The organism is Salinivibrio sp. MA351 (genome assembly GCF_001996065.1).
GTDB lineage: Bacteria > Pseudomonadota > Gammaproteobacteria > Enterobacterales > Vibrionaceae > Salinivibrio > Salinivibrio costicola.
Genome location: NZ_MUFG01000005.1, coordinates 115343 through 173013, shown reverse-complemented (window position 1 = coordinate 173013; position 57671 = coordinate 115343). Strand labels below are relative to the sequence as shown.

Annotated in this window: 50 protein-coding genes and 4 tRNA genes (1 of these 54 cut by a window edge); 40 read left to right on the top strand and 14 right to left on the bottom strand. The window is 50.7% G+C overall.

Features of this window, described 5'->3' with window-relative positions; translation table 11 throughout:
- The first annotated feature begins 207 nt into the window (after positions 1 to 207).
- Positions 208 to 1185: an elongation factor P--(R)-beta-lysine ligase gene (gene epmA / locus BZG78_RS05105; protein WP_077660567.1), complete on the top strand. Its 978-nt coding sequence runs from the start codon at positions 208 to 210 to the stop codon at positions 1183 to 1185.
- Between the two features lie 56 nt (positions 1186 to 1241).
- Here epmA and BZG78_RS05100 read toward each other — a convergent pair whose 3' ends face one another.
- From BZG78_RS05100 to rsgA, 5 genes are all read right to left on the bottom strand, one after another.
- A complete protein-coding gene (locus BZG78_RS05100) occupies positions 1242 to 3119 on the bottom strand; it encodes a methyl-accepting chemotaxis protein (protein ID WP_077660563.1) in 1878 nt (625 codons plus the stop codon).
- Between the two features lie 202 nt (positions 3120 to 3321).
- Positions 3322 to 5208 (bottom strand): methyl-accepting chemotaxis protein, encoded by a 1887-nt coding sequence (locus tag BZG78_RS05095; protein WP_077660562.1) that lies wholly within the window; start codon positions 5206 to 5208, stop codon positions 3322 to 3324.
- A gap of 227 nt (positions 5209 to 5435) precedes the next feature.
- Entirely contained in the window at positions 5436 to 6842 is a 1407-nt protein-coding gene (locus BZG78_RS05090; RefSeq protein WP_077660561.1) for a DASS family sodium-coupled anion symporter, read from the bottom strand.
- Between the two features lie 182 nt (positions 6843 to 7024).
- Positions 7025 to 7888 (bottom strand): archaetidylserine decarboxylase, encoded by an 864-nt coding sequence (asd, locus tag BZG78_RS05085; protein ID WP_077660560.1) that lies wholly within the window; start codon positions 7886 to 7888, stop codon positions 7025 to 7027.
- A 97-nt stretch (positions 7889 to 7985) separates the two neighbouring features.
- Positions 7986 to 9038 (bottom strand): small ribosomal subunit biogenesis GTPase RsgA, encoded by a 1053-nt coding sequence (rsgA, locus tag BZG78_RS05080; RefSeq protein WP_021023472.1) that lies wholly within the window; start codon positions 9036 to 9038, stop codon positions 7986 to 7988.
- A 79-nt stretch (positions 9039 to 9117) separates the two neighbouring features.
- Here rsgA and orn point away from each other — a divergent pair, with 79 nt between their 5' ends.
- The 5 genes from orn to BZG78_RS05055 all read left to right on the top strand — a co-directional run bounded on the left by orn (position 9118) and on the right by BZG78_RS05055 (position 10185).
- The gene (gene orn / locus BZG78_RS05075) at positions 9118 to 9663 is read left to right on the top strand and encodes an oligoribonuclease (RefSeq protein ID WP_077660559.1); all 546 of its coding nucleotides are present in this window, start codon (positions 9118 to 9120) and stop codon (positions 9661 to 9663) included.
- 132 nt (positions 9664 to 9795) lie between these two features.
- Positions 9796 to 9871: transfer RNA gene (locus tag BZG78_RS05070), tRNA-Gly, on the top strand.
- Between the two features lie 38 nt (positions 9872 to 9909).
- A tRNA-Gly gene (locus BZG78_RS05065) sits at positions 9910 to 9985 on the top strand.
- 30 nt (positions 9986 to 10015) lie between these two features.
- A tRNA-Gly gene (locus BZG78_RS05060) sits at positions 10016 to 10091 on the top strand.
- 18 nt (positions 10092 to 10109) lie between these two features.
- Positions 10110 to 10185: transfer RNA gene (locus tag BZG78_RS05055), tRNA-Gly, on the top strand.
- 470 nt (positions 10186 to 10655) lie between these two features.
- On the opposite strand, the gene queG is transcribed toward BZG78_RS05055, so the two are convergent.
- The gene (gene queG, locus BZG78_RS05050; protein WP_158011783.1) at positions 10656 to 11783 is read right to left on the bottom strand and encodes a tRNA epoxyqueuosine(34) reductase QueG; all 1128 of its coding nucleotides are present in this window, start codon (positions 11781 to 11783) and stop codon (positions 10656 to 10658) included.
- Between the two features lie 80 nt (positions 11784 to 11863).
- Between queG and BZG78_RS05045 the strand changes: the two genes are divergently transcribed.
- From BZG78_RS05045 to rlmB, 14 genes are all read left to right on the top strand, one after another.
- On the top strand, positions 11864 to 13336 hold the full coding sequence (locus BZG78_RS05045; RefSeq protein WP_077660557.1) for a bifunctional ADP-dependent NAD(P)H-hydrate dehydratase/NAD(P)H-hydrate epimerase: 1473 nt from the start codon (positions 11864 to 11866) through the stop codon (positions 13334 to 13336).
- A gap of 68 nt (positions 13337 to 13404) precedes the next feature.
- Positions 13405 to 13875 (top strand): tRNA (adenosine(37)-N6)-threonylcarbamoyltransferase complex ATPase subunit type 1 TsaE, encoded by a 471-nt coding sequence (gene tsaE / locus BZG78_RS05040; protein WP_021023475.1) that lies wholly within the window; start codon positions 13405 to 13407, stop codon positions 13873 to 13875.
- A 1-nt stretch (position 13876) separates the two neighbouring features.
- On the top strand, positions 13877 to 15562 hold the full coding sequence (locus tag BZG78_RS05035) for an N-acetylmuramoyl-L-alanine amidase (RefSeq protein ID WP_077660556.1): 1686 nt from the start codon (positions 13877 to 13879) through the stop codon (positions 15560 to 15562).
- A gap of 1 nt (position 15563) precedes the next feature.
- Complete coding sequence (gene mutL / locus BZG78_RS05030; protein ID WP_077660555.1) at positions 15564 to 17495, top strand: DNA mismatch repair endonuclease MutL; 1932 nt, start codon at positions 15564 to 15566, stop codon at positions 17493 to 17495.
- Positions 17488 to 18429 carry a tRNA (adenosine(37)-N6)-dimethylallyltransferase MiaA gene (miaA, locus tag BZG78_RS05025; protein ID WP_077460016.1) on the top strand — a complete coding sequence of 314 codons (942 nt, stop codon included), beginning with the start codon at positions 17488 to 17490 and terminating at the stop codon, positions 18427 to 18429. Before mutL ends, miaA begins: the two co-directional genes overlap by 8 nt.
- A gap of 76 nt (positions 18430 to 18505) precedes the next feature.
- Positions 18506 to 18784: an RNA chaperone Hfq gene (hfq, locus tag BZG78_RS05020; RefSeq protein ID WP_021023479.1), complete on the top strand. Its 279-nt coding sequence runs from the start codon at positions 18506 to 18508 to the stop codon at positions 18782 to 18784.
- 27 nt (positions 18785 to 18811) lie between these two features.
- Positions 18812 to 20104 carry a ribosome rescue GTPase HflX gene (gene hflX / locus BZG78_RS05015; protein ID WP_077460015.1) on the top strand — a complete coding sequence of 431 codons (1293 nt, stop codon included), beginning with the start codon at positions 18812 to 18814 and terminating at the stop codon, positions 20102 to 20104.
- 49 nt (positions 20105 to 20153) lie between these two features.
- A complete protein-coding gene (gene hflK / locus BZG78_RS05010; protein WP_021023481.1) occupies positions 20154 to 21314 on the top strand; it encodes an FtsH protease activity modulator HflK in 1161 nt (386 codons plus the stop codon).
- A gap of 2 nt (positions 21315 to 21316) precedes the next feature.
- Positions 21317 to 22207, top strand: a complete 891-nt coding sequence (gene hflC, locus BZG78_RS05005) for a protease modulator HflC (RefSeq protein ID WP_021023482.1) — start codon at positions 21317 to 21319, stop codon at positions 22205 to 22207.
- Positions 22208 to 22303: 96 nt separating this feature from the next.
- Positions 22304 to 22492 (top strand): DUF2065 domain-containing protein, encoded by a 189-nt coding sequence (locus tag BZG78_RS05000; RefSeq protein ID WP_028569675.1) that lies wholly within the window; start codon positions 22304 to 22306, stop codon positions 22490 to 22492.
- Between the two features lie 125 nt (positions 22493 to 22617).
- Complete coding sequence (locus BZG78_RS04995; protein ID WP_025744518.1) at positions 22618 to 23916, top strand: adenylosuccinate synthase; 1299 nt, start codon at positions 22618 to 22620, stop codon at positions 23914 to 23916.
- A 203-nt stretch (positions 23917 to 24119) separates the two neighbouring features.
- The gene (locus tag BZG78_RS04990) at positions 24120 to 24755 is read left to right on the top strand and encodes a tetratricopeptide repeat protein (protein ID WP_021023486.1); all 636 of its coding nucleotides are present in this window, start codon (positions 24120 to 24122) and stop codon (positions 24753 to 24755) included.
- Positions 24756 to 24973: 218 nt separating this feature from the next.
- On the top strand, positions 24974 to 27469 hold the full coding sequence (gene rnr, locus BZG78_RS04985; RefSeq protein ID WP_077660554.1) for a ribonuclease R: 2496 nt from the start codon (positions 24974 to 24976) through the stop codon (positions 27467 to 27469).
- 3 nt (positions 27470 to 27472) lie between these two features.
- Complete coding sequence (gene rlmB / locus BZG78_RS04980) at positions 27473 to 28207, top strand: 23S rRNA (guanosine(2251)-2'-O)-methyltransferase RlmB (protein WP_077660553.1); 735 nt, start codon at positions 27473 to 27475, stop codon at positions 28205 to 28207.
- Between the two features lie 77 nt (positions 28208 to 28284).
- Here the strand turns inward: rlmB and BZG78_RS04975 are convergent, their stop codons facing one another.
- Genes BZG78_RS04975 through BZG78_RS04965 form a run of 3 tightly spaced genes read right to left on the bottom strand, consistent with a single transcriptional unit; the run spans position 28285 to position 34900 of the window.
- Positions 28285 to 30915, bottom strand: coding sequence for a glycosyl hydrolase family 18 protein (locus tag BZG78_RS04975; RefSeq protein WP_077660552.1), 2631 nt, complete (start codon positions 30913 to 30915; stop codon positions 28285 to 28287).
- A gap of 9 nt (positions 30916 to 30924) precedes the next feature.
- Positions 30925 to 32097 (bottom strand): lytic polysaccharide monooxygenase, encoded by a 1173-nt coding sequence (locus BZG78_RS04970; protein ID WP_077660551.1) that lies wholly within the window; start codon positions 32095 to 32097, stop codon positions 30925 to 30927.
- A gap of 52 nt (positions 32098 to 32149) precedes the next feature.
- Positions 32150 to 34900 carry a glycosyl hydrolase family 18 protein gene (locus BZG78_RS04965; RefSeq protein WP_077660550.1) on the bottom strand — a complete coding sequence of 917 codons (2751 nt, stop codon included), beginning with the start codon at positions 34898 to 34900 and terminating at the stop codon, positions 32150 to 32152.
- Between the two features lie 313 nt (positions 34901 to 35213).
- Between BZG78_RS04965 and BZG78_RS15385 the strand changes: the two genes are divergently transcribed.
- Genes BZG78_RS15385 through rplI form a run of 5 tightly spaced genes read left to right on the top strand, consistent with a single transcriptional unit; the run spans position 35214 to position 36838 of the window.
- Complete coding sequence (locus BZG78_RS15385) at positions 35214 to 35354, top strand: hypothetical protein (protein ID WP_158011513.1); 141 nt, start codon at positions 35214 to 35216, stop codon at positions 35352 to 35354.
- 18 nt (positions 35355 to 35372) lie between these two features.
- Positions 35373 to 35801, top strand: a complete 429-nt coding sequence (gene rpsF / locus BZG78_RS04960; RefSeq protein ID WP_077460007.1) for a 30S ribosomal protein S6 — start codon at positions 35373 to 35375, stop codon at positions 35799 to 35801.
- 8 nt (positions 35802 to 35809) lie between these two features.
- On the top strand, positions 35810 to 36112 hold the full coding sequence (gene priB, locus BZG78_RS04955; RefSeq protein WP_021023492.1) for a primosomal replication protein N: 303 nt from the start codon (positions 35810 to 35812) through the stop codon (positions 36110 to 36112).
- A 16-nt stretch (positions 36113 to 36128) separates the two neighbouring features.
- Complete coding sequence (gene rpsR, locus BZG78_RS04950) at positions 36129 to 36356, top strand: 30S ribosomal protein S18 (RefSeq protein WP_021023493.1); 228 nt, start codon at positions 36129 to 36131, stop codon at positions 36354 to 36356.
- 32 nt (positions 36357 to 36388) lie between these two features.
- Positions 36389 to 36838: a 50S ribosomal protein L9 gene (rplI, locus tag BZG78_RS04945; protein WP_021023494.1), complete on the top strand. Its 450-nt coding sequence runs from the start codon at positions 36389 to 36391 to the stop codon at positions 36836 to 36838.
- Positions 36839 to 36899: 61 nt separating this feature from the next.
- Here rplI and BZG78_RS04940 read toward each other — a convergent pair whose 3' ends face one another.
- Positions 36900 to 37670 carry a DUF481 domain-containing protein gene (locus tag BZG78_RS04940; RefSeq protein WP_077660549.1) on the bottom strand — a complete coding sequence of 257 codons (771 nt, stop codon included), beginning with the start codon at positions 37668 to 37670 and terminating at the stop codon, positions 36900 to 36902.
- A gap of 169 nt (positions 37671 to 37839) precedes the next feature.
- On the opposite strand from BZG78_RS04940, the gene BZG78_RS04935 reads away from it, so the two are divergent.
- Together BZG78_RS04935 and alr (BZG78_RS04930) are read left to right on the top strand one after the other, a co-directional pair.
- Positions 37840 to 39231 (top strand): replicative DNA helicase, encoded by a 1392-nt coding sequence (locus BZG78_RS04935; protein WP_021023496.1) that lies wholly within the window; start codon positions 37840 to 37842, stop codon positions 39229 to 39231.
- Complete coding sequence (gene alr / locus BZG78_RS04930) at positions 39203 to 40342, top strand: alanine racemase (protein ID WP_077660548.1); 1140 nt, start codon at positions 39203 to 39205, stop codon at positions 40340 to 40342. The genes BZG78_RS04935 and alr (BZG78_RS04930) overlap by 29 nt, the downstream gene beginning before the upstream one ends.
- A 51-nt stretch (positions 40343 to 40393) precedes the next feature.
- On the opposite strand, the gene BZG78_RS04925 is transcribed toward alr (BZG78_RS04930), so the two are convergent.
- Entirely contained in the window at positions 40394 to 40825 is a 432-nt protein-coding gene (locus tag BZG78_RS04925; RefSeq protein ID WP_077660547.1) for a secondary thiamine-phosphate synthase enzyme YjbQ, read from the bottom strand.
- A gap of 229 nt (positions 40826 to 41054) precedes the next feature.
- On the opposite strand from BZG78_RS04925, the gene pgi reads away from it, so the two are divergent.
- A complete protein-coding gene (pgi, locus tag BZG78_RS04920) occupies positions 41055 to 42710 on the top strand; it encodes a glucose-6-phosphate isomerase (protein WP_021023499.1) in 1656 nt (551 codons plus the stop codon).
- A 101-nt stretch (positions 42711 to 42811) separates the two neighbouring features.
- On the opposite strand, the gene BZG78_RS04915 is transcribed toward pgi, so the two are convergent.
- Together BZG78_RS04915 and zur are read right to left on the bottom strand one after the other, a co-directional pair.
- On the bottom strand, positions 42812 to 43276 hold the full coding sequence (locus BZG78_RS04915) for a chemotaxis protein CheX (protein WP_021023500.1): 465 nt from the start codon (positions 43274 to 43276) through the stop codon (positions 42812 to 42814).
- Positions 43277 to 43305: 29 nt separating this feature from the next.
- Entirely contained in the window at positions 43306 to 43749 is a 444-nt protein-coding gene (zur, locus tag BZG78_RS04910) for a zinc uptake transcriptional repressor Zur (RefSeq protein ID WP_021023501.1), read from the bottom strand.
- A gap of 282 nt (positions 43750 to 44031) precedes the next feature.
- On the opposite strand from zur, the gene azu reads away from it, so the two are divergent.
- The 10 genes from azu (at position 44032) to alr (BZG78_RS04860) (ending at position 54987) form a co-directional block, all read left to right on the top strand.
- Entirely contained in the window at positions 44032 to 44478 is a 447-nt protein-coding gene (azu, locus tag BZG78_RS04905) for an azurin (protein WP_021023502.1), read from the top strand.
- A 241-nt stretch (positions 44479 to 44719) separates the two neighbouring features.
- A complete protein-coding gene (dusA, locus tag BZG78_RS04900; RefSeq protein ID WP_077660546.1) occupies positions 44720 to 45748 on the top strand; it encodes a tRNA dihydrouridine(20/20a) synthase DusA in 1029 nt (342 codons plus the stop codon).
- Positions 45749 to 45906: 158 nt separating this feature from the next.
- Positions 45907 to 46170, top strand: coding sequence for an envelope stress response protein PspG (pspG, locus tag BZG78_RS04895; RefSeq protein WP_077645986.1), 264 nt, complete (start codon positions 45907 to 45909; stop codon positions 46168 to 46170).
- A 161-nt stretch (positions 46171 to 46331) separates the two neighbouring features.
- Positions 46332 to 46973, top strand: a complete 642-nt coding sequence (locus BZG78_RS04890; RefSeq protein ID WP_077660545.1) for a TIGR04219 family outer membrane beta-barrel protein — start codon at positions 46332 to 46334, stop codon at positions 46971 to 46973.
- Between the two features lie 213 nt (positions 46974 to 47186).
- A complete protein-coding gene (locus tag BZG78_RS04885) occupies positions 47187 to 48695 on the top strand; it encodes an aldehyde dehydrogenase family protein (RefSeq protein WP_077660544.1) in 1509 nt (502 codons plus the stop codon).
- A gap of 141 nt (positions 48696 to 48836) precedes the next feature.
- Positions 48837 to 49064 carry a hypothetical protein gene (locus tag BZG78_RS04880; protein ID WP_021023512.1) on the top strand — a complete coding sequence of 76 codons (228 nt, stop codon included), beginning with the start codon at positions 48837 to 48839 and terminating at the stop codon, positions 49062 to 49064.
- Positions 49065 to 49205: 141 nt separating this feature from the next.
- Positions 49206 to 51014, top strand: a complete 1809-nt coding sequence (locus tag BZG78_RS04875) for an assimilatory sulfite reductase (NADPH) flavoprotein subunit (protein WP_077660543.1) — start codon at positions 49206 to 49208, stop codon at positions 51012 to 51014.
- On the top strand, positions 51014 to 52729 hold the full coding sequence (cysI, locus tag BZG78_RS04870) for an assimilatory sulfite reductase (NADPH) hemoprotein subunit (RefSeq protein ID WP_077660542.1): 1716 nt from the start codon (positions 51014 to 51016) through the stop codon (positions 52727 to 52729). Before BZG78_RS04875 ends, cysI begins: the two co-directional genes overlap by 1 nt.
- On the top strand, positions 52722 to 53501 hold the full coding sequence (locus BZG78_RS04865; protein WP_077645990.1) for a phosphoadenylyl-sulfate reductase: 780 nt from the start codon (positions 52722 to 52724) through the stop codon (positions 53499 to 53501). Before cysI ends, BZG78_RS04865 begins: the two co-directional genes overlap by 8 nt.
- Positions 53502 to 53751: 250 nt before the next feature.
- On the top strand, positions 53752 to 54987 hold the full coding sequence (gene alr, locus BZG78_RS04860; RefSeq protein ID WP_077660541.1) for an alanine racemase: 1236 nt from the start codon (positions 53752 to 53754) through the stop codon (positions 54985 to 54987).
- A 63-nt stretch (positions 54988 to 55050) separates the two neighbouring features.
- On the opposite strand, the gene BZG78_RS04855 is transcribed toward alr (BZG78_RS04860), so the two are convergent.
- The gene (locus tag BZG78_RS04855; RefSeq protein WP_077660540.1) at positions 55051 to 55671 is read right to left on the bottom strand and encodes an FKBP-type peptidyl-prolyl cis-trans isomerase; all 621 of its coding nucleotides are present in this window, start codon (positions 55669 to 55671) and stop codon (positions 55051 to 55053) included.
- A 125-nt stretch (positions 55672 to 55796) separates the two neighbouring features.
- On the opposite strand from BZG78_RS04855, the gene BZG78_RS04850 reads away from it, so the two are divergent.
- Both BZG78_RS04850 and BZG78_RS04845 read left to right on the top strand, forming a co-directional pair.
- Positions 55797 to 56453 (top strand): LysM-like peptidoglycan-binding domain-containing protein, encoded by a 657-nt coding sequence (locus BZG78_RS04850; protein ID WP_199877163.1) that lies wholly within the window; start codon positions 55797 to 55799, stop codon positions 56451 to 56453.
- A gap of 406 nt (positions 56454 to 56859) precedes the next feature.
- A protein-coding gene (locus BZG78_RS04845) for a methyl-accepting chemotaxis protein (protein ID WP_077660538.1) crosses the window boundary here: on the top strand, positions 56860 to 57671 show its beginning. Its footprint extends 820 nt past the window's final position; only the first 812 of its 1632 coding nucleotides appear in the window; the start codon lies at positions 56860 to 56862; its stop codon lies off the right edge, out of view.

The window sequence follows — 57671 nt, the reverse complement described above, 5'->3', positions numbered from 1 at the left end:
CCGCGATTTTGCGGGCATGGGTGTTAAATTGCATAAAAGTGTGAGATGAATCGGTAAGTGTGCGATGGCGTTGAAAAAACGCGCAAGACTTGCAATAGAAATGCGCCATGTGACACGCCAATATTGCGTAACAAGCAAGCAGGAAGGCGCTTGTTATTTTGCTTGCTGGCGATAGACTGGCGCCATGGTGCGAACAGAGAATTTTTTATGACCTTAACCACGCAATGGCAACCAACCGCGTCGCTAGAGCAACTAAAAAAGCGAGCCGATATCATGGCACGCCTTCGGCAATTTTTTGCTGACCGTGGCGTATGGGAAGTGGATACGCCAGCACTTAGCCAAGCGGCGGTCACCGATGTGCACCTACATAGCTTTAAAACGTCTTTGGTTGGGCCAGGTTTCGCTGACGGCGTGTCGTTGCACTTAATGACCAGCCCTGAGTTTCATATGAAGCGCTTACTGGCCGCGGGGAGCGGGCCGATTTACCAAATCAGTAAAGCGTTTCGTAACGAAGAAGCTGGCCGTTACCACAATCCGGAATTTACCATGCTCGAATGGTATCGCCCTGGTTTTGATCACCACCAGTTGATGGATGAAATGAACGCGTTGTTACAAGCTGTACTAAGGTGTCAGGCTGCGACACGGATGAGCTATCAAGAGGCGTTTGAGTCTACTACCGGGCTGTGTCCATTAACCGCGGATATTCCTCAGCTGCGCGCACTTGCGGCCACCCAGGGATTGGCCGATATCACCCAAGATGAGACAGATAAAGATACCTTGTTGCAACTGCTTTTCTCGGTGATGGTGGAGCCCAATATTGGCTTACAGGCTCCTGTTTTTGTTTATGACTTTCCCGAATCACAAGCAGCGTTAGCAAAAATTAGCCAAGCAGATCCACGTGTTGCGCATCGCTTTGAGGTGTATTACCAAGGGATTGAGCTGGCAAATGGTTTTTATGAGTTGCAAGACGCTTGCGAACAGCGTCGGCGGTTTGAGGCGGATAACCAAGCGCGGATTGCACGAGGGTTAGCGCCACAACCTATCGATACGCACTTGCTCGCCGCATTAGAGGCAGGCTTACCCGATTGTGCGGGCGTGGCGCTGGGTGTTGACCGCTTAGTCATGCTGGCTTTGGGGTGTGACCATATTGATGCGGTGACCGCGTTTCCTGTTTCGCGCGCTTAACAAGGCCGCACCGATAAAAACGCCGCCCGAAGACGGCGTTTAGGGCAGGCACCGGTTTAGACTTTAAATTTAGATAAGTCTTGATGCATGTCTTGAGCCGCCTGCGCCATGCTGTCACCTTGGTCGCCTGTGGCGCTCGCTTGTTGATGGATCTCGTAGGAGAGATCTTTTACCGCTTGGGTATTGCGATTAATATCGTCGGTGACCGCGCGCTGCTCTTCTGCGGCGCTGGCAATTTGAATCGCCATTTCTGAAATCCGCCCAATCGCAGTGGTGATTTGGTTGAGACGCTCACTCGCAGCTTCAGCACGATCAACGCTTGATGTCGCCATCTCATTACTTTGGGTCATATCATCCACGGCCCGTTGCGTCGTGTGTTGCAGGGTCTCAATCATATTGCGAATTTCTTCGGTGGAGTCGTGTGTCCGTTGGCTTAATACCCGTACTTCATCGGCGACTACCGCAAAGCCGCGCCCTTGTTCACCCGCGCGTGCCGCTTCTATCGCCGCATTCAATGCCAACAGGTTGGTTTGTTCCGCCACCCCTTGTATGGTCGCAATAATTTGGTTAATGCTCTGCGCGTTCTCATCCAGTTCACGGATCACATTGGTGGCGCGCTCGACTTGCTGAGCCAATTGAGTGATGGCGTCGCGGTTGTCACCTACCACACTTAACCCTTCTTGGCATGATTGCTCCGCTTGTTGCGCCGATGTGGCGGTATCCTCGGCATGGCTGGCCACTTCGTTGGCGGTGGTCGACATCTCATGGATCGCGGTAGCAATTTGGTCGACATCGTTTTGCTGCTTGTCGACTAATTGACTCGATTGTAACGCATGGGTTCGGCATTCCTCGGCGCTTTGCGACAATGTCATGCTTTGATTGACCGCTTTACCGACCATTTGCTGAAGTTGTGCAAGGAAGGCGTTAACGTACTCGGCCAATTCACCAATTTCATCGCGACGGGCTATGTTGATCCTTTGGGTCAGATCACCCTCACCGGCAGAGAGCGTCCGCACCGCCGCGGTTAATTCACTCAACGGCTTGAGTAATTGTTTAATCAGGGCCCCGGCGATAAAGGCGATCACGACAAAAAGAATGACTGAGGCGATCACCACAAAAGTAATTTGCTCTGATACGGAGGCATAAGCTTGCGCTTTATCTTCGACAATACCCAGCGTCCAATCGGTGTTGGGGACGGTTATTGCAGCAAGCAGTTTTTCTTTGCCGTTGAGCTCAAAGGTGGTGAGTTGGCGTTGCGCACTGGCATTGGCCATAAAGTTGCGAGTCAGCTCGTCATCCAGATCGGTGAGCGGTTGGCGACTTAAGTCCGTATCACGATACGCGACGAGGCGATTTTCACCGTCGACCAAAAAGGCAAAGCCATTACTGAGCTTCAAATTGAGCACCTGCTCGACGATATCAGTCACGGTGACATCGGCGGCGATCACACCTTGGTATTGGCCATTAAAGGCCTTGGCTAAACTGACCACTAGGCTACCGTCAAAATCCTGATAGGGCTCAGTAATAATAAGTTCATTGACTCCACTCGCACTCTGGTACCAGGGCCGTGTGCGCGGATCGTAATCCGCTGGCCAGTCTTCACTTTTATCACCATAAGCAATGCGTCCATCGCTAAATCCAGCATAAACGGATAAAAAGTGCCCCGCACGCTTCGTCACTAGCAGTTCACGATCGACATTGGCGTTATTTGCAATCAGTGTCTCATTGGCCAGAAGCATATCGGCACGCGTACTTAACCAGCTATCAATGAACTGGGTGGTGGCATCACCGACATCATGCATTTGTTTGGTAATGCTGGTGGTGGTTTCAGTTTGGAGCTGACGCACAGAAATGCTGGCAAGCACCGCACTGACCAGCGCGACGATAAAGGCAATAGCCACAATGATTTTCAGCTTAATTGTCGGCTTGGGCATAGACACATTTCCATCTCATTAAAAAATATCTTTGAGTGTATACGCAAGGCTTACAGCAAAGTTAGATCAATGAGGCAAATCGCGTTGATAAGTGAGGATAAGGAATCGTTGAACGCAGAATTTGTGATCTTTCTGCCAATAGAGAGGCTGCCTACTGGTATAGGCAGCCTGGTTGCATCGCCGTGTTCATATCGTTGATGCGTTAGACTTTAAATTTAGACAAGTCACTGTGCATCGCCTGCGCGTCTTGCGCCATTTGCTCGCCTTGCTCCCCCGTTTCGTTCGATTTTTGATGAAGCTCCAGTGATAAATCGCGCACCGCTTGGGTATTGCGATTGATATCTTCAGTGACGGCACGTTGCTCTTCAGCCGCGCTGGCAATTTGTGCCGCCATTTCGGAGATATCGCCAATCGCGCGTGTGATTTGATTGAGTTTATCACTGGCTGAGGCGGCGCGATCGACACTGGAGGTTGCCATTTCGTTACTTTGGGTCATGCCATCCACCGCACGTTGTGTCGTGTTCTGCAGCGTTTCTATCATATTGCGGATTTCTTCGGTGGAGTCGTGCGTGCGTTGACTCAGTACACGTACCTCGTCAGCGACCACCGCAAACCCTCGGCCTTGCTCACCAGCACGCGCAGCCTCGATCGCGGCGTTAAGCGCCAGTAGGTTCGTTTGCTCGGCAATCCCTTGGATGGTGGAAATGATTTGATTAATGCTTTGCGAGTTTGTGTCTAGCTCTCGAATCACATTGGTGGCTTGTTCGACCTGTTCTGCCAACTGTGTGATCGCGTCACGGTTACTTTCCACGACCTCTAAGCCATCTCGGCATGAACTTTCTGCTTCTTGGGCTGAACGAGCGGTTTGTTCGGCATTGCTGGCCACTTCATTGGCAGTGGCTGACATTTGGTGAATGGCGGTCGCGATTTGATCGACATCACCTTGCTGTTGTCCGACCAAACCGGTCGACTGATGCGCAAGATTTCGACATTGGTCCGCGCGTTCAGACAATCCCACACTTTGGGTGACGCTTCGACCAATCATGGCTTGCAATTGCGCTAAAAACGCATTGACGTGTCCGGCTAACTCACCGATTTCATCGTGGCGCACAATATCAAGACGCTGAGTAAGATCGCCATTGCCTTGCGATAAGGAACTTACTGCGTGCGTCAGCTGAGTCAGCGGGGCCAGCATACGGTGAATGAGGAAGCCGGCAATAAAAGCGATAACGACAAACAAAATCACCGACGTGACCAACGTGGAGACTATTTGCTCGGAAACGGAGGCAAACGCCAGTTGTTTGTCTTGAACCACCCCTAGACTCCAGTTAGCGCCTTCCACTTTTGTGACCGCAATGAGTTTTTCGCGGCCATCGCCATCGAACGTCACGGTGCCCAGTGCTTGGCTGTTTCGTGCATTTTGGATGAAGGCTGGTGTGAGCTCATCGTCGACCTGCGTTAAAGCTTGTCCACTCAGCGCGGTATCGCGATAGGCGACCACCTTATTGTTGCTATCAACCAAAAACGCGAAGCCTTCGTTGGGTAGGCGTACGTTAAGCACCTCTTTGACAATGGCGTCGACAGATAAGTCAGCAGCAATAACCCCTTCGAACTGTTGATTAAATGCTTTAGCAAAGCTGATGACCATGCCAGCGCCATTGGCATCGACATAAGGAGGCGTAATAATTAAATCGTTTGCCGCATTGGCTTGCTTATACCAAGGACGTGAACGAGGGTCATAGTCGGTTGGCCAGCTTTCGGTTTTATCACCATAGGCGATGGTTCCATCAGCAAAGCCGGCATAGACGGTAAGAAAATCACCCTGGCGTTTGGTCAGTAATAATTCGCGATCAACATTCGGTTGGCTAGCAATCAAAGGCACATTCGCGACGAGCATTTTGCTGCGGATGTCGAGCCATTCTTCGATAAAGTTGCTCGTTGATAGCCCCACATCTCTCATTTGAGCGGTGACGCTTTGTTCGGTTTCTGCTTCAAGTTGATTGACTGAAAACCATGCCTGTACTGCACTGACTAAGGCGACGACCAAAGCAACCGCAAGTAATATTTTGGTCTTGATGGTAAATTTCATTAAAGATCCCTCGTACTACCACACTATGACGACACTTTCTTATTGAGTATCTGCTTAATTGTAGAAAGCTTGAGCCTGGGAGGGGATAGAATTAAAAAAAAGTTTTCCTCTCAAGCTCGCTAACGCCTGCATCACTCGTGTTATCCCATTTTTAACCAATAAAAAATAGACACTTATGTAAAATGGAAACGACTTATCGGTTTTTTGTCTCATCGATGAAACGCCTGTCAGGTTAATAAGACAACCCCGCCATAAACCAGCATCAAACCACTAACCCCGAGAATAAGGCCGACTTTGACCAGATCTTGACTACTGATAAACCCCGTGGAGTAAGCGAGCGAGTTGGGAGGGGTCGATACCGGTAAAATCATGCCGAGAGAGGCGGAAAAAGCGACAACAATGAGCAAGCCTTGCATGCCGCCAATGCTTGCTAACGCTGGCATGGAAGAGGCAATCGCCGCCGCAATCGGCATTAACAAGTTTGCGGTCGCTGTATTGGACATAAAATTAGCCATCAGCCAGCAAATCACCGATAAGGTAATTAAAACGGTCATGGCAGTGAGCAAGCTGTAATCCACTGCATGGGCGAGGGCTGCGGCGAGACCGGTTTGATCCAGTGCGATCCCCATTGCAATCCCGCCGGCGACCAGCCAAAGCACATCCCAGTTAATTTGCTTAAGCTCTGGCTTACCAATGATCCCTGTCAGGGTAAAAATAGCCAGAGGGATCACCGCGACGACATACGTATTCATGCCATGAGCGCCTGTGGTGAGCCACAGAACAATGGTCAGCGCAAAGGTAATATAAACGGTATAGGCTTGCCAGCTTTGTAAAAAACGGCCTTCTAACGCAAGCTCCACTCGAGTGTGTTGACTGCGAAAGAGGCGTTGTAACAGCCACCAAGCAAAACTGAGTTGGACGATCACGAAGGGGAGCCCCATCTTCATCCAGTCTAAAAAGGAGACTTGATATTCGCCGGTTAAATACTGTAGCGCGATCGCGTTTGGCGGTGTGCCGATAGGGGTAGCGATTCCTCCGGTATTCGCGGCGACCGGAATGCAAAGCACCATCGCTTTAATTAACGGATCGCCTTTGGGTAGCACACTGATAATGGGCGCTAATAGGGCCAACATCATGACAGTTGTCGCGGTATTGGACATAAACATTGAAAATACCGCCGTGATCAACATCAGCCCCAGCATAATGAACTTGGGGTGTTGGCCGAAAGGTTTGAGTAACACGCGGGCAAGGTTAATGTCGAGCTGATATTTAGACGCCGCGATAGCCAACGAAAACCCACCCATAAACAGGATGATAATAGGCGATGAAAAGGCACTTAATATATCGGTGTAAGGAATTAACTCGCCACGCGGATGATGAGGCGTTATGCCACGAAACCAGTGCAAGCCTTTGTCTGAAATCATGATCAGTTGCAGGGTGATGATGAGCAAAGACGTAGAAAAAACGGGAACGGGCTCAAGCACCCACAATAACGCGGCCATTAAAAAGATGGCTAATAAGCGGTGCTGAATAATCGTAAGATCGGCAATAGGCAACCAATCAGTGGGGATGAGCAGTAATAATAAGGGGAAGCCGAGTGCGACAAGTAGCTTGATAAAACGAGCATTAACCACAAATACGCTCCTTCGTCATTGGTGGGCGACCGCGTCATGCCTTACAGTTGGATTGGCAAGCGCTTTATTGCTAACAGAATACCTCCAATAATACGGACCTTGCCTGTTGATTAACGGGAAAAATCTCCGAATTTCGACACAAAAAAGGGGCATAAATGCCCCTTATCTCACAATTTTTTCGATTACGCCTGCCGATGCGCGTAGGGCTGCCCCATTTGCGTAGGTGCGCCAGGGGTAACTTGGTCGTCGAAGTGCAGGGCACCGTTTGGAAAGAGGTTAATCACGGTTGAGCCCAGCTTGAATCGGCCCATCTCATCACCTTGGACAAAGTGAATCGCTTGCTCGCCCTCGGTCGGGTATTGCCAACGACGAATGCTGCCGCCAGTTGGCGGTGTCACCGTGCCCGCCCACGTGGTTTCAATGCTACCGACAATGGTCGCCCCCACTAAAATTTGCGCCATGGGGCCGAAATCTGTTTCAAAGAGACAGACAACACGCTCATTGCGCGCGAACAGGTTGGGAACGTTTTCTGCTGTTACCGGGTTGACTGAAAAGAGATCGCCAGGAATATAGATCATCTCGCGCAGTACCCCGTCGCATGGCATATGGACGCGGTGATAATCACGCGGTGAGAGATATAAGGTGGCGAACGCTCCCTCATCAAATTGGCTGGCGAGTGCTGCATCGCCGCCGATTAATTCGGTTAATGAAAAGTAGTGGCCTTTGGCTTGGATTAATTGCCCCTGCTCGATGCGTCCCGCTTGACTGACGCAGGCATCGGCAGGAAAAACCAAGGTATCATTATCGCCTTCGATGGGACGTAACGCAGGTTTTAGTTCACGGACAAAAAAATCATTAAAGGTACGATAGTAGCCAGGATCACTGACCTTTGCTTCGCCCATATCGACGTGATACTGCTTAATAAACCACTTAATCACCGAGGTTGTGAACCAGCCGCCTTTTAAGCTAGCCAATTTGCCCATGACTCGGGTAAGAGCGTGTTTCGGCGCAAGGTATTGCAGCCCGACTTTTAAATCGTCTCGCACAGTTTCGTCCTGACAAGTTATTGAATGTTAATTACGCTCAATGCGTGCTATGGATTGGCACGCAGTGTAGCGAATCAATACGTGTAGTGACAGCGGCTCACAGTTGCTTATTTCGTGAGAACTGTCGGTTATCTTTTGCTTCTTTCATGCTTTCAATAATGCGGTGGTAGCTGTCAAAGCGTTCGACACTAATATGGCCATCTTCGACCGCCTGACGAAGCAGGCAACCTGGGTCGTCGCCATGTTTGCAGTCGCGGAATTTGCACCCACCTAAATACTCACGAAATTCGACAAACCCATGGGCGATTTGTTCCGGCTCAAGGTGCCATAAACCGAACTCGCGCACGCCAGGCGAGTCAATGAGATCGCCCCCTTGGGCGAAATGATACAAGCGTGCCGCGGTCGTGGTGTGTTGCCCCAGTCCTGAGTTTTCTGATACCTGATGCGTTTGCGCATGCACATCGGGTAATAAGGTATTGACCAGGCTTGATTTACCCACGCCTGATTGCCCCACGAACACACTGACATGTTGATCCAATTGTTCAACCAGTGTCGACATGCCCTCACCAGAATCGGCGCTCACCATCACCAAGGGATAGCCAATATCTCGATAGATATCGAGCAGCGTCTCGACCATCTCTCGGCCGTCATCATCCAGCAGGTCGACTTTATTGACCACAATGAGCGGGGCGATATTGAGTACTTCACACGCAATTAAGTAACGGTCGATAATATTGAGCGACAGCTCGGGCAAGATCGCGGCCACGATCACCACTTGATCGATATTGGCGGCAACGGGTTTAACGCCGTCATAGTAATCTGGCCGTGTTAGAACCGACATGCGATCATGTACCGCTTCAACCACGCCGGCAAATCCCTCGAGTGCTTCTTTGCCTGGGCGCCAAATGACGCGATCACCTGTTACCAGGCTACCGACGGAACGACGAAGATTGCACCGGTGTATTTTTCCTGTTTGCGGATCTTCAATGTCGGCATGTTGCCCAAATCGCGTGATCACTCGGCCTTCACGAGAGGATTCAAGGGCAGCATCTTCCCATTGGATGTCGTTATCATGCTGTTTGATCCGACGTTGCTGGTTCGATCGAACCCGCCGCAATTGGCCTTTAGTAAGCTTTTTCTTTTTTGCCACGTTGACTCTTATCAGTTAAGTTGGCTTTCATATCAAGCACAGTATGATACATGGTTTACCCATAAAAAAGGCAAGTTCAATGGCGTTCAGTGAAAACAATTTAATCTGGATCGATCTGGAAATGACCGGGCTCGATCCGGACACCCACAAGATCATTGAGATCGCAACGATTGTGACCGATGCACAGCTTAATATCCTGGCAGAAGGGCCGGTATTAGCGATCCATCAGCCGCAAAGCGAACTCGATAAAATGGACGATTGGTGTACGCAAACGCATACCCAGTCTGGTTTGGTTGCGCGTGTGCAACAAAGCCAAGTCAGTGAGCAAGCGGCTATTGAGAAAACGATCGCATTTTTATCTCAATGGGTACCCGCGGGGGCCTCCCCGATTTGTGGTAACAGTGTGGGCCAAGATCGTCGTTTTCTCTATCGTCATATGCCAGCGCTGGAGCGTTATTTTCACTATCGCACCGTGGACGTCAGTACGCTGAAAGAGCTTACGCGCCGTTGGCAGCCCGAAATACTGAATGCGTTTTCTAAAAAAGGCACCCATTTAGCCCTTGACGACATTCGGGAATCAATTGCAGAATTGCAGTTCTATCGCGAAAGGATCCTGACGATCTGATTTTCTTTTCGTCGATCTGTTGCTCTTTTGAGCGATCAAAAGAAAAAATCATAATTTTGCTGATCAGCACTTGCAACCCGGTTTTTTCTTCGTATAATTCGCAGCCCTAACGACGTGAATCGTCTGTTGAAAGCGACATTAGCTCAGCTGGTAGAGCGCAACCTTGCCAAGGTTGAGGTCACGAGTTCGAACCTCGTATGTCGCTCCAAATTAAATATCGATCTGATAGTGATCAGGTCGATCTAAGCGACACTAGCTCAGCTGGTAGAGCGCAACCTTGCCAAGGTTGAGGTCACGAGTTCGAACCTCGTGTGTCGCTCCAATTTAAAATTCGATGTTACGCATCGGCAATGCGACATTAGCTCAGCTGGTAGAGCGCAACCTTGCCAAGGTTGAGGTCACGAGTTCGAACCTCGTATGTCGCTCCAAATAACAATTCGGTATAAGCGACACTAGCTCAGCTGGTAGAGCGCAACCTTGCCAAGGTTGAGGTCACGGGTTCGAACCCCGTGTGTCGCTCCAATCACTTGGTTAACCGCAAGTGTGGCGTTACATATAGCGCCGTCTTTAATGCTGTGAAGCATCATCTCTAGCATCAAATTCACACCTAACGTACTTCCTCTGGAAGCGGCGTATTGGCGTGCTTTTAATTACTAATGCACAGCTTTATCCACAAGATTCGTTTTGTGGATAACTTGGTTGATGAATTCTATAAAGCCCGCCATGCCGGTGATCTTGTCAGCAAGCACGAGGATGATGTTGTACACCGGAAATAAACACCATTTTTCTCTATTTAGCTGAAAATAAAGGGGAATAGTGTATTTTTTTCCAGGTTAACTAATGCTTTTCCACATTGTTATTCACTATCGTGATCTTGCTCGCTTAATGCCCTGCCTATGTGTTTAACTATCAAAAAGCGCACCATAAACACACATTGCTTAATAGTTTTCCACATAATGTGAATGGCGTCATCTTTCTGCTATTTAACAGTGCTAAGCGTCTCGCGGTAACCCTTTTTCAATGATGCGCACCAGGCGGCGAGTGCTGGTGGGGAGTACGGCCACATCAATGCGCTGTCGTTTGCTTTCTTGCTCACCGAGCGCCCACTCTATATGTGCATCAACCAGTGCATCCTCTCCATGCCGAGCTCGTAAGCTCGCAACGATCTCTGGATCATAAGGCGCGTTGCCCATCGCGATAGCAAGATTGCGTCGCCACTTTTTAATCCCAATACGACGAATAGCCGACCCTTGCGTTAAGGATAAAAAAGTGTCCTCATCCCAATTAAAAAGTGTGCTGAGCGGCTGTTGATCAAGGCTAGGGCGACAGTGAAAGTCGGCTTCTAAAGTGAGTTCAGCCTCGCGGTTGAATGGACAAACGAGCTGGCAGTCATCGCAACCGTAAATGCGGTTACCTATCGCGTGGCGAAACTCCATAGGGATCACACCATCATATTCAATGGTGAGGTAGGAAATACAGCGCCGGGCATCGACCACTCCTTCCGCAACAATCGCTTGGGTTGGGCAGCTCGTCATACAAGCAACGCACTTGCCACACTGATTATCAACGGGAGTATCCGTCGGTAAAGGGAGATCAACCAATAGCTCGCCGAGGAAAAACCAGGATCCCGTTTCCTCGTTAAGGATCAATGAGTGTTTACCTGTCCATCCCAACCCTGCTTTTTCTGCCAACGGACGTTCTAAAACAGGTGCCGAGTCGACAAAAGGACGATAGCCATAGGGGCCAACCTCGTCTTCGATTTGCTGCCCCAGCTTTTTCAATCGGTTGCGGATGAGTTTGTGATAGTCGCGCCCTAAAGAATAGCGACTCACATAACCTAAACGTGGATTGGCCAATGTGGTGGCAAATCCCGCTTCTGGTGGTAAATAATTCATGCGTACACTGATCACGCGTACTGTACCAGGCACCAACTCCTCTGGGCGCGCACGCATCATGCCATGTCGCGCCATCCACGCCATCTCACCGTGATAGCCATTGTCGAGCCAACGTTGCAGTTGCGCCTCATGTTGCTTGAGATCAACATCCGTGATCCCAACATGCTGGAAGCCTAGCGCTTGTCCCCATTGCTTGATACGTTGGGCTAATTGGTCGAAATTAATCGATGCATCGGGCGTGGGTTGCGACATAGCGGTAGATCCTGAGTCCTTAAGTGGTGCAGTACAATCAATGGAGGCAGTTGATGGCGACAAGTTTACCACAGAGTTTCTATCGGGCAGAGCAAGTTCGTGAAGGCGAACAGGCTGTCGCGCGTGCGTTGGATATTCCTATGTATCAGCTGATGTTAAGAGCGGGCCAAGCCGTCTTTGATAGTATCAATCAGTATTACCCTAACGCGGCACGGTTATTGATCGTCTGTGGTGCGGGCAACAACGCCGGCGATGGTTATGTGATTGCTCGGTTGGCGAAATCAGCGGGATTAAATGTCACCATATGGTCATTGGTCGCGCCAGAAAAACTTAGTGGCGACGCGGCAACCGCTTGGCAAGAGTGGCAAGATTGTGGTGGAAGCGTTATTAAGACCCAGCCTACCGTCACGCAGTTTGATGTTATTGTCGATGCCATGTTGGGCACCGGTTTATCGCGCGCGGTTGAAGGCGATTTTGCCCAAGCGGTCAGGGTGATTAATCATTGCCACGTGCCAGTGGTGGCGGTTGATATTCCGTCTGGCTTATGTGCCAACAGTGGCTGTGTAAAAGGTGTGGCAATCGCAGCGGATATAACGGTTACCTTGATTGCATTAAAACAAGGCTTATTAACCGGGCAAGCGGTCACGCATCGCGGTGAACTTATTTTTGCTGGTCTCAATGTAGCAACAGCCTTTGCACGTCAAGCGGAAACGGCTGGGCAGCTGATCAGTGACGATATCAAAACGCAATGCCTCCCGCCCCGAGCGCGCAGTGCACATAAAGGGCAATTTGGTCGCGTTCTTTGTTTAGGCGGCGACCATGGTATGGCCGGTGCCGTGACGCTTTGTGCCCAAGCTGCGTTACGCACTGGCGCCGGCCTCGTCAAAGTTGTGACGCAAAAAGACCATACCTTGATGCTCGTCACGCGTCAGCCTGAGCTAATGACGCAAAGCTGGGCGCCGGGCCAATCATTAGGTGATGCCTTGTCTTGGGCCACCCATATTGTTATCGGCCCTGGACTTGGCCAGAGTGCGTGGTCGGATGCACTCTGGACCATCGCCCTCTCGGCACGGTTGCCTAAGGTTGTTGATGCGGATGGATTAAATAAATTAGCGCGGCAACCCCAACACCGCGACGATTGGATTCTCACGCCTCACCCAGGCGAGGCCGCTCGCTTATTGGGCTGTGAAGTAAAAGAGGTGGAACTCGATCGTTTTGCCGCCGTCAAAGCGATACAAACACGGTATGGTGGTGTCGTTTTGCTTAAAGGGGCAGGAACGATCGTATATGATGGCACAGATTATGCTGTTGCAAATGTGGGCAATCCTGGCATGGCGTCTGGGGGAATGGGCGATGTTCTCTCGGGGGTAATCGGTAGTTTGTTGGCGCAAGGCGTTGATTTATTCTCGGCGGCAACATTGGGTTGCTACCTTCATGGTAAAGCGGGTGATTACGCCGCTCAGGCCGGTGAGCGAGGATTGCTCGCCAGCGATTTGTTTCCCTATTTGCAGCAGTTAGTGGATTAGAGAAACGCGCCTGGTTCAGTAATCAGAGCCGTTTATGACATAAATAACAGACGAGATCCCAAAGTAGTATGACCCAGACTTTTATCACTCAGTTGACCGATGCGGATCGCACGGTGGCTTTCGGCGCGGCACTGGCGCGTGCTTGTACGCAAAGTACAACCTGCTATCTACATGGCGATCTTGGTGCGGGAAAGACCACGTTTTGCCGCGGTTTTATCCAGGCGATGGGGCATACCGGTAATGTCAAAAGTCCAACCTATACCTTGGTTGAACCTTATGAGCTAACACCTTGGCAAGTGTATCATTTCGATCTCTACCGTTTGGCGGATCCAGAAGAGTTGGAGTTTATGGGGATCCGAGATTATTTTAATCAACAAGCGCTGTGCTTAATTGAATGGCCAGAAAAGGGAGAAGGCTGGTTACCGCATGCCGATCTGGATATCACTCTGCGTTACGACGGTGAGCAGCGCAACCTTATTATTGATGCCAATAGCGCGGCAGGCCTGGCTATTATCGACCGCCTAGAATGGGAAGACTAGCATGATGTGGCAGCGGCTTTGCATCTTGATGATCGCCAGTTTGTTGAGTGCAACAAGTTGGGCCAACAAAATCGAAAATATTCGGGTGTGGCCGGCACCGAATGAAACCCGGGTGGTGGTTGATCTCGCTGAAAAGGCGGATTTTAGTTATTTTTCTTTAACACGTCCGGACCGACTTGTGGTCGACTTGAAACAAAGTCAGCTCGCCACCGGCTTGCCAAAGCAGGTTAAAGGCAGCGATATTCTGACTAAAATCCGCAAGAGCAGTCCCCCTGATGCCAGCACGTATCGACTGGTTTTTGAGTTAAAAAATGACGCTAAGCCGACGATATTTTCTCTCGCACCGGGAGGCGAGTATGGCCACCGTTTAGTGGTTGATTTACCGCACGCGCAAAAAGTGGATAAGAACAAACCGACACTCTCGGTAGCGGAAAAGAAGCGGCGTGAGACGGTCGCGGCTTTACCCTTTGGCACTGAAGACATTGTCGTCGCGATTGACCCCGGGCACGGCGGTAACGATCCCGGCGCCATTGGGCCGCGTCGCAAGCAGGAAAAAGATGTCAATCTTGCCATTGCTAAACAAGCGGCTGCACGCATCAATGCGGTGCCGGGAATGCGGGCCGTCTTGACCCGTACCGGTGACTATTTTGTTGATTTGAATCAGCGTTCTGAAATCGCACGCAAACACAAAGCCCATTTACTCGTCTCAGTGCATGCCGACGGTTTTCATCAGCCACAACCTCGAGGTGCCTCGGTGTGGGTGCTCTCACGCCGTCGAGCGAACAGCGAAATTGGTCGCTGGATTGAAAAACATGAAGAGCAATCCAACTTGTTAGGTGGTGGCTCTTTGCTCGCACAAAATAACGAGGACGAATATTTAAGCCGTGCGGTGTTGGACTTGCAGTTTAGTAACTCGCAAAAAGAAGGCTACAACGTCGCGACTCGGGTGCTTAAAGAGCTGGGTAAAGTGACCAAGCTGCACAAATCGAGCCCTGAGCACGCGAGTTTGGCCGTGCTCAAATCGCCGGATATCCCGTCTTTGTTGGTAGAGACCGGATTTATTTCTAATCCGCAAGAAGAGCGTTTGTTATTCCAACGAGGGCATCAACGTGGTTTGGCGAATGCCATTTATCACGGTATTCGTAATTATTTTGAACGCTTTCCTCCTGACGGCACCTTGTTTGCCGCGCGCAAAAACGGGGTAAAACACAAAGTCAGCCCGGGACAGTCCCTCTCAGTTATCGCCAAACAGTATCAAAGCTCAATAGCTGCGATAAAATCGGCGAACGGCTTAACCTCAAGCACGCTGCAGGTGGGACAAGTGCTATCAATTCCAAATGTCGATGTGGCTAAGTTAGCCGGTAAAGCCGAGCGGGCATCCACACAAACCCTGACTCATACCGTGAGCCGAGGCGAATTTCTCGGTAAAATCGCCGAGCAGTATCAAGTCTCACTGAGCACGCTTCGCCAAGCGAACAATCTCAAGTCCGATACCCTTTGGGTCGGGCAAAAACTGAAGGTCCCTGGTGCGACATCACCGGCCATCAAGCACAAAGTGAAACGCGGTGAATACCTCGGTAAAATTGCCAGTAATTATGGGGTGACGATCGAAAGCTTACGTCGTGCCAATGAACTCGGCTCAGATACCCTGGCGGTCGGACAAACCTTAATTATTCCAGGAAGCTGATATGGCGATTGAGATATTACCCGCTCGACTCGCCAACCAAATCGCCGCGGGCGAAGTGGTCGAGCGGCCAGCATCGGTGGTTAAAGAGCTGGTGGAAAACAGTATTGATGCCGGCGCAACCCGTATTGACGTCGATATTGAAAAAGGCGGCAGTAAGCTCATTCGTGTCCGTGATAATGGTGTTGGGATCAGCAAAACAGATTTACAGCTGGCATTAAGTCGCCATGCGACCTCCAAAATCCACAGCCTGGATGATTTAGAAGCGATCATGAGCTTGGGCTTTCGGGGAGAGGCGTTAGCGAGTGTGAGCGCCGTTTCGCGCCTTACCATTACCTCTCGCCCCGCGGAACAGCAAGAAGCGTGGTCAGCCTTTGCTGAAGGACGCGATATGGTCGTTAGCGTGAAACCGGCAGCGCATCCGGTGGGTTGTACCGTGGAAGTGGTGGATTTATTTTTTAACACGCCAGCCCGACGTAAGTTCTTGCGTACCGATAAAACCGAGTTCAGCCATATTGATGAGTTGCTGCGACGTATCGCTTTGAGCCGATTTGATATTACCATTAACCTGCGCCACAACGGCACGCAGGTTCGCCAATATCGGCGTATCCCTGAAAGGGGAGATCCTCTACGTCGCCTAAAAGCCGTCTGCGGGCAAAAATTTGTTGATCATGCGCTGCGGATTGACTTGACCCATCACGATATGGCGCTGCGCGGTTGGATATGTACCCCTGATGGCGCGCGGCAGCAAAACGATATGCAGCATTGTTTCGTGAATCAGCGCATGATGAAAGATAAATTGATCAACCATGCTATCCGCCAAGGGTATGAGCAAAGCTTGGCGCCCGATCAGTATGCCGCTTATGTGCTTTATATCGATGTGGATCCGCATCAGGTAGACGTGAACGTTCATCCGGCGAAGCATGAAGTCCGCTTTCATCAAGCACGGCTGGTGCATGACTTTATTTATCAAGCGATTTATGACGGGCTGCAACAATCATCGTTACCCATCGACGAGACGGTCAATCCAGAGACCGGCGAGGTCAGAGAGACAGTGTCTTATCAGCCTCGAGCATCGGCCGTGGCAACCGACCATCCCTACCAGCAAGCGGTGAATGCCTTCCCCGCTTATCCGGGGAAGCAGTCAACCGAGTCGTCATGGCCAGCAAAAGGGCAAGCTTCGCGCGCTGACCGTTCGAGTACGCCTTCCAAGCACGCGACCCAAGCCTATCAAAGGTTAATGACGCCGCGAGCCGCCGTTCACACTGACGATGCGAAGGATGAGGCGACATCGAGTGAGCAGTCGCCTTCACCGGTTAGCGTAAGCACGTGTATGGCACCAGCTAAGATAGTGAGTGGCCAACCTGGTTTGGGAAAAGTACTCGCGGTGATTGACCAGCATTATGTGCTGATGTCGTGGGGTGAGGATTTATGGTTAGCTGATCATCATCGGTTAGAAAGCTGGCGTCATCAAGGGGCGTTACAACCAGCCTTGGCGGAGGGATTAGTGACTCAGCCTTTATTAATTCCACAACGTTTATCTGCGTCTGCATCCGAATGTGATGCGATTAGCCACTATCAAACGTTACTGGGGCAATTTGGTATTTATATTCGGGTAAAAGGCCAGCAGTTAATGGTGATGTCTGTATGCCAACCACTGCGGCAACAGAATCTGCAAGCCTTTGTTCCAGCCCTGCTGAACTTTTTAGGCGGCTTAGACCCCAGCCAATCTAATCCGGATCACCGTGCGAACCTGTTGGGTTGGCTGGCAAAGCAGTTGACAGTTGCATCGGATCCAGTCAGCCTTGCGCAAGCGGTACAGACCGTATCGGAAATTGAACAGTATTGGCAGGGTGAGGCGTTGGAAAAAGGGCGACAACGCTTGTTTACGCGCCTCGACCTAACCTCAGCAATAGAAGCATTACAACATGACTAATCCGCTGCCTAAGGCCATTTTTTTGATGGGGCCAACCGCCTCGGGAAAAACGGATCTGGCCATTGCATTACGCAATACCATGCCGGTTGAAATTATTAGTGTTGATTCGGCCTTAATTTATCGAGGGATGGATATTGGTACCGCCAAGCCAACCGCTGACGAATTAGCACAGGCGCCGCATCGCCTCATCGACATTCGAGATCCCGCTCAGGCTTATTCCGCAGCCGACTTTCGTGAAGACGCCCTCACAGAAATGAAGAAGATCGTGTCGAATGGCAAGATCCCTCTGTTGGTTGGGGGCACCATGTTGTATTTTAAAGCGTTATTAGAAGGGTTATCGCCATTACCCAGTGCGGATCCTAGTGTGCGTGACGCATTAGAAAAAGAAGCGCAGCAGCATGGCTGGGAAGCGCTTCATGCACAGTTATGTGATATTGATCCTGTTTCTGGTGCGCGGATCCATCGCAACGATCCGCAGCGGATTATGCGGGCACTTGAGGTGTACCGTATCAGTGGACAAACCCTGACCGCATTGACGGAAAAAAAAGGTGAACCTTTGCCGTATCAGGTACACCAATTTGCAATAGCGCCTCAGGAACGAGGTGAGTTGCATCGCCGCATTGAGCTCAGATTTGACAAAATGGTTGAAGCGGGCTTTGAAAAGGAGGTACGTACACTGTTTGAGCGAGAGGATCTGCATCCCGATCTGCCCTCGATCCGCTGTGTTGGATATCGCCAAATGTGGGATTATTTGGCCGGACGTAGCACCCATGATGAAGCCGTTTACCGTGGGATTTGCGCGACGCGCCAGTTAGCCAAACGTCAGATAACTTGGCTGCGAGGCTGGGAAAATGTGACGTGGCTTGACAGTGACGCGCCGTCACTGTCTTTACAAACGGTGACAAAAGCGTTGACGGCAGGGACGGAAACTTGATGTATACTGTCACTGACAAGGACGCTGCTTAACCGCGACATTGACTACAATTACAAACAAATAAGGAAAAGAACTAATGGCTAAGGGGCAATCATTACAAGACCCATTCCTAAATGCGTTACGTCGTGAGCGTATTCCTGTTTCCATTTACCTTGTGAATGGCATTAAGTTACAAGGGCAAATCGAATCGTTTGATCAGTTTGTGATCTTGCTGAAAAACACCGTGAATCAAATGGTGTACAAGCATGCCATTTCTACTGTGGTGCCGGCACGTGCCGTGAGCCATCACAATAATAACCAAGGGGCTGGAGAGCGTCCACAGGGCGATCGTCAGCAAGAAAAACCTGAGGAGTGAGTATTCAATTGCTAAGGAGTCTTTCGCTTGTTTGACCGTTACGAGGCCGGTGAACAGGCTGTACTCGTTCATATTAATTTTACCCATGATGGCGAGTGGGATGATCTCAGTGAGTTTCAAATGCTGGTTTCGTCCTCGGGTGTCGACGCCTTGCAAGTTGTTGTCGGCAGCCGTCAGTCCCCTCACCCGAAATATTTTGTCGGCGAGGGAAAAGCCCAAGAAATTGCAGAGACCGTGCAGCACGTCGGGGCCGATGTGGTGATCTTCAATCATACCTTGTCTGCCGCCCAAGAGCGTAATCTGGAGCAGCGATTTAAATGTCGAGTATTAGACCGAACAGGGCTCATTCTCGATATTTTCGCGCAGCGTGCACGTACGCATGAGGGTAAATTGCAGGTTGAATTAGCGCAGTTACGGCATCTTTCTACCCGACTCGTGCGTGGCTGGACCCACCTTGAACGTCAGAAAGGGGGGATCGGTTTACGTGGCCCAGGGGAAACCCAGTTAGAAACGGATCGTCGCTTATTGCGTGATCGGGTAAAAGCGATTTTGCGTCGGTTAGACAAAGTGGCCAAGCAGCGCGAGCAAGGACGACGTGCGCGAGCGCGTGCCGAGGTACCAACGGTATCGCTGGTGGGGTATACCAATGCGGGTAAGTCGACGCTGTTTAATCGGATTACCGAAGCTGGCGTTTATGCAGCCGATCAACTGTTTGCTACTTTGGATCCGACCTTACGTCGGATTGAAGTCGAAGATGTCGGCACCGCGATTTTAGCCGATACCGTCGGTTTCATTCGCCATTTGCCACATGATTTGGTGGCGGCGTTTAAAGCGACATTGCAAGAAACGCAAGAAGCGAGCTTATTGTTGCATGTGGTTGACGCCAGTGATGAGCGATTGAGTGGCAACATTGAGGCTGTTGACAGCGTGCTCGAAGAGATTGAAGCCGATGATGTGCCACGTCTACTTATCATGAATAAAATAGATAGTCTGGATCAGGCTGAGCCTCGTATTGAACGAGACGACGAGGGCGTGCCGAAAGCCGTATGGGTTTCAGCCTTGTCGGGGCAAGGTATTGCGCTCATCTTTGACGCGCTGACCGAGCGTTTGGCCGGTACCATGGTGCGGCATCGATTACGACTACCGCCAAATCTAGCGGGTCGGATGCAAAGTAAATTTCACCAGATGCGATGCATTGTCAGTGAAGAATACCAAGACGATGGGCATCTATTAGTCGATGTTAGGCTGCCGCAAACAGACTGGCATCGGTTAGAAAAAAGAGAAGGCAACCAGCTTGGCGACTTTATCGTCAGTGAATAGGCTGCTAGAGTAAAAAATTATCGTCAGATCAATTTGATGGAGTGCGCGAATGGCGTGGAATGAGCCAGGAAACAATGGCGGTCCCGACAAAGACCCCTGGGGGAATCGTGGTGGCCGTAATCAAGGACCACCCGATCTTGATGAATTGTTTAATAAACTAAGCCGCAAACTGGGTGGCTTTGGTGGCCGGAAAGGCAAAGGACCTTCTTTCGGTGGCGGAATGGCGGGGCTAGGTGTCCTCGCACTCATCGGTATTATCGTATGGGGTATTTCCGGTTTCTATACCATTGGCGAAGCGCAGCGTGGTGTGGTGCTTCGGTTCGGTCAGTATGATCGTGTCGTGCAACCTGGCCTTAACTGGAAACCGACGTTTGTTGATACCGTGAGAACGGTTGATATGGAATCAATCCGCTCGCTAAACAGTTCAGGTTTGATGCTGACCAAAGATGAAAACGTGGTCAACGTCGAAATGGATGTCCAATATCGCGTGATGGATGCTCAGCAGTATCTCTACAGTGTCACCAATGCTGATGACAGCTTGCGTCAAGCAACGGATTCAGCGCTTCGTGCGGTCGTGGGTGATTCTGTGATGGATGATATTATCACTCGAGGTCGTCAAGCAGTGCGTGAGCGCACCCAAGTTGAGTTGAATCAGATCATTGATAAATACAACATGGGCTTGATTGTTGTCGACGTAAACTTCCAGTACGCACGACCACCAGAGCAGGTAAAAGATGCCTTTGATGACGCCATTGCAGCACGTGAGGATGAAGCGCGCTTTATTCGTGAAGCAGAAGCGTATCGTAATGACGTCTTGCCAAAGGCAACGGGTCGAGCCGAAACGCTGAAAAAAGCCGCATTGGGTTACAAAGCTCGTACGGTCAATGAAGCAGAAGGTGAAGTCTCTCAATTCGAAAAGCTGTTGCCAGAGTACATTGATGCGCCACGCGTGACACGTAATCGTCTGTATATCCAAACCATGGAACAGGTGTACAGCAGTACAAGTAAGGTGATGGTGGATTCGCAAAGCGGAAACAGCAACCTCTTGTATCTCCCGCTGGATAAGTTGATGGGAGGGGCAGCCGTTGGGCCTAACCAGCGTAAAGAAACGTCGAGCAGCCAGTATGGCATTGAGCTGGAGCAAAGCTCTCAGCCAAAACAGCCTGAATCGGCGCCGCGTTCTGGTTCATCACGTGAAGGGAGATACTAAGCATGCGTAAGATGATGATCCCGGTTATAGTCTTAGCGGTCGTGATATTTTTGATGTCGATCTTCGTGGTGAGTGAAGGTGAACGCAGTATTGTGATTCGCTTTGGACGTGTCCTGAAAGTGGATAACGAGATCGCGAAAATCTATCAGCCAGGTTTGCACTTTAAGTTGCCGTTGTTTGACCGAGTGAAGACCCTCGACGCGCGCATTCAAACCATGGATGACCGTGCCGATCGCTTTGTTACTGCAGAGAAAAAAGATGTCATTATCGACTCTTATCTGAAGTGGCGAATTAAAGACTTTGGTCAATACTACCTTGCCACAGGGGGCGGTAATAAGATCACCGCAGAGTCGCTGCTGCAACGTCGTATTTCTGACGGTCTGCGTGCCGAAATTGGTAACAAGACCATCAAAGAGATAGTGTCTGAAAAGCGCGACCAAGTCATGGAAGGTGTGTTGGAGCGTGCCGCGGGTGAGGGGATACGTGATTTAGGGATTGAGCTGATTGATTTGCGTATCAAGCGTATCAATCTTCCAAGCGAGATCAGTGAATCCATCTATGCCCGTATGCGTGCAGAGCGTGAAGCAGTGGCGCGTCGTCATCGTGCTCAAGGTCGTGAGCAGGCTGAAATTATTCGCGCACAAGCAGAACTTGAGGTAGCCACGATTCTTTCTCAAGCAGAGCGTCAGGCGCGAATCACACGCGGTGAAGCAGACGCTGAAGTGGCGCAGCTTTTTGCCCGTGCGTTCAAGAAAGAGCCTGAGTTCTATAGTTTTGTACGTTCGCTACAGGCCTATCGCGAGAGCTTTGACAGCAAGGGCGATATGTTGATTGTTGATCCGAAAAGTGACTTCTTCAAATACATGAAGCAGCCAGATGTGATCGATCAATAAATCGTTATCACCGACAGAAAAGACAAGGCATCGTGCCTTGTCTTTTTTTTTATAGGGTAATGATTGCGCACAGTAGAGTTCAATAAAGGAGAAGGAATCATGATGACATTCTGGGGGGCGCTCGCGCTGGTATTAATTGTCGAGGGGCTGGGGCCTATGTTATTCCCCAAGCAATGGCGACAAATGGTGACCGAGCTGAGTCAGCAGCCGGATAATCAGTTGCGACGTATCGGAGGATGTTTAGTGGTGATTGGCGCTGTATTCGCCTATTCTATCTTAGGTTAACAAAGCGGCTGTCAGCTTGACGTGACAAACCCATGGAAAGAAAACGACAATACGGTTAAAAAATAACTGCAACCGAGTTTTTAAGGTGCTAGAATCCTTTTTTAACTAGCTGCATATCGAAGAAGATGGGTAATAACGTAGTCGTTCTCGGCACCCAATGGGGTGACGAAGGTAAGGGAAAGATCGTTGATCTTTTGACTGAAGATGCAAAATACGTGGTTCGCTATCAAGGCGGTCACAACGCAGGTCATACTCTTGTCATTGACGGTGAAAAGACCGTCCTACACTTGATTCCTTCTGGTATCCTCCGCAACAACGTTAAATGCATTATCGGTAATGGTGTGGTGCTGTCGCCAGACGCTTTACTGAAAGAAATGGGTGAGCTGGAAGCACGCGGCGTGCCCGTGCGTGAGCGCCTATTCCTATCAGAAGCGTGTCCTTTGATCCTGCCTTATCACATTGCGTTGGATGCAGCGCGTGAAAAAGCGCGTGGCAAGAAAGCCATTGGCACCACAGGCCGTGGTATTGGCCCAGCGTACGAAGACAAAGCGGCGCGCCGTGGTTTGCGTGTAGGTGACCTATTCGATAAAGAAGCCTTCGCTGAAAAGCTGAAAGAAGTGATGGAACTCCATAACTTCCAGCTAGAGCACTTCTATAAAGTCGAACCTGTAAGCTATGAAGACACCTTAGCCAAGGTCATGGAGCAAGCAGACATCCTCACCGGTATGGTGATTGATGTCACCCAAGAGCTCGATGATGCGCGTAAACGTGATGACAAAATCATGTTCGAAGGCGCACAAGGCACCTTGCTAGATATTGATCACGGCACTTATCCGTATGTCACCTCCTCAAACACTACCGCTGGCGGTGTGGCTGCAGGCTCTGGTTTTGGTCCTCGTCATCTTGGTTATGTGCTAGGTATCGCCAAAGCCTATTGCACGCGAGTAGGGGCAGGTCCGTTCCCAACAGAACTTGATGACGACATTGGTATGCATCTAGGCACTAAGGGTGCGGAATTTGGTGCAACCACGGGTCGTAAGCGTCGTTGTGGTTGGTTTGACGCGGTGGCTATGCGCCGTGCCGTGCAGATTAACTCGGTCTCGGGTTTTTGTTTGACCAAACTGGACGTGATGGACGGCTTGGAAGAAATCAAAATTTGTACCGGTTACAAGATGGCTGACGGCACCATGGTAGAGGTATCACCATTGGCTGCGGATGCGTACGCAAACATCGAGCCTGTTTATGAGACTATGCCGGGTTGGAGCGAAAACACCTTTGGGGTGAAGTCACTCGACGAGTTACCACAAGCTGCACTTGATTACATCAAGCGCATTGAAACCTTGACTGGCGTGCCGATTGATCTGATTTCAACTGGCCCAGACCGTAATGAAACCATCATTAAGGTTCATCCTTTCGAGAGCTAATGCTTGCGCGAAGACAAACCATGAAGCCAGCGTTTAACGCTGGCTTTTTTATCGCTATTGGATGAAGTTGGAACCCAGATCGCCTGGAAAGCGGAAAAAACTTGCCGCCTTTGCTAAAGTCACTAAGCAGGGTGCCGATACAAAAAAGCACACGGTTAGCGCGCGCGTTGCTGTTGGGTTTCTTGGTTGAATAGCGAGTAGGCATGAAGTTTCGAACGCTGAGTTTTTCACTTTTACTAACGGTAACGACGTTGGCAACAGCAACCGCTAGAGCGGATGTGGGGCCAGCGGTGCCCTTGTATGAAGAAAGTGAACTGATCGCCTTATTTGAGACCAACTCACACCTTGAGCGTGTGGAACAAGATGAATGCCAACTCGTACAAGACATCGAAGTACGGGCAACACGTGTGGGATCTCCCGCCTATGAGTTCTTGTACGGCGATATGTTGGCGTGGGGCGTATGCGTTGATCAAGATGCCGAGCTCGGTGTGTATTACATGAAACAGGCTGCGCAGCAAGGGTTACCTGCGGCATTGGAGCAGCTAGGGCGATACTATGCGAATGGGACCTTGGTGCAGCAAGATCAACGACGCGCGATTCCTTACCTGCGCGAAGCCGCTTCACTGGGGGATACCCGCGCGCGAATTCAACTGGCCGAGTTGCTGGTGGATGACGTCGGTTCACCGCTTGATTATGAGGATGCTTATCGCTGGTTATATCAGACCATTACCGCAGACTCTGGCACGCGTGATCGTATTGCCGAATTACGCTCAGCGCTTGAAGCGCGAATGCCTCAGAATATTATCGCTCGCGCTAAAAGACGCACCAGTTACTGGTAACCACCAGCCTCTGACTGTAGGCGATTTTATCGTCAAAATCCGCTATACTCCCTTTACTCATCTGTTCCCAATCTGATTTGATATGGCCAGTTCGCCATGTTCCTCTCGTTGCCTACAAGCAAAGCGCTGAAACAAAACGTCAAACTGCGATCATCGCGGCGCAATCGCGACAGTTAACAGATATAATGAAATCAACATACGCCAATAGGAAAAGGTCTATGTCGCAAGACACAGGTTCGACAAATAATACGCCAAACAACATCGCTGCGGATCCACACCAGGCCCGTGAAGCTGAAAAATATGAAAATCCGGTTCCCAGCCGAGAGCACTTGCTGGAAGTGATCCGCAGCTTTAAGGCGCCAGTGAGCCGCGACAATCTGTTTACCCATCTCGGTTTAGACGGCGATGATCAGTATGAAGGTTTACGTCGACGCCTGCGTGCGATGGAGCGAGATGGTCAACTCGTGTTTACTCGGCGTAAGTGCTATGCCTTGCCCGAGCGTCTGGATCTGATTAAAGGGACCGTCATTGGTCACCGTGATGGTTTTGGCTTCTTGCGCCCTGAAGGGAAAGGCAATCATGACGATTGGACGTTACCGTATCATCAAATGCGTAGCGTGATGCATGGCGATGTCATTTTGGCGCAAGGTGTTGGCACCGATAAGCGCGGTCGCCAAGAAGCCCGTGTCGTGCGAGTGTTGGAAGCACGTCAAGGCCAAATCGTTGGGCGTTATTTTGTCGAAGACGGTATGGGCTTTGTCGTGCCAGACGATAGTCGCCTGGGCCAAGATATCGTGATTGATAAAGATCACACTCAGGGCGCGCGTATGGGCAATGTTGTGGTGGTTGAGATCATGCAACGTCCTACTCGCCAAACCAACCCAATGGGTAAGATTGTTGACGTGCTGGGCGAAAACATGGCGCCGGGCATGGAAATTGAAATCGCGATGCGCACCCATGATATTCCTCATCAATGGCCGGATGCCGTGCTCAAGCAAGTTAAAAGTTTGAACGAGGAAGTGCCGGAAAAAGCGAAAGAAGGCCGCGTTGATCTACGCGATCTGCCGCTGGTGACCATCGACGGTGAAGATGCCCGTGACTTTGATGATGCGGTCTACTGTGAACGTAAACGTTCTGGTGGCTGGCGTTTGTGGGTGGCAATTGCCGATGTTAGTTACTATGTGCGGCCTGATTCTGCGCTGGATAAAGAAGCGCAAAACCGCGGTAACTCGGTGTACTTCCCCAACCAAGTGGTGCCCATGTTACCAGAAGTGCTTTCCAACGGCCTATGCTCGCTCAATCCACAGGTTGATCGTCTATGTATGGTCTGTGAAATGACAATTTCTGAGTCAGGCGCACTATCCGGCTACAAGCACTATGAAGCGGTGATGAACTCACATGCGCGTTTAACCTACACCAAGGTGTCTAACATCTTAGAGGGTGATGAGACCTTGCGAGAGCGTTATCACACCTTGGTTCCACATCTAGAAACCTTGCACGATATGTACAAGGTGCTCAGTGGGGCTCGCCAACAACGCGGCGCCATTGAGTTTGAGACGGTGGAAACCCAATTTATTTTCAACGCACAGCGCAAAATCGACCGTATTGTGCCGGTGGAGCGCAACGATGCGCACAAGATCATCGAAGAATGTATGATTCTTGCCAACGTCGCCTCTGCGCGTTTTGTCGAGAAGCACAAAGAGCCAGCATTATATCGTGTTCACGAAGCACCGGGTGAAGAACGTCTTAGTGGTTTTAAAGATTTCTTAGGCGAGTTAGGCTTAAGCCTGAGTGGCGGCCTAGAGCCGACGCCGAAAGATTACGCGGCACTGATGCACGTGGTCCATGGTCGCGCGGACAGTGAGCTTATCCAGACCATGTTGCTCCGCTCGATGAAGCAAGCGGTGTATCAAGCGGATAACCAAGGTCACTTTGGTTTGGCGCTCAAGCAATACGCCCACTTTACCTCGCCTATTCGTCGCTATCCGGATTTGCTGTTGCACCGTGCACTCAAATACTTGATTGCCAAACAAGCGGGTAAAAACCAAGACCGTTGGACCCCGACCGGTGGCTACCACTACTCATTTGACGATATGGATGTGCTCGGCGAGCAGTGTTCGAAAACCGAGCGTCGCGCCGATGATGCCACCCGTGATGTGTCGGATTGGCTTAAATGCGAATATATGCAAGATCACGTTGGCGATGAACTGGAAGGCGTGATTGCCAATGTCACCGGCTTTGGCTTCTTTGTTCGCCTCAATGAGCTGCATATCGATGGTTTGGTTCATATCTCCAACCTAGATAACGACTATTACCGTTTTGATATGGTAGGTCAGCGTCTGGTGGGCGAAGGCTCTGGCCGCGTGTTCCGACTTGGCGATCAGGTAACGGTTAAAGTGCTGTCAGTGAATCTTGATGAGCGACAAATTGACTTTGAACTGGTAGGCTCTGAGCGCAAAGCCCGTCGCCCGGGTAAAACCGAACGCGATAAGCGCAAAAAAGGTCGTGCGGAGTCGAATAAAGATCCGCAAGCGCGCCGTGAGCGAACCTCGGTACGCCAACAGCTTAAACGTGGCGCAGTGCCAAGTGTTGAAGGCGATAAGGCGCCGGCGGATAAGCCAAGCAAAAAGAGTAAAGTAAAGTCGCCTGCGCAAAAAGCACGCAAGAAAAAGGCGAAAAAACAAAAAGCCGAAGCGGGTAAGAAAAAGAAGTAAATCATGAGTAGTGAAGTTATTTACGGCATTCATGCCGTCCAAGCGATTTTAGCAACCGATCCTTCCCGCTTTATTGAAGTGATGGTATTAAAAGGGCGTCAAGACGAGCGTTTGGTCCCCGTGCTCAATGAGATTGCGATGCTGGGCGTGAGTATTCAGCAAGTGGGCCGCAAAGCGTTAGACGACAAAACTCAAGGTGCGTCGCATCAGGGGATTGTTGCCCGTGTCAAACCGGGTCGTCAGTACAACGAGAATGACTTGGAGGCGATCCTCGCCAATACCGAGACCCCCTTGTTGCTGGTGCTGGATGGGGTAACTGACCCCCACAATTTGGGGGCTTGCCTGCGCACTGCCGATGCAGCCGGAGTGAGTGCGGTCATCGTTCCGAAAGATAAATCTGCTCAGCTTAACGCGACGGCCCGCAAAGTGGCCTGTGGCGCAGCTGAAGTGGTGCCTTTGGTGCGTGTTACTAACTTGGCGCGTTCAATGCGGACGCTCAAAGAGCAGGGCGTGTGGTTTGTGGGCACCGCCGGTGAAGCCGATCATGATGTTTACGACACCAAATTGGTGGGGCCGCTAGCCTTAGTGATGGGCGCGGAAGGAGACGGCATGCGCCGTTTGACCCGTGAAACCTGTGATGAGCTAATTCGTATTCCCATGTCAGGAAGCGTATCGAGCTTGAACGTATCCGTGGCAACTGGTGTCTGTTTGTATGAAGCGGTGCGTCAGCGTCGTTAAGTGCCTTGTCTCTTGTCCACCGTTGAAGAAAAACGCCCCTGTTGGGGCGTTTTGTCATTGAGGGAAGTGAGAAACCGTTACAGCAATTGCCAGACCGCGGCGCTGCCCGGCTTTTCGCCTTGCGTCCACCACTTGGCTTGGTAGCGTTGGTTGTTATATTCAACTTCAGCACCGCCGGAATAAGCGACGGTCGCTTGCCATTCACTGCTTTGGTTGGCTTGGCTATCCCCGACGCGCTCCCATGGATCGCCTTGGTCTGGGCGCTGGCCTTTGGTCCACCACTTGGCGCGATACTCAACCCCTTGATACAGGACGCGATCGCCGCCGACATACACGGTGTTTTCATCCCACGTTGGTAAGCCACTGGCCGGCGTCACGGTTACCGTGAATTGCGCTTGCGTGGTTTTGTCGCCATCGCTGACCTCGACCGTGACCACATAGTCGCGATTCTCCGTCACGGTGGGTGCCGTTAGCGTCACCTGATCACCGCTGCCAGAAACGGCCAGATCGCCGGATGCACGGTAGGTGTAGCTGAGTGTATCGCCATCTGGGTCGTTTGCCTCAATCGTCACGCGGGTTTGCTCACCGCTTTTCAGGCTAACTGGGGCGATAGGTGCCACGGTAGGGGCTTGGTTTTCACCCGGTACCACCACCTCGATAGTCGCATTGGCCTCGGCACGGGCTTGACCATCCGATATCGTCACCGACAGGGAATAGTCGGTGCTGGTGCTCACATCCGGGGCGGTCACCGTGACCGAATTCGTGTCGCCATTGCTGAGTGCCAACGCAGCGTCACCTTGCCAGCGATAGGTCAGGGCATCGCCATCCCGATCGCGCCCATTAGCAGCAATGGTTAGCGACTCTCCAGGCGCCAGCGTATAGCTTTGTTGCGCAAGAGTGACAGTGGGGGCGCTATTAACCGGCGGCTGACCATCCTGCGCTAAGCCTTCGTGCATGGCATTGAGAATATCGCCATTGTCGGCATCGATTTCCCAGGCAAACAAACCGGCGAAGTTGTGATTACGCACATACTGGCCTTTGGCTTTGACCGAGCGGGGGGTGTCGTAAGTGACCAGCTTGCCGTTGTCAGGGTTCCAAATGTAGGCCGCTTCAGCTTGCTCATCATAACCGGTTTGAAAGCCATTGATGCCGTTACCCGCGCTGCCGAGCATTGATGTGACGACGCCTTTGTAGTCAATCACGCCCGCTTCCCAAATACCATCAGCGGTGCTGCCTTTGATCGGGCCGTTACCGGGCGCGGTCATCGGGTTGCTAGGATCGGTTGCATTGGCAGGGAAAACGCCTTCCCAGCCACGACCGTACATCGCGGTACCGATCACCATTTTTTCCGGTGGCACGCCGCTTTCTAGCAGTAATTGCACGCCATTATCGAGCGTGTAAGCAGGGCCTTTGCGGGGCTCGCCGTTATCATCGACGCCAGTGCCATCACATTCATCCGCACTCATGTGGCTGCCACAGTAAATGGCGGTTTGGTGACCGGTGACATTATTCCATGCGCCGAAAAAGTCGTAGGTCATGGCAAAGATGTAATCCATGTACGGCGCGCTGGCGCTGTAATCGACGTTGGCGATTTTGTCATAACCGGCACCGACGGCCGAGGTGAGTTGGTACTCACGGCCCGTGTCGGCTTCGAGCTCATCCAACATCGCGCGCAGCTCACGCATTAAGGCCGCGTAGGCTTGGCTATCCTTATCTTGGTCACCTAAATCAGGGTTGGCACCGCCACCGCCTGGGTATTCCCAGTCAATGTCGACCCCATCGTAGAATTTCCAGGTTTGCAGGAACTCTTTCATTGAGGCGACAAAGACGTCACGGTTGGCCTTGTCGGTGAAATCATAGAAGGGGTCGGATAGGGTCCAGCCGCCCACGGAGGGGAGAATTTTCAGATCAGGGTAGCGCTGCTTGAGCGCCATCATTTGCGCGTAGGTGCCACCTATCGGATCTTTGGCCGGTGTGCCGGGCAGCTTTTTCTGAATCGCCGCCCATGGGTCATGGATTGCCACTTCATAGTCTTCTGAGCCTTGGCAAGCGAGCTCAAGTGCGCGCAAGCTGTTGCCATTTTCGATGTCGCCCAATGACTCATTGGGGCCACAAATGGGGATAAAGCCATACAAGATGTGGGTGAGATTCCCCGCGGGCACCTGACTGACATCGAAGTTACGACCATAAATGCCCCATTCGACAAAGTATGCCCCCACCACGGTATCAGGCTGTTTGGGATAGTCATTGTTGTTCGGGTCGACATTCATCGGCAGTGGGTCAAGATGGACGCCGTCGGTGTCTGCGATGACGATGGGTTTGGCGGCACTGGTCGCACACTGACCATCGACGCCCCCTTCACACAAGGCGAGTTTAAGCTGGTGACGACCGCCTTTGTCATAGGGGAAAGTGACTGTGCCGGATTGGGTGCCTGCCGGTAAAGTGCCTTGATTGACCACCTGATCGTCAAAGTACACCTTGTAGCTGTCACCGCCATCACCGGACCAGGCATTCCATTTAATTTCAATTTGGACTTCATCCACGCGCTGCACCAGATCTTTGTACGATCCGCGGCCATATTCATCGACTTCAACAAAAGAATAGTTTTGTGGCTTCCAGTCCAAACTTGGGGTTGAAGGGGCCGCCACGGCGTGGCTGGCGCCCAGTGCCCCAGCAATCGCCAGAGAGAGTAGGGTCATTGGCTTCATGTTTGCTCCTTATTGTGTCACGCGTTGCCAAACAAGGGCAGCGCCGGGTTGCTCGTTTCTAGTCCACCATTTTGCTTGGTAAATATTGTCGCCGTAGCGCACGCGATCCTTGGCCACATAGACCTCAGATGCGCGCCATGCGGGCAGGTTGCTGGTGGGTTCGTCGGTAGCCGGGATCACCGACAGGTTGAAGCTATAGCTATCGTGATGGCTAAAGACTTGGTTTTGCACCACGTCATCGGCATTAAACTGGATCTCGCCGTGGCGCATCACCCCGATACGTAAGGGCTCGTTAGCCTGTTGCTCGATAAGGCTGGCCAGCGCGTGTGGCCAATTCGTCACATTTTGGTCCGTCAGGGTGAGTGTGACATCCACCACTTCTTGGCCTTGGCGATTGTGCAAGCGGGCCCGCACGCGATCGCCCAATGCTGCCATTTGTGGATGTTGGACAAAGTATCCTAGCTCGTGCCATTGGGCGGGTGCGGTCTGACTAGGGGTGATGGTAATGTCGGCACAGTTGTAGAAGCCTTCTCCGGCCGGATCAATACGTTGCCAACGGCTATAGATAATAGCATCACCTTGACGATCGGCGGGCAGGGTCACGGTCATCTCATAATACCGGTTACCGTTATCGCCGATCACAATGGGCAGATCGCCAAAGGTGTCGATCTTTTCGAGATCATCCCACGTCAGCGCATCGGTCGCGCCGTTGTAATCTGGCTTGGTCAGATAAATTTCCCAGAAACTTGGATCGTGAGGAGTGGTGGCGCGAAAGCGCACGTCAATTTGGCCATTGCCATCTGGGGTGATCTCGGTCCGTTGCCAATCCGATGAGGGTAAACTGATCCCGGCTTTATTGGGATCGCCGGCGCCACATAAGTTACCATCGGTAACGGCCGCTTTCACCGCATCCATATTACGGTAATCCGCCACCAATTGCGCCGATTCATGGTGTTGCACAAACGGGTAGTGCCCCGATTCTAAGAACGCCGCGCGACAGGCGGCGTTAGGGATACCTGACCCATCTGAAGGCCACCAATAGCCCCCTTGCTCATGGCAAATCGCCTGGCGCGCTTTGGGGCTTTCTAAATAGCCATGTGCCATCACCTGTGTACTGCTTGCGACCAGCGCAAGAGCCACGGCGGTACGGCAGGAAAACTGCGTGAACGAAGACTTGAACATAACGACTCCTTAATGGGGGCACTCAGCCCCCGCATTCAAGACCAGAAATGGATTAGAGGCTGCAGACTTGGCGCCAAGCTTGACCACCGGGTGCCGCTTGGGTCCACCACTTGGCTTCCCACACCGCCTCTTGGTAGATAAGTTGGTCGCCACCGCTGGCATGATTGCCCCCGTTAGGCCAGTTGGGGTAGGTACTCAGGCTGGCGATATAGACGTCAGGACACTGAGACTCTCCGCCACTTTGGCTGGTGCTACCGGGGAGCGCAGGCGGAAGGCTTGGATACCCCTGCTTCACCGCATAGCGCTGGCCATTTTTTTCGATGGTGATATTGGTTGGGTTGGTGATAGGCATGTAGTACATCACCTGAGCGTCCAAGGTTTCACCCGGCTTAAAGCTTTGCTCTATACCACCCCATTCGTTAATCAAGGTGATGGCAAAGCGATGATGGGTGGCATCAAACCCGCCGATGTTGTTACCACTGGCATTGCTGCTATCACGCACCACTTCCATGCGCAGCTTTTTCTGGGCGTTCCAGTCAGATTTAAAAATGGCCGAGGTAGACACTGGCACATCAAAGCTGATGGTGGCGCCCGATAAGTCCAGATCGGAGTGGTTGGTAAAGCGGAACGTGGGGCGAATAGGGTAGTTGTCATCGCCCACTGGGAAGTTCAGCGCGTCAAGCGTGACATCCACTTGCTCGCTTGGCACTTGGAAATTGGCGTCGCCACGTTGTAGTGAGTAGTCGCTGCCCGCTTGCTTAAAGGTTTGGTACGCCAGAGAGGTCAGGGTGTCACCCATAAAGTAGGCTTGACGCTGATCATCATAGCGATAATCCCCCGCCAGCTCCCAGAACATCACCCCGCCTAGGCCCCTATTGACCACGTAGTCGACCTTTTCGGCCATCGAGGTTTCGTCTTCCATTGACAGGAATACGCGTTTTTCTTCGTTCCAAACCCACGGCGCTTTGGCGATGTCATCGTAGTAACGCTGATAACTACCAGTAAGGCGATCAGTGGGGTCTTGCTCAGGATCAAGTCCGTATTCCGCCGCATAGGCCGGTAGTTTGCCGTCGAGCAAGTTTTTCACATGCCATAAAGGGTTGGAGCCAGCAGGCACTTCGGTGCCGAGCTCATCCACATCATGCCAAAGGTTATCTATCCCGATTGCACCGTTGCCGCATTTGTTTTTCTCACCGACGCCGGTGCCGGCTGGGCACTCGCTCTGGTTTGGCAATGGTGCGCGTCCCCAAAGACCTTTGTCGCCACCTTGCACGTCTTTAAAGCCGCGGGTGTAATACGGGATACCGATATTGATGCGGCCGGGAGACATACCGCCCATAAAGTAGGTGGCTGCCCAATCGGTATTTAAATAGCCAATCCCTTCAAATTCAGGGGTTTGGTAGACATTCCACTGTTTAAGTTCGGAATCCTCTCCGGTGTCATACAGCGGCGCTTGATGGCCAACATGATCGTTCCATGCCCCGTGCAGATCATAGCTCATGATGTTGACGTAATCTAAGTATTGGGTGGTTTGGAAGGTTTCCATCCCGCGCAATAAGTAACCCGATGACGGTGCGGCAATGGTCAGCATATAGTGCTTGCCATCTTGCGCGCTGGCTTTATCGAGCGCTTCACGCAGCGACTTCATCAGTACTTGATAGGATTTATTCAAGTGCGCGCGACGTGGGTTGGAGTACTCGAAATCGTCAGGGTGGCCTGAGTCTTTCATCGACGATGGGTATTCATAATCAATGTCCAGACCATCAAAGCCATACTGGCGCAAGAAGGCGACGGCACTGTCGATGCGCTCGCCGTTTTCACCGAAGTAGCCCCCGGTTTCGGCCCAGCCACCCACGGAGATCAGTGTTTTCACGTCGGGGTGCTGCTTTTTATACTTGTTGAGTAAGTTAAAGTGGCCTTTGTACGGCAGGGTTGGATCCATCTCTGCGCCGGCTACGCCCGGCCAGGTCATTTGGGTCGCGGGGTTATCGGGGGCATTGGGATCGCCGATAGACAGTTGGTTGTCCGCGTTGATGTGGGCAAAGGCGTAGTTAATGTGGGTGATCTTGTCCCAAGGAATATCGCTGACTAAATAAGCGGGCTGGCCGTTGGCGCCGTTTCGCCAGCTGGTGAAATAGCCAATGACACGGCGAGGGTGATCGGCGCCCATGTCTTCAAGGCCGTTTTCGTCATACACCGAGCAATACGGCACCTCGACATCTGGGGTGGTGTATAAACCAGCCGGACGACAGGTATACTTATCGCCGCCGGTTTGGTCATCACCCACCACCTGTTGCAATGTCTGGATGTCGGTAGCGCCTTTGTCGTCGGTCACGGTGAGAGTAAATGTAAAACGACCCGTTTGTTCGGCTTGCCAGCGAATGGCGGTTGCTTCTGCACCTTCATACAATAGGGTGTCGCCTTGTGAGAGCGCGAATGAGGTCACTGTGCCATCAGTGTCTGTCCCGGCGAGGGTGAAGGTGAGTGTGTCACCAACCTCAATCGGTCCAGACGGAGAGACGGTTAAGGTTGCGGTAGGGGCTTGGTTGACGCTACCAGCGCACTGGCCGAGGATTTTCCACGCTTTCCATTCGCCAGATTGGGTGGCCGGGTCGGCTTGCGTCCACCACCTCGCTTCATAGGCGGTGTTATCTGTTTTTACTTGATCCCCTTTAGTGTAGGTATTGCCATTCTGCCAATCGGATAATGGCTGGCAATCAACTGCAGCGTGTACGCTGGGGCTACTTAATGCGAGCCCTGCCAAACCAAGTGCGACCATACGCGATGGTGTTACTATCTTCATATTTTGCTCCAAAAATTTTTGAAACGAATTTCATCAATACAGTCAGTGATTGATGAGGTCTTCCCCTACGCTTTTTGCACTAAAAACGGCTTTTCCGCTCAAGCATAGGCAATAAAAAGATTATTTTGGGCATTAAATGCCAAGAAAAGGAGGCGGGAATGTCATAATTTGAGCGTGGGTTCATAAACTAATTATTGGTAAAAAAGAAGTGCATCCATAGCGTGATGTTGGTGGGAATTCGCACATAATTGACAGTTTGCAGGCTTGATTTCTTATTTTTTTTGAAATTGGTCATACTTTTTTCGGGGATGCCATGGAACAACCAACCGATAAAGACAAAATCCGTTTGCTTATGACGCTGCAATTCTGTACTATCTCGCGCCTGATTCTCGGTCTTTTCTTTTCCGTTCCTTGCTTCCGCTGGACGACCGAGCCAATTGTGGAAGCTGATTAATCCGTAAGGAGCAACTCAATGCGTCATTACGAAATCGTATTCATGGTGCACCCTGATCAGAGCGAGCAAGTTGCTGGCATGATCGAGCGTTACACTGCGTCTATTAAAGATGCAGGCGGTCAGATCCACCGTCTAGAAGACTGGGGCCGTCGCCAACTGGCTTACCCAATCAACAAACTGCACAAAGCACACTACGTTATGATGAACGTAGAAGCCGAGCAGGCTGTGATTGACGAGCTAGAAAGCATGTTCCGCTTCAACGACGCAGTGATCCGTAACATGATCATGCGTACTAAAGACGCTATCACTGAGCCATCTGTCATGATGAAGGCTAAAGAAGAGCGTACTGCTAAGCGTGAAGATCGCCCTGAGCGTGAAGAGCGTGCGGAAGCGAAGCCAGAAGCAAAAGCGGAAGCTGAAGCTGAAGGCGAAAACGCAGCTGAGTAATTGCTGTGATGACCAATCGGTTGGAGCTTGCTGGTGTTATCAGTAAAGGTCCGGTCCGTCGCCAAAGCCCTGCAGGCGTTCCGCACTGTCACTTTGTGTTAGAGCATCGTTCCACGCAGGTTGAAGCTGACTTCCCTCGACAAGTTTTTTGTCGTTTATCTGTGGTTGTGAGTGGGCAAGGGTCAACACAACAAACGCAAAATTTAGCTTTAGGTAGCCATATCAAGGTAAGCGGTTTTATTGCTTACCAGACCAGCCGACAAGGCGAGGGAAAATTGGTATTGCATGCCGACACTATTATAGACATTTAGATCAGGAGATAAGCCCATGGCACGTTTCTTCCGTCGTCGTAAATTCTGCCGTTTCACTGCAGAAGGCGTCACAGAGATCGATTACAAAGATGTAGCGACTCTAAAAAATTACATTACCGAATCAGGTAAAATCGTACCTAGCCGTATCACTGGTACTCGTGCTAAGTATCAGCGTCAACTGGCTCGTGCTATCAAGCGCGCTCGTTACCTGGCCCTGCTGCCGTACACTGACAAGCATCAGTAATCGGAACTGTCCAAGTTAGAGAGGATTGAAGAATGCAAGTTATTCTACTTGATAAAATCGGTAACCTGGGTGGCCTAGGTGATCAGGTAACTGTTAAATCTGGTTATGCACGTAACTTCCTTATCCCTCAGGGTAAAGCTGTTATGGCAACCAAAGCCAACATTGAACATTTTGAAGCACGTCGTGCTGAGCTAGAAGCAAAAGTTGCTGAGCAACTGGCTGCTGCTCAAGCGCGTGCTGAGAAAGTTGAAGCACTAGAAGCGGTTGAAATCGCTTCGAAAGCGGGTGATGAAGGTAAACTGTTTGGTTCTATCGGTACCCGTGATATCGCTGACGCTGTGACTGCAGCGGGCGTTGAAATCGCTAAAAACGAAGTTCGTCTACCAGAAGGCGCACTGCGTCACACTGGCGAGTACGAAATCAGCGTGCAACTGCACTATGATGTTTTCGCGACCGTCAACGTGAACGTTGTTGCTATGTAATTAGCAACAAGGTTTCGATAAAAAGCCAGCCTTCGGGTTGGCTTTTTGTTTTTTCAGCGGTTTATAACCATTGATAACGAATACCGACCGTGAACATACTGTCGCGATTTTTTAGTCCCGGAGGGACATCTGTCATGTAAGTCTGTTTGCTGGTTATTTTTATCGATAACTTTTCAGTAATGGTCGATGCCAAAGTGAGTGATCCTTCGACACTGGTATTACTGCTCCCTGAAATGATAATACTTCTTCCTTCTAAACTGACATTATCGAGCATATGCCACTCTCCTCTTGCCTGTCCACGTATCACTGATTCACTGACTGAGTAAGGCATGATCAAATCGTCATCATCAATTTCATCGACGTTCGGTTGTTGGTAACGAAAACCTGGACCTATCTCGGTGCTTAATGTGACCTTAGCGTTTTGAAGCCAGTGATAGCCTAAACCCGTTGCCAGCATAAAATCGTCATAATAAGGGCCGTAACGGTCGGCGACATAAGTGGCATTGAGTAGCGCATAGCTTCTGTCACCAAGTAGCATATTAGCTTGCGACTCTAGCTCTGTTTTACGTTTGTCCTCTTCACCATCTTTTTCAACTTGCAACAGACTAATGCTGGCTTGATAACTGTATTGCTCAACTTGATATTGACCTGTGAGCGCATTATTGATGGTTTGAGAATCTGAGTTACCACCGAGGCGCTGATAACCGATCGAAATATCGGCTGACCAAGGTGATTCTGATGTTTTATTATCGTCACTTGCATAGGCAGGAACCCCGCATACCATCCAAATTGATAACCACACGGGTTGACAAAAAGACTTCACTACTTTCATCTCACGCAATCTAAGGCGCCGCTATGCTAAGCGCTGTTTGCATTGTGATAGTCAAATTTGGGTTAGAATTCGAGGGTGTCATTCAGCGTTTGGAAAAAAATGTCTCATGGGGCAGCGTCCCACGAGGACAGCGGGTATAATGACTTCCATTAGTAATAGGTGAGTTTTTATGGCAGACAATCGTAAACCCGCAAAAGATCAGCAAGTCGCTAACCTCAAAGTGCCACCACACTCGATAGAGGCCGAGCAGTCGGTTTTAGGTGGTTTAATGTTGGATAATGAACGCTGGGATGCGGTTGCGGAAAAAGTCGTCGGCCATGATTTTTATAGCCGACCCCATCGGTTGATTTATGAATCGACCAAATCGCTACTGGATGAGGGGAAGCCGCTTGATCTCATCACCTTGTCTGAGCATCTCGAAAAGGCGGGAACGCTCGACGATGTGGGCGGCTTTGCTTACTTGGCGGAGCTGGCGAAAAACACCCCGAGCGCCGCTAACATTGTGGCGTATGCCGACATTGTGCGTGAGCGCGCCATGGTGCGCAACCTGATTGGGGTAGCCAATGAAATTGCCGATGCGGGCTATGATACCCAAGGGCGAAGCTCAGAAGATTTGCTCGATATGGCGGAGAGTAAAGTCTTCGCGATTGCTGAGTCTCGGACCAGTGAAACCGAAGGTCCACAGCACATTGACTCGGTACTGAGTCGCACCCTAGAGCGCATTGAGGAGCTATTCAAGTCACCGCAAGACGGGGTTACCGGGGTATCGACGGGTTTTACCGATCTTAATAAGAAAACGGCAGGCTTACAGCCCTCTGATCTCGTTATCGTCGCGGCACGACCATCGATGGGTAAAACGACCTTTGCGATGAACTTGTGTGAAAACGCGGCCATGGACCAAGAAAAGCCTGTATTGATTTTCTCGCTCGAGATGCCGGCTGAACAGCTGATGATGCGTATGTTGGCCTCGTTATCACGGGTTGACCAAACCAAGATCCGAACCGGCCAATTAGATGATGAAGATTGGGCGCGTATCTCGTCCTCGATGGGGATCTTGATGCAGAAAAAGAACATGTACATCGATGATAGCTCCGGCCTAACACCGACTGATGTGCGCTCGCGAGCCCGCCGTGTGGCGCGCGAACATGGTGGCGTGAGCATGATCATGGTCGACTATTTGCAACTGATGCGCGTGCCAGGGTTACAAGAAAACCGGACCTTGGAAATTGCTGAAATTTCGCGTTCACTGAAAGCGCTCGCGAAAGAGCTGAATGTGCCTGTAGTGGCGCTATCGCAGCTTAACCGTTCGTTGGAGCAACGTGCTGATAAGCGCCCCGTTAACTCGGACCTGCGTGAGTCGGGTGCGATTGAGCAAGATGCTGACTTGATCATGTTTATTTATCGTGACGAAGTCTACAACCCAGAAAGTGCCATGAAAGGGATTGCAGAAATCCTGATTGGTAAACAGCGTAACGGTCCGATTGGTAGTGTGCGCTTGACCTTCCAAGGCCAGTACTCACGTTTTGATAATTATGCAGGACCCGCGTTTGATGATGAGTGATCTGTCTACCATGACCAATGCGGCTCGCGCCTTCATTGATCCCAAGGCCATGGTGCACAACATCCAAGTGATGCGTCGCAAAGCCCCCGGTAGCAAAGTGATGACAGTGGTCAAATCGGACGGTTACGGTCATGGGCTAACCTCCGTTGCGACGACGTTGGCGCCTTATAGCGATGCCTTTGGGGTGGCGCGGATAGAAGAAGCACTGACGCTGCGTCAAGCGGGCATTACCTTACCCATTGTGCTACTCGAAGGTTTCTACGAAGCGGATGAGCTGCCGTTATTGGTTGAGCACCAACTGACCGCCACCGTGCACTGTGATGAGCAAGTGGCAATGCTGACACAAGCGACCCTATCTTCGCCTTTGTCGGTATGGCTAAAAGTGGACTCAGGCATGCATCGGCTCGGCTTTGAACCGGATCAGGTGCCTGGTGCGCTTTTTGCCCTGCATGCTTGCGACAATGTAGCGCCTGAGATTGGTTACTTGAGTCATTTTGGCTGCGCGGACGAAATGGATAATCCGATCACCCAAGCGCAAATTGACACCTTCTCGCGCGTTACGGAAGGGCTGCCCGGTGAACGCTCATTGGCTGCATCTTCCGGCACGTTATTTTGGCCGCAAAGTCATTTTGATTGGGTGCGCCCAGGTATTTGCCTGTATGGCATTTCCTCTCGTATTGAATTAACAGGCGACGCACTTGGTTTGAAGCCGGCAATGCGCCTGACATCGCGGGTCATGGCTGTGCGTCGTCTCAAAGCTGGCGAGCCGGTAGGTTATGGCGCGCGTTGGCGCAGTTCGCGCGATACCTTGATTGGTGTGATTGCGATCGGCTATGGCGACGGCTATCCGCGTTCTGCACCTGACGGCACGCCCGTATGGCTCAATGGTCGAGAAGTACCGCTGGCTGGGCGCGTCTCAATGGATATGATCACCGTTGATCTGGGTCCAGATGCGACCGATAAGGTGGGTGATGAAGCGGTGTTGTGGGGACCCGAGCTCCCGGTTGAGCGCATCGCGCGCTTGGTTGATACGATTGGTTATGAACTTGTCTGCCAGGTGACAGGCCGCGTCCCACGTCAATATCTAACCAATACCTCCCCGAGGGGGTGAGCGAAACGCAGTGATACACTAAACGCCTCGGGGCTGCTTTGTCTCGGTTGATTAGCCCGCGGTAGGCGCGCCTTGAAGTGTGACGACCAGCGTACGTGAACCGCCCTGATCACGGTGTTCGCCTAGATAAATCCCTTGCCACGTACCGAGATTGAGGTGTCCTTGAGTGATAGGGACAGTGACACTGGCCCCTAGCAAAGACGCCTTAATATGTGCCGGCATATCATCATCCCCCTCATAGGTATGACGGTAATAGGGCGCGCGCTCGGGCACTGAGTGATTAAAATGGGACTCCATATCTTGACGCACGGTGGGGTCCGCATTTTCATTGAGGGTTAAACTGGCTGAGGTATGTTTGATAAATACCTGCATCATCCCCATCTCAATATCATGCAACACAGGCAGTGCGTCGATGATCTCGTCGGTCACAAGGTGAAAGCCTCGAGAGCGCGGGCGTAAGCGAATTTCAGTTTGGTACCACATAAGCAATCCTTGTTGTGATCTCTATCGTAATCAGTTAGCCCAAAGGCGATCCAACTATTCTATGATTAATCGCAACCTACTCACAGCGATTGCATGTGAGAATCGAGCCATGATTATGTAATATTACACCAATAACCGCTGCGTACAGCATGGTGGTGCTGACGTTATACAGGACTCCAGCCTGCTGTGATACCCACAGCAGCACTCACAACGCGATTTGGATGACATGATGCTAAAGACAACGAACCCCACACAAACCGTGGCGTGGCAATCACTGACCGCCCACTTTGAAGAAGCACAGGACTATACACTGGCGGATCTGTTTGCGGATAATCCAGACCGATTTGCCCATTTTTCAACGCAATTTGAAGACAGCATTCTGTTGGATTATTCCAAAAACCTGATCAGCGAAGAAACCCTGACCAAGTTATTGGCATTGGCAGACGAAACGGGCGTCTCAGACGCGATTACGTCGATGTTTAATGGTGAGAAAATCAACCGTACAGAAGACCGAGCCGTGCTTCATACTGCGTTGCGTAACCGTAGCAACCAGCCTGTTATGGTGGATGGCGAAGATGTCATGCCGCACGTCAACGCAGTACTCGCGCAAATGCAATCATTCTCTGAGCGTGTGATCAGCGGTGAGTGGAAAGGCTATACCGGTAAAGCAATTACCGATGTGGTGAACATTGGTATCGGTGGCTCAGATCTTGGCCCTTACATGGTCACTGAAGCGCTGGCAGCCTACAAAAACCACCTCAATTTACACTTTGTTTCTAACGTTGATGGCACCCACATGGCCGAAACGTTAAAAGCCCTGAATCCTGAAACGACGTTGTTCTTGGTGGCTTCAAAAACCTTTACCACCCAAGAAACCATGACCAATGCGCACACGGCGCGTGACTGGTTTATGAAGGCCGCTGGAGATGAAAGCCAGGTGGCGAAGCATTTTGCGGCGCTTTCAACCAATGCCGATGCTGTTGCGAACTTTGGGATTGATACGGCCAACATGTTCGAGTTCTGGGACTGGGTTGGTGGCCGTTATTCACTGTGGTCAGCCATTGGTCTATCGATTTGCTTAGGCGTCGGCTTTGACAATTTTGTCGCCTTACTCGATGGCGCTCATCAAATGGATAACCACTTTAAAACCGCACCCATGGCGCAAAACATGCCGGTGTTGTTGGCGTTAATTGGTATCTGGTACAACAACTTCCACGGTGCTGAATCAGAAGCGATTTTACCGTATGATCAATACATGCATCGCTTTGCCGCTTATTTCCAGCAAGGCAACATGGAATCAAACGGTAAATACGTCGACCGTCACGGTAATCCGGTTGATTATCAAACAGGCCCAATCATCTGGGGTGAACCTGGTACAAACGGCCAACATGCTTTCTATCAGCTTATCCACCAAGGCACTAAGTTAATCCCGTGTGACTTTATTGCCCCCGTGCATAGTCACAACGCGATTGGCGATCACCACGCTAAACTGATGGCGAACTTTTTTGCTCAGACCGAAGCATTAGCCTTTGGTAAGAGCCGTGAGCAAGTCGAAGCCGAGCTAGTGAAAGCGGGCAAATCGGCCGAAGACGTGGCCGCGATCGCACCCTTTAAAGTGTTTGAAGGTAACCGTCCAACCAACTCTATTTTGGTTGAGAAAATCACTCCTTATACACTCGGGGCTTTGATTGCGATGTATGAGCATAAAATCTTCACTCAGGGTGTAATTTGGAACATTTTCAGCTTTGATCAGTGGGGTGTTGAGCTGGGTAAACAACTGGCAAGCAACATTTTGCCTGAGCTGAGTGATGATCAGCAGGTTGAGAGCCATGATAGCTCGACCAATGGACTGATCAATGCATTCAAGCAGTGGCGCCAAGCGTAAGCTGACCGACTACGATTAATTGAGAAAGCTAAACGCCGCGATGCTTATCGCGGCGTTTTTTATTTTAATATAGGTGGGTTGACTAAGCTGCGCATCGTTGTTTAATGATCGAAGCAGATCTCGATAAACGCTGTGCCATGTGGGGACTTAAACGGCATGATAATTACTGGGCCATCACTTTTGTGGTTGATGGTATGGCCTTTGCCTGAGACAACCACTGGGGTCGCCATTTCAAACTCAAAGCCTTTTTCGGATAGGATCCGTTTAGCGCCGCCTGTCACCATATTAGTAATTTCACCGACCATGTCGGTCACTTCTTCATCAATGGATTCTGAGCGCTCGCCCAGCATGCGTTGCATGATTTCCAGTGCCATATCTTCATCAAATGTGACTGAAAATGATCCTTTGGTTTGTGGGCCAACCATGCCTATCAACCCAGAGACGTCACCTTTTGCGATCTCTGACTTTTTTAAATGAGGCTTCTCTGGCTGGATGTCCAGCTGTGCCATGGTTTGTAGCACATTAATCAGTGAAGTAAGAAATGGGTTGACGAATTGTGCTTCCATAAAGAGTGTCCGTCCTAATCAAATCAGTGTTAGTGAGCCAAGCATTGTGCACAAGTGCCATGGGTTTCAATCACATGATGTTGCACATCAAACCCCATTTTACGCGCTTTCTCACGCAATGCCTCTGATAGCTCTTCAGTGTGACACTCTTCTACGGTGCCGCATTGATCACAAATCAGCAGTTGAGAGCAGTGCCCCTGATGCCCTAAGTGGCAGCAGGCAATATAGCTATTGGTCGACTCTACCTTGTGCACAAACCCCTGTGCTAATAGAAAGTCTAGCGCACGATACACCGTTGGGGGTTTCGCTTGTGGCTCGGTTTCACGCAATATATCGAGCAGCTCGTACGCGGTAATCGCCCGTGAGTTATTGGCGATAATTTCATAAACGCGGGTTCGTTGCGGCGTTAATCTCACACCACGTTGCTCACACAGCTGCTGTGCGCGGTGCAGTAAACCAGTGATCTGGGTCATAGCGCCTCAAAGTACTAACAGTCAGACAGTTATCTTATCATAGCTGTATACCAACGCACCCTGCGTATCTTTATCCTATGCGCTTTGCCACAAGTGTAAATAGATAGTCTATGACCACTTGATCGCGATCAGCTACCTTTGGGTAATGATAGAAGTAAAAACAATAAATAATCAGTCGATTTTTGAATCGGCTAACTGTTTTGCGCTGTCATGTCAGTATGATGGCAGTGTGCCACAGGCATAAAAAACATACCTTTACATCCATAACAGGAGTATGTACCGATGAAAAAACTGTTAGCCCTCGCCGCTTTGGCGTTCGCGTCTGTCTCTACGCAAGCGGCTGCCAATGAGTGTGAGTTAACTGTCACCACCGGCGATAAAATGGCCTACGACCAGTCATCGTTGTCCGTACCAGCAAGCTGTAGTGAAGTGACGCTCACGCTGGAGCATCAAGGCTCAATGCCTGTGACCTCGATGGGCCACAACTGGGTGCTGTCGGAAACGTCTAACTTGCAAGATATCGCCATGAAAGGCGCGGGTGCGGGTGCCGATAACGATTACCTACCACAAGGTGATGATCGTATCTTGGCACATACCAAGTTGGTTGGCGGCGGCGAAAGCACCACCATCACCTTCTCAACCGATGGGTTGCAAGGCAAAGACTTAACTTATTTCTGCTCTTTCCCCGGCCATTGGACGGTAATGAAAGGCAAATTCACTATCGAATAAGTCTTGTTGCGAGAGAGCGCATCGTTCGGCTCTCTCGCTTGTTTCATTCTCGGCTTAATAACAGAGTAAGTCGAATCACCCCTGCGATCATAACGGTCTCCATACTGTTATCTTACCGATTTCTTTCTCTAAGCCTGCTGGTGAACCGGTTCTGCTTAAATCTTACCGATGCAATGTGTATAATCCGCGTCCGCCTGTCGAAAACGACCGTCGTTCAACGTAATTGCAGAGATTCGAGACCATGACTACCCCCAGCAAAACCGCCGCCAGCCCTGATGTGACGCCAAAAACGGTGATGCAGCGTTTCTCTGTTGCGCCCATGCTTGATTGGACGGACCGACACTGCCGTTACTTTCATCGTTTATTATCTGGGCAAACCTTGCTGTTTACCGAGATGGTTACCACGGGGGCGATCATTCATGGCAAGGCGGATTACCTAGCCTATAACGAGCAGGAGCATCCGGTGGCGTTGCAACTGGGGGGATCGGATGCGGCCGATTTGGCAACATGCGCTAAGCTGGCGGCCGAGCGTGGCTATGATGAAATTAACCTCAACGTCGGTTGCCCGTCGGATCGGGTGCAAAACGGGCGCTTTGGGGCGTGTTTAATGGCGGAGCCTGAGCTGGTGGCGCAGTGTGTGGCTGCCATGCGAGAAGTCACCGATGTGCCTATCACTGTCAAAACTCGCATTGGTATTGATGAGCAAGACAGCTATGAATTTTTAACCGACTTTGTTGAGACAGTCAGCGAAAAAGGTGGCTGTGATATGTTCACGATTCATGCGCGCAAAGCGTGGTTAAACGGTTTGAGCCCAAAAGAGAACCGCGATATCCCGCCACTGGATTACCCACGCGTGTATCAGCTCAAAAAAGACTTTCCGCACCTGACGCTTGCTATCAATGGCGGGGTGAAAAGTCTTGAGGAAGCGGAGCAGCATCTTGAGCATCTTGATGGGGTGATGGTTGGTCGCCAAGCCTATCAGAGTCCTTTTATGTTGGCCGAGGCCGACCAGCGTTTATTTGGTATGACAACGCCTCGCATTACACGTCGTCAAGCGGTTGAAGCCATGTTCCCATATATCGAAAAACAGCTCTCTCAAGGGGCGCAACTGAACCATATCAGTCGCCATATGTTAGGTCTGTTCCAAAATATGCCTGGCGCGCGGCAGTGGCGTCGCTATATCAGCGAGAATGCGCACAAGCCGGGAGCAAGTATTGAAGTACTGACCATGGCGATGAGCCACATTCCTGACGATTGGCTTGATGCGTAATTGAGTGAAAATGACTAAATTTAGGTTTACATTTAACCACCACGTTGACATCGACCGGAAAGCCAATCCTAACGTACTGAAATAATGAGAATATATAGAGTGACAAATTGGCTTAAAACCTGCAGAGTCTGTCTCGCTATCAAGACAAGGAGATCGTAATGATCGAACTACTTTTTCTGATTGGCTTTGCGGTGGTGTTATTCATGACCGGAGTCAGCATCATGGGCATGGTACTGGCGATGCTTGCGGGTTTTGCTGTGATGATGTTGGCCGGGATGATCGGTACGCTGCTCAAGCTACTGCCATGGCTTTTAGTCATTGCTGTGGTGGTTTGGTTAGTCAAACGTCAACGTCGCAGCCGTAAACGTGAGCCTGAAGTGATCATCAACGAAAAGCGCTGGGCACGATTCCGTCGCCGCTAGAGCGTGAAAACTTGCGCGTGTGCACAGCAAACGGACAGCATAAGTTGTTTTTGGCTTCTTCTCGGCACAAAGCTTGCTATCATTATCAGTTACCGGCGACAAGGCATGGCTTTGCCGCCTCCGCGTGACGACACTTTTTTATCGACAATGTGGAGACTTTCATGAAAACCACTTCAATGACGCTTGCCGCCGCAGCGTTTACCGCGCTACTGGCCATGCCCTCTCAAGCAGCAACCCTTGCCGGGGGAAAAGTCGGCGCCGATGCCTGGTTTATGGATGCTGATGTCAACAATGTAGAAGCCGATGATGCTAGTACAGCGGGTTCTTATTATGCTGCACTCGAGCACCCGCTTCCGTTAATCCCGAATGCCAAGATCCGTCAAACCTCGGTGAGTGTTGACAACCCCGATGTTGATTTTGACCAAATCGACTTCGTGGCGTATTACGAGTTTCTCGATAACGATCTTGTATCTGTGGATGCCGGTGTTAATTTACAGCGTTTTCAATCTGGTAAGTTCCAAGGGCAGAGCTTCGACGAATGGCAGCCAAACCTGTATGTCGATGCGCGCGTTGGCTTGGTAGGCACGCCGTTAAATGTGTTTGCCACCGTAAGCAAAGGCGAATTTGATGGCACCAGCACCTTAGATGCCGAGGCGGGCCTTATTTACCAACTGGGCTTGGTCGCCGCAGATCTGAATGTGCGTGGCGGCTATCGGATGATTGACCACGATTTCGATTATTTTAATAAAAAAGCTGAGCTTGATCTGACCGGTTTCTTTGTCGGTGCTGAATTAGACTTTTAATCTTGATTTTTATCAGCCTTATGCCCTAAACCGCGCCTCTGCGCGGTTTTTTAATGCCTTCCTGTTTTTTCCCAACTCTGTTGCATATGTCTCACTGCGACTTTCGCCTAATATCCAGCAATAAAAAACTCTGCCACGATTTTTGAGTCATAACGGCAAGGAGAGGGCAGTACGTGCTCCGCCATCGACTCAAACACGGAATAAGGAAAGAGTATGATTTACGCAAAGCCAGGAACAGAAGGGTCAGTGGTAAGTTTTAAATCACGCTATCAAAATTTTATTGGAGGTGAATGGGTTCCACCCGTGAAAGGGCAGTATTTTGCTAATACCTCGCCCTGTACCGGTGAAACACTAGCAGAGATACCGCGTTCGAGCGCCGAAGACGTGGATCTGGCATTGGATGCTGCCCATGGCGCGAAAGATGCGTGGGGAAAAACCTCCGTCACTGACCGTGCGAATGTTTTGTTAAAAATTGCCGACCGGATTGAAGCTAATCTTGAGATGCTCGCGGTGGCAGAAACATGGGAAAACGGAAAAGCCGTACGTGAGACCTTGGCGGCTGATATTCCGCTTTGTGCTGATCACTTCCGTTACTTTGCCGGTTGTATTCGCGCCCAAGAAGGCACTGCGGCGGAGCTGGATGCAGGGACCGTTGCTTATCATATTCATGAACCACTGGGTGTGGTGGGGCAAATTATTCCGTGGAACTTCCCTTTGCTGATGGCGTCATGGAAACTCGCACCAGCACTGGCGGCGGGAAACTGTGTGGTACTCAAGCCGGCGGAGCAAACGCCGACGACCATCTTACTGCTGATGGAGTTGATTGGTGATCTGCTACCGGCCGGGGTCGTTAACGTAGTCAATGGTTATGGCGCTGAAGCCGGGCAAGCTCTCGCCACGTCACCAAGGATTGCCAAGTTAGCGTTTACTGGCTCCACTCCGGTGGGACACCATATTTTGCGCTGTGCGGCAGAAAACCTGATCCCTTCAACCGTTGAGCTTGGTGGTAAATCGCCCAATATCTATTTTGAAGATGTGATGCAGCAAGAGGAGGCCTATATCAATAAAGCGGTCGAAGGCTTGTTGTTAGGCTTTTTCAACCAAGGCGAGGTCTGCACCTGTCCATCACGCGCATTGATTCAAGAGAGCATTTACGATGCGTTTATTGAAAAAGTAATTGAGCGCGCCGGGATGATCAAACAAGGAAATCCGCTCGATACCGAGACCCAGGTGGGCGCCCAAGCGTCTGACGAGCAGTTCGATAAGATCATGAATTATTTGAAAGTTGGACAGGAAGAGGGAGCCAAAGTATTAATCGGGGGCAGCCATAAAGACCTGGGTAGCGGCTATTACGTGCAGCCGACATTACTGCAAGGGCACAATGACATGCGTGTGTTCCAAGAAGAGATTTTTGGTCCTGTGATAGGGGTGACCACCTTTAAAGATGAAGCCGAAGCCTTGGCGATTGCCAACCACACCGAGTATGGCTTAGGGGCGGGGTTGTGGACGCGAGATATGAACCGCGCCTATCGGGTCGGTCGCGCGATTGAGGCGGGACGTGTGTGGACCAACTGCTATCACCTCTATCCGGCGCATGCGGCGTTTGGTGGCTATAAAAAATCGGGAATTGGCCGTGAAAATCATAAAATGATGTTGGGTCATTACCAACAAACAAAAAATTTATTGGTGAGCTATGACATTAATCCTTTAGGCTTTTTCTAAGCTAGCATATCTTGATATCCGGTGCGGCGACTATGCCGCACCACGCTAACTCCGTTTTACGTTAAGGCCATGCATGGCACCCTCGTCTATCTGATACTAAGCTCAACTCAAGATGTGGATTTTATCGATAGGCAAATGACGATGACAGCCGAACAACTCCGTGCGTTATACCGCCAACAGCTTTTGATTGAAGCGCTTGTTGAGCCGTCGTTAGATAATGAAGGATGGGTGGTTGAATGCCGCCATGCTGCGGGAGGCTTGATGGCATTGACGAATGCCGACGGCGTTGAGCAGTGTTTTCTCGATATCGACCAAGCGACCTTGAATGCATTAGAGATTGGTTTTCAGCAAGTGCGCATTATCGACTAATCCCGCGACCCCGCTTAAGCACTCCTTTCTACACATGGTATCTTACAAAAAGTTATAAAACATTCACATCTATTCTTTATTGTTATTAACTGGTGAGGTTACGCTAGCATTTACGCAATGTTAGCAAGGAATGTCGTCACCATGTTACTCAAGGATCTCTCCGGGTTAACCAGCCCGCTTAATGATCAGCAAATCGGCCAGTTGCAACAAGCGGTGGCGGAGTTGTCACCGCAGCAGCTGGCCTGGATCAGTGGTTATTTTTGGGGGTTAAGCCAAACACCTGCCGGTGAAGCGGTGGCACCCAAGACCATGCCACAAACCAGTGCCGCGCCCAACCACACCCTGACTATTCTGTATGCCTCGCAAACGGGTAATGCCAAAGGCGTGGCGGAGGCGTTGCATCAAGAGGCCGAGGCAGCAGGGATCCCAGCCAAGTTGGTTGCGACCGATAACTATAAAGGCAAGCAGCTGGGCAAAGAAACCCACTTGGTGATAGTGGCTTCCACCAATGGTGAAGGCGAGCCGCCTGATAATGCCATTGAGCTGCATGAATTTTTACAATCTAAAAAAGCGCCTAAGCTTGACCATCTTCACTACGCCGTTTTGAGCTTAGGAGACTCGAGTTACGAGTACTTTTGCCAAACAGGTAAAGATTTTGACGCCTTTTTACAAAAACTCGGCGCTAAGCCCATGGTCGCCCGTCTTGATTGCGATGTGGATTATGAAGCCACAGCTAGTACCTGGCGCGAGCAAACCTTAGCCGAGGTCAAGCAACAATTTCAGGCCAGCGGGGACGCGCAAGTGGTGCCACTCCATCAAGCCACCTCGCACGCTAAATATACTAAGCAGTCTCCTTACACAGCCGAACTACTCACCTGTCAGCGTATTACTGGACGTGGGTCAGATAAAGCGGTTTACCACATTGAATTTGATCTGGATGAGTCCGGCATTCAATACCAACCGGGCGATGCCTTGGGGGTGTGGTATCAAAACGATCCTGTATTAGCCGATGCCATTTTAGCCCAAGTAGGACTGAGTGGTGACGAGTCGGTAGCGGTGGATGGCAGTGCCGTTTCGTTGCGCGAGGCGCTGATCACTGACTATGAAATCACCGCTTCTAACCCGCAGCAGATCACTGCGCTGGCGGCGTTGTCGGAAAGCGACACACTCACCGCCTTGACTGAAGACAAAGCTGCACTGCGTGAGTTTGCCAATCGCACTCAGCTCATTGATGCATTGACGCTGGCCGATGCCACTCTCAATGTCGAGCAATTTCAATCGATATTGCGCCGGCTTACCCCGCGTTTGTACTCAATTGCTTCCAGCCAGGCAGAAGTAGAAGACGAAGTGCACCTCACCGTCGGGCTGGTGGAGTATCAGCATGAGAGCGGAGCGTCACGCCAAGGCGGCGCATCGAGCTTTCTCGCCCACCGTGCAGCGCAAGCGGAGACAGTAAAAGTGTTTGTTGAGCATAACGATAACTTTAAGCTTCCTGATAACGATGCCACCCCGATCATTATGATTGGTCCAGGAACCGGTATTGCGCCATTCCGCGCCTTCTTGCAAGAGCGAGAGCAACGGGAGGCACAAGGTGACAACTGGTTGTTCTTTGGTGATCGCACCTTTACTGATGATTTTCTCTATCAGGTTGAATGGCAGCAATACCTTAAATCTGGCCTACTCACGCGGATGGATGTGGCCTTTAGCCGTGATCAGGCAGAGAAAGTGTATGTCCAGCATCGGTTACGCGAACGTGCTGAAGCGGTATGGCAATGGCTATCAAACGGTGCCTACCTCTATGTGTGTGGCGATGCCAACCAAATGGCGAAAGATGTCCATGAAGCGTTAATCGAGATTGCCCAAACACAGGGTCAGCAAAGCTGTGAGCAAGCCGAAGCCTTTATTAACGAATTGCGCAAAGATAAGCGCTATCAAAGGGATGTGTACTAATGAGTGAGCAGAAATTTGCGGGCGATACACTGGGCCCACTGGCCGATAATGAACGGCTAAAAAAAGACAGTGATTATTTGCGTGGCACCATTGATCACGACTTGCAGGATCCGATCACGGGTGGTTTTACCGATGATAATTTCCAACTGATCCGTTTTCACGGCATGTATCAGCAAGATGATCGCGATATTCGCGCGGAGCGGCAAAAACAAAAATTGGAGCCACTGCATAACGTGATGTTACGCGCGCGGATGCCGGGCGGGATCATTACCCCTGAGCAATGGTTAGCGATTGACAAGTTTGCCCGCGAAAGCTCGCTCTATGGCAGCATTCGCCTGACCACGCGACAAACTTTTCAGTTTCATGGTGTCCTAAAGCCTAACATCAAGCTCATGCATCAGACCTTGCATGAATATGGTATTGACTCGATTGCTACTGCTGGGGATGTGAACCGTAATGTGTTGTGTACCTCTAACCCAGTGGAGTCCGAGCTCCATCAGCAAGCCTATGATTGGGCAAAACGTATAAGCGAGCACTTGCTGCCTAAAACTCGCGCTTACGCAGAGATTTGGCTCGATGGTGAAAAAGTCGAAGGCAGCCAAGATAAAGAGCCGATTTTGGGTGAGCGTTACTTGCCGCGTAAGTTCAAAACCACGGTGGTGATCCCGCCACAAAACGACGTGGATGTGCACGCCAACGACCTTAACTTTGTCGCCATCGCCGAACAAGGACAGCTGATCGGCTTTAACGTCTTAGTCGGGGGGGGGCTGGCGATGACCCATGGTGACACCAACACCTACCCGCGCCGCGCAGATGATTTTGGTTTTATTCCGCTTGAACATACGTTGAAGATTGCTGAGGCCGTGGTCACCACCCAACGTGATTGGGGAAACCGTTCGAACCGTAAAAATGCGAAAACCAAGTACACCCTTGATCGTGTTGGCGCGGATGTATTCAAAGCGGAAGTGGAAAAGCGTGCTGGTGTAATATTTGCGCCAAGCCGGCCTTATAGCTTTACTGGTCGCGGTGATCGCTTGGGCTGGACCAAAGGGATTGACGGTAAATACCACCTCGCCTTATTTATCGAAAATGGCCGCTTGCGTGATACACCAGAAAAGCCGCTCAAAACCGGCATGGCAGAGATCGCCAAGGTACACCAAGGCGATTTTCGTATGACCGCCAACCAAAACCTGATCATTGCCGGGATCCCTGAAGCACAAAAAGACGAGATTGAGGCGTTAGCGCGTCGTTATCGGTTAATTGATGATGCGCACAGTGTACAGCGCACGAATTCGATGGCGTGTGTTTCCTTCCCAACCTGTCCACTTGCCATGGCAGAAGCGGAGCGCTTTCTGCCCGGTTTTGTCACCGAAGTGGAAGCGATTCAGAAAAAACACCAAGTAGAAAACGATCCGATTGTTTTACGAGTGACCGGCTGTCCCAATGGTTGCGGCCGCGCGATGCTGGCAGAAGTGGGTTTGGTCGGCAAAGCGCCAGGGCGCTATAACCTGCATTTAGGCGGAAATTGGGAAGGTACCCGAATCCCCAAAATGTACAAAGAGAACATCACCGATCGTCAGATCCTTGAAGAATTGGATCAGTTGATTGGTCGCTGGGCAACGGAGCGTGAAGTGGGTGAGCACTTTGGTGATTTCTTGATCCGCCGCGAGGTGATTGCCCCCGTGCATGTATCTAAGAGGGATTTTTATGCTTGAAACCGTTCAACCTAATGCGACGTTAGCCTTGGCTGACATTGCCGCGATGAATAAAAGCCAGCAAGCCTTGGCATTGGCGGAGGTCAATGCCACCTTGGAGTCACTTTCGGCGCCTGAGCGTGTGGCCTGGGCACTGGAGCATCTCGAAGGACAATGTGTTCTGTCGTCCAGCTTTGGTGTACAGGCAGCGCTTATGCTTCATTTAGTGAGTCAGGTGAAATCCGACATTCCGGTGATCTTAACCGACACGGGCTACTTATTTGCCGAGACTTACCGGTTTATCGATACCTTAACTGCACGGCTTAACTTGGATTTGCGCGTCTATCGTGCTGAGCTTTCCCCCGCGTGGCAAGAAGCGCGTTACGGCCAACTCTGGGAGCAAGGCGTGGAGGGGATCAGCCGATATAATCAAATCAACAAAGTTGAGCCGATGAAGCGTGCGCTGCGAGAGCTAAAAGCCGGGACCTGGTTTTCTGGGCTCCGCCGAGGTCAATCTGACTCGCGTGCCAATTTGCCGATACTCAGTGTCCAGCATGGGGTGTTTAAGTTCTTGCCTGTGATTGATTGGTCGAACCAACAGGTCGATGACTACCTGCGCGAGCATGACTTGCCTTATCATCCATTGCGCGAAAAAGGCTATGTGTCGGTGGGGGATGTTCATACCACCCAGCGGTTAGAGCCGGGCATGCGTGAAGAGCAAACACGGTTTTTTGGTCTCAAGCGCGAGTGCGGCTTGCATGAGGACGACTTAAATGATGGTTCGGGGATATAGCCTCGTCGAGAATAGCCCCGCCGAGAAAGAATGTAACTAACTCTTGGCCCTTAAATAGTGTCACCTTGTAGTGGCATTTTTTTGTTCAATTTCACTGAGTTTGTCTACTCTTTAACTGAGTAACTCATCAGCCGTGGCGTGTTTTGTGCTATAAATAGCGGGTAAAGCTAGGAGGCAGTGAATAAGAGCCTAATACTTTTATTCGCAACGTGTCACGGATGCGGCATTAATGTGACCAACAGTGAATCTTATGAACAAAAAACTATCTTTAGTCGCGCTTGCCGTCGCCGGTGTCGTTGCCATTGGCGCCCCGGCGGTCATTGACTATACATCAGCAGCTCCCTCCATGTCTGATACTAACCAGCGTTATATGGGGCACGGAAACGGCTGGCTGGAAGTGAACACGGCCACTTTTGCTAACAATATTCAACGTGTTCAACAGCAAGTCAGTGAAGGGACGAAAATCTGTGCCGTCATGAAAGCGGATGCCTATGGCAATGGCATTGCAGGCTTATTGCCCACCGTGATTGCAAGTGGTATCGACTGTGTTGGTATTGCCAGTAATGAAGAAGCTCGGACGTTGCGCGAAGGCGGCTTTACCGGCGAGATCATGCGTGTACGGACCGCGACCTTGCAGGAAATGGAAAGTGCATTAGCATTGAACATGCAAGAGCTCATTGGCTCGGCAGAGCAAGCCGAGCAAATGCGTGAGTTAGCCGACAAGCATGATATTACCATTCCGGTCCATATGGCCTTTAATGCCGGTGGTATGGGGCGTAATGGTATTGAGATGAACGAGGAATCTGGCAAACAAGTTGCGGTGGATATCGCTACCGACCCACGCTTTAACGTCGTCGGTATCATGACTCACTTTCCTAACTATGAAGCGGAGTATGTTCGTAGCAAGTTAGGACAGTTTACTGCGAACAGCGAATGGCTAATAGAGGAAGCTGGGCTTCAACGTGAAGACGTATTGCTGCACGCGGCGAACTCTTTTGTGACCCTGAATGTTCCTGAAGGCCATCTTGATATGGTTCGTCCGGGAGGCGCCTTGTATGGCGATCAGCCCACTAACCGTGAACTGCCACCGATCATGAGCTTTAAAACTAAAGTGGCCTCTGTGCATCACTTGCCTGAAGGCAGCACCGTGGGGTATGACAGTACCTATACGCTAAAGCGTGATTCGGTGTTGGCGAACCTGCCGGTGGGGTATTCGGATGGTGTGCCACGTAAAATGGGCAACAACGCTGATGTCTTGATTCAAGGTCACCGAGCCCCCGTGGTCGGTGTTTCATCCATGAACACCATTATGGTCGATATTACCGAGATTGCGGATCAAGTGATGCCAAACGATGAAGTGGTGCTCTTTGGTCAGCAAGGGGAGGAGACCATTGGCGCTGAAGAGTATGAATCGAGTGCGGATGTGATCTTCCCTGAGATATACAGCTGGTGGGGCGCGGTCAACCCACGTGAATACGTGCAGTAATCAGTACAAAAAAAGCGATGCCGATTGGCATCGCTTTACTCGTTATTCAAGCGCTGATCCGTTTTACAGGATATCAAGCAACTCTACTTCAAATACTAATGCAGCAAATGGCGGGATTGCTGCGCCAGCACCACGCTCGCCGTAGGCCAGATCTTGTGGTACATACAGTTTCCACTTAGAGCCAACCGGCATCATTTGCAGGGCTTCCACCCAACCTTTAATCACGCCAGTCACTGGGAACTCGACCGGTTCGCCACGCGTAACTGAGCTATCAAAAACGCTGCCATCGATCAGTTGGCCATGATAGTGCACACGTACCTGCTTATCGCTGGTTGGGATGTCACCGTCGCCTTGTACCAGCACTTCGTACTGTAGGCCTGATTCGGTTACCGTCACTTCATCACGTTTGGCATTATCAGCCAAGAAAGTATCGCCTTCTGCGGCTTGTGCTTTTGCAGCTTCTTGACGAACTTCTTCCGCTTTTGTGTGAAGATCACGCAATGCGTTATTAATGTCATCAATTTCGATCTCTGGCATTTCGCCAGCTAAGGCCGTGCTGATGCCTTTGGCAATCGCATCGACGTTTAAACCTTCAAGGCCACTGCCCGCAAGTTGTTGGCCCATTTGTAGGCCGATGCCATAGCTGGCCTTCTGTTCGACGGTTTCCAGTTGTACGTCAGACATAACGTCTCTCTTTTGTGGGTCAATAAAGTGTGAAAGGATAACAGGTGATGGTTTCGTGGGTAAACTTTTGTGCCAAAAAGGCGTCCAATGTGAGGACAAAACAACAATATATGCGCGGAGTGGCAATGAAGTTAATAGCAATACGAGCGCTCTGGGATAAACTGCGTGCGAAAGGTGGACACAAACTCACCACTGTTTTAGAGCAAGCGGCGACGTTAAGTCGTCACAGTGCGATGCTAACGCGAATACAACACGCGTGGCGCCACCTGCCTCGTCTCCACCGGCGACTGTTGATGATCCTGGTTCCCGTCGTTGTGGTATTGGCCTTACTTCCTAGCCCCACGCCGCCTGAGTCGTCATCGGATAAACCTGTGCGCCAGGCGCGACAGCCGGTTGCGATCAATCCAGATGCGAGCCGTTCGTTATCATCGTCAACAGCTCCATCGTCAACAGCGTCACAAAACGCATCGTCAGTGGCTGACTCTGCGACGTCACAGGAGTCCTCAACCGCAGAAGAGAGCGCTTGGACACGTCATCAAATTGAGTCTGGTGATACCTTGGCCAAAGTATTCCGACGCTACGATCTCGCCTTAACGGACTTGTATTCGATTGCCAATATTGAAGGTGAAGGCAAACCTATCAGCCGCATTCAGCCTGGCCAATGGATTCGTTTTAAACGGACATCCAGTGGCGCGCTAGATATATTGCAGATCGAAACGGAGAAAGGTCAATCCGCACTGTATTTTCGCCTTTCTGATGGCGGTTTTGCCCGTCAACGTTAGTTTCTTGAAACCGTCAATCTAACCGAAGGCATTGATAGGTGGTGCTTTCGGTCTCTTCCCTGTCTTTTATAGTCCTTACTCTGTCTGTTTTTTGCGCAATTTTGTGATTAAAGTCGCTGCAGCACGATTTTTAAGCTACTTTTTATAAATCAGTCAATACGGCTGGATACATTGCATCATTGAGGCGGAAAAGGGACAAATTGCGGTTAAGGGTGTGAATGCCTGCCAAACAAGCCAGTGTTGTATGACATACTTTTTACGAAAATAATGAGTCTTTCATCACACTTTGGTTGTTTTTTGTGCTAGTATTCGCGCCGCTGTGTAGGACAGACACGCAAGCCCGCCTCAACATGGATGTCTAGGCATTAACACGCTAATCACTAATTTGTTGAGGACTCGCTTTTCCATGTTGAAAAATCTATCTATTGGCAAAAAGTTTACCGCGGCTTTTTCCCTCATTGGTATTGCTGTCGTGATCTTTGGGTTTTACATCTTCACCCAAGTCAGCGGCATGCGCGATAATATGCTGAACTTTACTGACGACACCCTTCCCGCGGTGCTTGAGATCGAACGACTTAGTGAAGAAATCGTTCGTATTCGTCAGGATCAGTATGCGGTTCTTACCTTTAGTGATCCGGCAGAACGACGTGAAATCTTGGGCGAGATCGATGTTATGAAGCGCGATTATAGCCGTGCTCTCGACGCCTACCAAGAGACGCTTTGGTACGATGATGAAAAAGCCATTTTCAGTCGTATCCAGAATAATTGGGACAAATATAATCAAGAGATCAGTGCTTTTCCTGACCGTGTTGAAGACGGGCAACTGACCGCGGCACAACAAATTTTATCTAAATCATTTGGTACCTTCGGCCAGTTAGATAAGTCCTTAACGGAAATGTCTGAGTTGATGCAAGGCTTTATCGTTAAAAACCGCACCTCGATGCTTAGCCAGGTTTCCACGGTGAGCATGACTATTATTGGGGTACTGCTTGCGGTAATCGCCTTTATGATTGTGGTGGCAGTGGTGTTTACTCGTGCGATCATCAATCCGTTGCGTTTAGTGATGGAGCAGTCTTCTGCTATCGCCAAAGGGGATTTAAGTTATCAATTGGATCGTAGCCAGATTGGTAATGATGAAATGGGTCAATTGGCAGACTCAAGCATCGCCATGCAAGATAGTCTGCGCACGCTGATTGAAGAAGTGATTGCCGCGGTAAC

Bases quoted from the DNA above. Each gene is read 5' to 3' on its own strand.
- epmA (WP_077660567.1), top strand. From the start codon at position 208: ATGACCTTAACCACGCAATGGCAACCAACCGCGTCGCTAGAGCAACTA.
- rpsF (WP_077460007.1), top strand. From the start codon at position 35,373: ATGCGTCATTACGAAATCGTATTCATGGTGCACCCTGATCAGAGCGAG.
- BZG78_RS04915 (WP_021023500.1), bottom strand. From the start codon at position 43,276: ATGGAAGCACAATTCGTCAACCCATTTCTTACTTCACTGATTAATGTG.
- dusA (WP_077660546.1), top strand. From the start codon at position 44,720: ATGACTACCCCCAGCAAAACCGCCGCCAGCCCTGATGTGACGCCAAAA.
- BZG78_RS05045 (WP_077660557.1), top strand. From the start codon at position 11,864: ATGGCGACAAGTTTACCACAGAGTTTCTATCGGGCAGAGCAAGTTCGT.
- BZG78_RS04855 (WP_077660540.1), bottom strand. From the start codon at position 55,671: ATGTCTGACGTACAACTGGAAACCGTCGAACAGAAGGCCAGCTATGGC.
- pspG (WP_077645986.1), top strand. From the start codon at position 45,907: ATGATCGAACTACTTTTTCTGATTGGCTTTGCGGTGGTGTTATTCATG.
- tsaE (WP_021023475.1), top strand. From the start codon at position 13,405: ATGACCCAGACTTTTATCACTCAGTTGACCGATGCGGATCGCACGGTG.
- hflC (WP_021023482.1), top strand. From the start codon at position 21,317: ATGCGTAAGATGATGATCCCGGTTATAGTCTTAGCGGTCGTGATATTT.
- rlmB (WP_077660553.1), top strand. From the start codon at position 27,473: ATGAGTAGTGAAGTTATTTACGGCATTCATGCCGTCCAAGCGATTTTA.
- pgi (WP_021023499.1), top strand. From the start codon at position 41,055: ATGCTAAAGACAACGAACCCCACACAAACCGTGGCGTGGCAATCACTG.
- hflK (WP_021023481.1), top strand. From the start codon at position 20,154: ATGGCGTGGAATGAGCCAGGAAACAATGGCGGTCCCGACAAAGACCCC.
- BZG78_RS04850 (WP_199877163.1), top strand. From the start codon at position 55,797: ATGAAGTTAATAGCAATACGAGCGCTCTGGGATAAACTGCGTGCGAAA.
- BZG78_RS15385 (WP_158011513.1), top strand. From the start codon at position 35,214: ATGGAACAACCAACCGATAAAGACAAAATCCGTTTGCTTATGACGCTG.
- rpsR (WP_021023493.1), top strand. From the start codon at position 36,129: ATGGCACGTTTCTTCCGTCGTCGTAAATTCTGCCGTTTCACTGCAGAA.
- BZG78_RS04970 (WP_077660551.1), bottom strand. From the start codon at position 32,097: ATGTTCAAGTCTTCGTTCACGCAGTTTTCCTGCCGTACCGCCGTGGCT.
- rplI (WP_021023494.1), top strand. From the start codon at position 36,389: ATGCAAGTTATTCTACTTGATAAAATCGGTAACCTGGGTGGCCTAGGT.
- miaA (WP_077460016.1), top strand. From the start codon at position 17,488: ATGACTAATCCGCTGCCTAAGGCCATTTTTTTGATGGGGCCAACCGCC.
- BZG78_RS04875 (WP_077660543.1), top strand. From the start codon at position 49,206: ATGTTACTCAAGGATCTCTCCGGGTTAACCAGCCCGCTTAATGATCAG.
- BZG78_RS05035 (WP_077660556.1), top strand. From the start codon at position 13,877: ATGATGTGGCAGCGGCTTTGCATCTTGATGATCGCCAGTTTGTTGAGT.
- azu (WP_021023502.1), top strand. From the start codon at position 44,032: ATGAAAAAACTGTTAGCCCTCGCCGCTTTGGCGTTCGCGTCTGTCTCT.
- mutL (WP_077660555.1), top strand. From the start codon at position 15,564: ATGGCGATTGAGATATTACCCGCTCGACTCGCCAACCAAATCGCCGCG.
- rnr (WP_077660554.1), top strand. From the start codon at position 24,974: ATGTCGCAAGACACAGGTTCGACAAATAATACGCCAAACAACATCGCT.
- hfq (WP_021023479.1), top strand. From the start codon at position 18,506: ATGGCTAAGGGGCAATCATTACAAGACCCATTCCTAAATGCGTTACGT.
- BZG78_RS05095 (WP_077660562.1), bottom strand. From the start codon at position 5,208: ATGAAATTTACCATCAAGACCAAAATATTACTTGCGGTTGCTTTGGTC.
- BZG78_RS04940 (WP_077660549.1), bottom strand. From the start codon at position 37,670: ATGAAAGTAGTGAAGTCTTTTTGTCAACCCGTGTGGTTATCAATTTGG.
- BZG78_RS04990 (WP_021023486.1), top strand. From the start codon at position 24,120: ATGAAGTTTCGAACGCTGAGTTTTTCACTTTTACTAACGGTAACGACG.
- BZG78_RS04890 (WP_077660545.1), top strand. From the start codon at position 46,332: ATGAAAACCACTTCAATGACGCTTGCCGCCGCAGCGTTTACCGCGCTA.
- priB (WP_021023492.1), top strand. From the start codon at position 35,810: ATGACCAATCGGTTGGAGCTTGCTGGTGTTATCAGTAAAGGTCCGGTC.
- alr (WP_077660548.1), top strand. From the start codon at position 39,203: ATGCAGGACCCGCGTTTGATGATGAGTGATCTGTCTACCATGACCAAT.
- BZG78_RS04865 (WP_077645990.1), top strand. From the start codon at position 52,722: ATGCTTGAAACCGTTCAACCTAATGCGACGTTAGCCTTGGCTGACATT.
- BZG78_RS04935 (WP_021023496.1), top strand. From the start codon at position 37,840: ATGGCAGACAATCGTAAACCCGCAAAAGATCAGCAAGTCGCTAACCTC.
- BZG78_RS04885 (WP_077660544.1), top strand. From the start codon at position 47,187: ATGATTTACGCAAAGCCAGGAACAGAAGGGTCAGTGGTAAGTTTTAAA.
- BZG78_RS04965 (WP_077660550.1), bottom strand. From the start codon at position 34,900: ATGAAGATAGTAACACCATCGCGTATGGTCGCACTTGGTTTGGCAGGG.
- zur (WP_021023501.1), bottom strand. From the start codon at position 43,749: ATGACCCAGATCACTGGTTTACTGCACCGCGCACAGCAGCTGTGTGAG.
- BZG78_RS04880 (WP_021023512.1), top strand. From the start codon at position 48,837: ATGACAGCCGAACAACTCCGTGCGTTATACCGCCAACAGCTTTTGATT.
- alr (WP_077660541.1), top strand. From the start codon at position 53,752: ATGAACAAAAAACTATCTTTAGTCGCGCTTGCCGTCGCCGGTGTCGTT.
- orn (WP_077660559.1), top strand. From the start codon at position 9,118: ATGGCGTTCAGTGAAAACAATTTAATCTGGATCGATCTGGAAATGACC.
- cysI (WP_077660542.1), top strand. From the start codon at position 51,014: ATGAGTGAGCAGAAATTTGCGGGCGATACACTGGGCCCACTGGCCGAT.
- BZG78_RS04995 (WP_025744518.1), top strand. From the start codon at position 22,618: ATGGGTAATAACGTAGTCGTTCTCGGCACCCAATGGGGTGACGAAGGT.
- BZG78_RS04925 (WP_077660547.1), bottom strand. From the start codon at position 40,825: ATGTGGTACCAAACTGAAATTCGCTTACGCCCGCGCTCTCGAGGCTTT.
- BZG78_RS04975 (WP_077660552.1), bottom strand. From the start codon at position 30,915: ATGAAGCCAATGACCCTACTCTCTCTGGCGATTGCTGGGGCACTGGGC.
- BZG78_RS05100 (WP_077660563.1), bottom strand. From the start codon at position 3,119: ATGCCCAAGCCGACAATTAAGCTGAAAATCATTGTGGCTATTGCCTTT.